58 protein-coding genes and 2 pseudogenes (2 of these 60 cut by a window edge) are annotated in these 54,941 nt (G+C 59.9%); 23 read left to right on the top strand and 37 right to left on the bottom strand.

Annotation, left to right across the window (positions count from 1 at the left end; genetic code table 11):
• Positions 1–367, top strand: partial view of a LysR family transcriptional regulator gene (locus tag AOA59_RS06770; RefSeq protein WP_017137886.1) — the end only. 551 nt of this gene lie to the left of the window's left edge; 367 of the gene's 918 nt are visible here — the last part of the coding sequence; its start codon lies beyond the left edge, outside the window; the stop codon is at positions 365–367.
• Here the strand turns inward: AOA59_RS06770 and AOA59_RS06765 are convergent.
• The gene (locus AOA59_RS06765) at positions 364–1,260 is read right to left on the bottom strand and encodes a LysR family transcriptional regulator (RefSeq protein ID WP_099486547.1); all 897 of its coding nucleotides are present in this window, start codon (positions 1,258–1,260) and stop codon (positions 364–366) included. The two genes, AOA59_RS06770 and AOA59_RS06765, sit on opposite strands and share 4 nt — an antisense overlap.
• Before the next feature lie 106 nt (positions 1,261–1,366).
• Between AOA59_RS06765 and AOA59_RS06760 the strand changes: the two genes are divergently transcribed.
• Together AOA59_RS06760 and AOA59_RS06755 are read left to right on the top strand one after the other, a co-directional pair.
• Complete coding sequence (locus tag AOA59_RS06760; RefSeq protein WP_099486545.1) at positions 1,367–2,125, top strand: SDR family NAD(P)-dependent oxidoreductase; 759 nt, start codon at positions 1,367–1,369, stop codon at positions 2,123–2,125.
• Between the two features lie 50 nt (positions 2,126–2,175).
• Positions 2,176–3,081, top strand: coding sequence for a LysR family transcriptional regulator (locus AOA59_RS06755; RefSeq protein WP_099486543.1), 906 nt, complete (start codon positions 2,176–2,178; stop codon positions 3,079–3,081).
• Here the strand turns inward: AOA59_RS06755 and AOA59_RS06750 are convergent.
• Positions 3,068–3,508: a multidrug/biocide efflux PACE transporter gene (locus AOA59_RS06750; RefSeq protein WP_065932231.1), complete on the bottom strand. Its 441-nt coding sequence runs from the start codon at positions 3,506–3,508 to the stop codon at positions 3,068–3,070. The two genes, AOA59_RS06755 and AOA59_RS06750, sit on opposite strands and share 14 nt — an antisense overlap.
• 88 nt (positions 3,509–3,596) lie before the next feature.
• Between AOA59_RS06750 and AOA59_RS06745 the strand changes: the two genes are divergently transcribed.
• Positions 3,597–4,451 (top strand): LysR family transcriptional regulator, encoded by an 855-nt coding sequence (locus AOA59_RS06745; protein ID WP_065932232.1) that lies wholly within the window; start codon positions 3,597–3,599, stop codon positions 4,449–4,451.
• A 36-nt stretch (positions 4,452–4,487) separates the two neighbouring features.
• Here AOA59_RS06745 and AOA59_RS06740 read toward each other — a convergent pair whose 3' ends face one another.
• Genes AOA59_RS06740 through AOA59_RS06725 form a run of 4 tightly spaced genes read right to left on the bottom strand, consistent with a single transcriptional unit; the run spans position 4,488 to position 7,021 of the window.
• Entirely contained in the window at positions 4,488–5,711 is a 1,224-nt protein-coding gene (locus AOA59_RS06740; RefSeq protein WP_099486541.1) for an RNA polymerase sigma factor, read from the bottom strand.
• Positions 5,708–6,184, bottom strand: coding sequence for an SRPBCC family protein (locus AOA59_RS06735; RefSeq protein ID WP_099486540.1), 477 nt, complete (start codon positions 6,182–6,184; stop codon positions 5,708–5,710). The genes AOA59_RS06740 and AOA59_RS06735 overlap by 4 nt, the downstream gene beginning before the upstream one ends.
• 30 nt (positions 6,185–6,214) lie before the next feature.
• Complete coding sequence (locus tag AOA59_RS06730) at positions 6,215–6,559, bottom strand: YciI family protein (RefSeq protein ID WP_099486538.1); 345 nt, start codon at positions 6,557–6,559, stop codon at positions 6,215–6,217.
• A 42-nt stretch (positions 6,560–6,601) separates the two neighbouring features.
• A complete protein-coding gene (locus AOA59_RS06725; RefSeq protein ID WP_099486537.1) occupies positions 6,602–7,021 on the bottom strand; it encodes a nuclear transport factor 2 family protein in 420 nt (139 codons plus the stop codon).
• Positions 7,022–7,168: 147 nt separating this feature from the next.
• Between AOA59_RS06725 and AOA59_RS06720 the strand changes: the two genes are divergently transcribed.
• The 3 genes from AOA59_RS06720 to AOA59_RS06710 are packed head-to-tail and all read left to right on the top strand — an operon-like array spanning position 7,169 to position 9,185.
• Complete coding sequence (locus AOA59_RS06720; protein ID WP_099486535.1) at positions 7,169–7,687, top strand: GNAT family N-acetyltransferase; 519 nt, start codon at positions 7,169–7,171, stop codon at positions 7,685–7,687.
• A 42-nt stretch (positions 7,688–7,729) separates the two neighbouring features.
• Entirely contained in the window at positions 7,730–7,984 is a 255-nt protein-coding gene (locus AOA59_RS06715; protein ID WP_017135431.1) for a helix-turn-helix domain-containing protein, read from the top strand.
• Entirely contained in the window at positions 7,977–9,185 is a 1,209-nt protein-coding gene (locus AOA59_RS06710) for a type II toxin-antitoxin system HipA family toxin (protein ID WP_099486533.1), read from the top strand. Before AOA59_RS06715 ends, AOA59_RS06710 begins: the two co-directional genes overlap by 8 nt.
• Positions 9,186–9,337: 152 nt before the next feature.
• Here AOA59_RS06710 and AOA59_RS06705 read toward each other — a convergent pair whose 3' ends face one another.
• Entirely contained in the window at positions 9,338–9,820 is a 483-nt protein-coding gene (locus AOA59_RS06705; protein ID WP_099486532.1) for a GyrI-like domain-containing protein, read from the bottom strand.
• 195 nt (positions 9,821–10,015) lie between these two features.
• On the opposite strand from AOA59_RS06705, the gene alaC reads away from it, so the two are divergent.
• On the top strand, positions 10,016–11,227 hold the full coding sequence (alaC, locus tag AOA59_RS06700; RefSeq protein WP_099486530.1) for an alanine transaminase: 1,212 nt from the start codon (positions 10,016–10,018) through the stop codon (positions 11,225–11,227).
• A 124-nt stretch (positions 11,228–11,351) separates the two neighbouring features.
• Here the strand turns inward: alaC and AOA59_RS06695 are convergent, their stop codons facing one another.
• Positions 11,352–12,704 carry a GntP family permease gene (locus AOA59_RS06695; protein WP_058421449.1) on the bottom strand — a complete coding sequence of 451 codons (1,353 nt, stop codon included), beginning with the start codon at positions 12,702–12,704 and terminating at the stop codon, positions 11,352–11,354.
• 85 nt (positions 12,705–12,789) lie between these two features.
• The gene (locus AOA59_RS06690; RefSeq protein ID WP_065932241.1) at positions 12,790–13,323 is read right to left on the bottom strand and encodes a gluconokinase; all 534 of its coding nucleotides are present in this window, start codon (positions 13,321–13,323) and stop codon (positions 12,790–12,792) included.
• A gap of 211 nt (positions 13,324–13,534) precedes the next feature.
• On the opposite strand from AOA59_RS06690, the gene AOA59_RS06685 reads away from it, so the two are divergent.
• From AOA59_RS06685 to AOA59_RS06660, 6 genes are all read left to right on the top strand, one after another.
• Positions 13,535–14,566: a LacI family DNA-binding transcriptional regulator gene (locus AOA59_RS06685; RefSeq protein ID WP_178076247.1), complete on the top strand. Its 1,032-nt coding sequence runs from the start codon at positions 13,535–13,537 to the stop codon at positions 14,564–14,566.
• Positions 14,567–15,025: 459 nt separating this feature from the next.
• Entirely contained in the window at positions 15,026–15,259 is a 234-nt protein-coding gene (locus AOA59_RS06680) for a DUF6124 family protein (protein ID WP_099486528.1), read from the top strand.
• 189 nt (positions 15,260–15,448) lie between these two features.
• Positions 15,449–16,081, top strand: coding sequence for a glutathione S-transferase family protein (locus tag AOA59_RS06675; protein ID WP_065932243.1), 633 nt, complete (start codon positions 15,449–15,451; stop codon positions 16,079–16,081).
• A 15-nt stretch (positions 16,082–16,096) separates the two neighbouring features.
• Positions 16,097–16,834: an NAD(P)-dependent oxidoreductase gene (locus tag AOA59_RS06670; RefSeq protein WP_099486526.1), complete on the top strand. Its 738-nt coding sequence runs from the start codon at positions 16,097–16,099 to the stop codon at positions 16,832–16,834.
• Positions 16,835–16,843: 9 nt separating this feature from the next.
• Entirely contained in the window at positions 16,844–18,253 is a 1,410-nt protein-coding gene (locus AOA59_RS06665; protein WP_099486524.1) for an MFS transporter, read from the top strand.
• 132 nt (positions 18,254–18,385) lie between these two features.
• Positions 18,386–18,895, top strand: coding sequence for a hypothetical protein (locus tag AOA59_RS06660; RefSeq protein ID WP_099486522.1), 510 nt, complete (start codon positions 18,386–18,388; stop codon positions 18,893–18,895).
• Between the two features lie 56 nt (positions 18,896–18,951).
• Here AOA59_RS06660 and AOA59_RS06655 read toward each other — a convergent pair whose 3' ends face one another.
• The 4 genes and pseudogenes from AOA59_RS06655 to AOA59_RS06645 form a co-directional block, all read right to left on the bottom strand.
• Complete coding sequence (locus AOA59_RS06655) at positions 18,952–20,007, bottom strand: amino acid ABC transporter substrate-binding protein (RefSeq protein ID WP_099486521.1); 1,056 nt, start codon at positions 20,005–20,007, stop codon at positions 18,952–18,954.
• Positions 19,958–20,377, bottom strand: a pseudogene (locus tag AOA59_RS33485) (methyl-accepting chemotaxis protein); the annotation flags it as partial. The pseudogene AOA59_RS33485 and the gene AOA59_RS06655, both read right to left, overlap by 50 nt.
• A gap of 123 nt (positions 20,378–20,500) precedes the next feature.
• A pseudogene (locus AOA59_RS33480) lies at positions 20,501–21,277 on the bottom strand (PAS domain-containing protein); the annotation flags it as partial.
• 167 nt (positions 21,278–21,444) lie between these two features.
• The gene (locus tag AOA59_RS06645; protein ID WP_099486519.1) at positions 21,445–22,314 is read right to left on the bottom strand and encodes a LysR family transcriptional regulator; all 870 of its coding nucleotides are present in this window, start codon (positions 22,312–22,314) and stop codon (positions 21,445–21,447) included.
• Between the two features lie 96 nt (positions 22,315–22,410).
• Here AOA59_RS06645 and gstA point away from each other — a divergent pair, with 96 nt between their 5' ends.
• Positions 22,411–23,013 (top strand): glutathione transferase GstA, encoded by a 603-nt coding sequence (gene gstA / locus AOA59_RS06640; protein ID WP_099486517.1) that lies wholly within the window; start codon positions 22,411–22,413, stop codon positions 23,011–23,013.
• A 114-nt stretch (positions 23,014–23,127) separates the two neighbouring features.
• On the opposite strand, the gene AOA59_RS06635 is transcribed toward gstA, so the two are convergent.
• The 5 genes from AOA59_RS06635 to AOA59_RS06615 form a co-directional block, all read right to left on the bottom strand.
• A complete protein-coding gene (locus tag AOA59_RS06635; RefSeq protein WP_099486515.1) occupies positions 23,128–24,063 on the bottom strand; it encodes an aliphatic sulfonate ABC transporter substrate-binding protein in 936 nt (311 codons plus the stop codon).
• A 127-nt stretch (positions 24,064–24,190) separates the two neighbouring features.
• Positions 24,191–25,204: an ABC transporter substrate-binding protein gene (locus AOA59_RS06630; RefSeq protein WP_099486513.1), complete on the bottom strand. Its 1,014-nt coding sequence runs from the start codon at positions 25,202–25,204 to the stop codon at positions 24,191–24,193.
• Between the two features lie 69 nt (positions 25,205–25,273).
• Complete coding sequence (locus tag AOA59_RS06625) at positions 25,274–25,819, bottom strand: sigma-70 family RNA polymerase sigma factor (protein ID WP_065929609.1); 546 nt, start codon at positions 25,817–25,819, stop codon at positions 25,274–25,276.
• Positions 25,820–26,038: 219 nt separating this feature from the next.
• Complete coding sequence (locus tag AOA59_RS06620; protein WP_099486511.1) at positions 26,039–26,830, bottom strand: phosphate/phosphite/phosphonate ABC transporter substrate-binding protein; 792 nt, start codon at positions 26,828–26,830, stop codon at positions 26,039–26,041.
• Positions 26,831–26,839: 9 nt separating this feature from the next.
• Complete coding sequence (locus AOA59_RS06615) at positions 26,840–27,769, bottom strand: fatty acid desaturase (protein WP_099486510.1); 930 nt, start codon at positions 27,767–27,769, stop codon at positions 26,840–26,842.
• Between the two features lie 301 nt (positions 27,770–28,070).
• Here AOA59_RS06615 and AOA59_RS06610 point away from each other — a divergent pair, with 301 nt between their 5' ends.
• On the top strand, positions 28,071–28,508 hold the full coding sequence (locus AOA59_RS06610) for a GNAT family N-acetyltransferase (RefSeq protein WP_099486508.1): 438 nt from the start codon (positions 28,071–28,073) through the stop codon (positions 28,506–28,508).
• Between the two features lie 59 nt (positions 28,509–28,567).
• A complete protein-coding gene (locus AOA59_RS06605) occupies positions 28,568–29,386 on the top strand; it encodes a class I SAM-dependent methyltransferase (protein ID WP_099486506.1) in 819 nt (272 codons plus the stop codon).
• Positions 29,387–29,552: 166 nt separating this feature from the next.
• On the opposite strand, the gene def is transcribed toward AOA59_RS06605, so the two are convergent.
• The 3 genes from def to AOA59_RS06585 form a co-directional block, all read right to left on the bottom strand.
• Complete coding sequence (gene def / locus AOA59_RS06595) at positions 29,553–30,092, bottom strand: peptide deformylase (RefSeq protein ID WP_099486502.1); 540 nt, start codon at positions 30,090–30,092, stop codon at positions 29,553–29,555.
• Between the two features lie 3 nt (positions 30,093–30,095).
• Positions 30,096–31,046: a YihY/virulence factor BrkB family protein gene (locus AOA59_RS06590; protein WP_065929614.1), complete on the bottom strand. Its 951-nt coding sequence runs from the start codon at positions 31,044–31,046 to the stop codon at positions 30,096–30,098.
• A 179-nt stretch (positions 31,047–31,225) separates the two neighbouring features.
• Positions 31,226–31,411 (bottom strand): CsbD family protein, encoded by a 186-nt coding sequence (locus AOA59_RS06585; RefSeq protein ID WP_003213044.1) that lies wholly within the window; start codon positions 31,409–31,411, stop codon positions 31,226–31,228.
• A 200-nt stretch (positions 31,412–31,611) separates the two neighbouring features.
• Here AOA59_RS06585 and AOA59_RS06580 point away from each other — a divergent pair, with 200 nt between their 5' ends.
• Positions 31,612–31,989: a hypothetical protein gene (locus AOA59_RS06580; RefSeq protein ID WP_017139196.1), complete on the top strand. Its 378-nt coding sequence runs from the start codon at positions 31,612–31,614 to the stop codon at positions 31,987–31,989.
• 165 nt (positions 31,990–32,154) lie between these two features.
• Here the strand turns inward: AOA59_RS06580 and fadD1 are convergent, their stop codons facing one another.
• Both fadD1 and fadD2 read right to left on the bottom strand, forming a co-directional pair.
• On the bottom strand, positions 32,155–33,846 hold the full coding sequence (gene fadD1, locus AOA59_RS06575) for a long-chain-fatty-acid--CoA ligase FadD1 (RefSeq protein ID WP_058421430.1): 1,692 nt from the start codon (positions 33,844–33,846) through the stop codon (positions 32,155–32,157).
• A gap of 383 nt (positions 33,847–34,229) precedes the next feature.
• Positions 34,230–35,918 (bottom strand): long-chain-fatty-acid--CoA ligase FadD2, encoded by a 1,689-nt coding sequence (gene fadD2 / locus AOA59_RS06570; protein ID WP_065929615.1) that lies wholly within the window; start codon positions 35,916–35,918, stop codon positions 34,230–34,232.
• A gap of 210 nt (positions 35,919–36,128) precedes the next feature.
• Between fadD2 and AOA59_RS06565 the strand changes: the two genes are divergently transcribed.
• Together AOA59_RS06565 and AOA59_RS06560 are read left to right on the top strand one after the other, a co-directional pair.
• Positions 36,129–37,073: an alpha/beta hydrolase gene (locus AOA59_RS06565; RefSeq protein ID WP_099486500.1), complete on the top strand. Its 945-nt coding sequence runs from the start codon at positions 36,129–36,131 to the stop codon at positions 37,071–37,073.
• A 58-nt stretch (positions 37,074–37,131) separates the two neighbouring features.
• Positions 37,132–37,602, top strand: a complete 471-nt coding sequence (locus AOA59_RS06560; protein ID WP_065929617.1) for a MaoC family dehydratase — start codon at positions 37,132–37,134, stop codon at positions 37,600–37,602.
• Between the two features lie 165 nt (positions 37,603–37,767).
• Here the strand turns inward: AOA59_RS06560 and AOA59_RS06555 are convergent, their stop codons facing one another.
• Positions 37,768–38,235, bottom strand: coding sequence for a PA2169 family four-helix-bundle protein (locus tag AOA59_RS06555; protein ID WP_099486498.1), 468 nt, complete (start codon positions 38,233–38,235; stop codon positions 37,768–37,770).
• A gap of 203 nt (positions 38,236–38,438) precedes the next feature.
• Between AOA59_RS06555 and AOA59_RS06550 the strand changes: the two genes are divergently transcribed.
• Positions 38,439–38,675 (top strand): DUF3820 family protein, encoded by a 237-nt coding sequence (locus AOA59_RS06550; protein ID WP_057704239.1) that lies wholly within the window; start codon positions 38,439–38,441, stop codon positions 38,673–38,675.
• 12 nt (positions 38,676–38,687) lie between these two features.
• Positions 38,688–39,863: an aminotransferase class V-fold PLP-dependent enzyme gene (locus AOA59_RS06545; protein WP_099486497.1), complete on the top strand. Its 1,176-nt coding sequence runs from the start codon at positions 38,688–38,690 to the stop codon at positions 39,861–39,863.
• Between the two features lie 204 nt (positions 39,864–40,067).
• On the opposite strand, the gene AOA59_RS06540 is transcribed toward AOA59_RS06545, so the two are convergent.
• The 3 genes from AOA59_RS06540 to zwf are packed head-to-tail and all read right to left on the bottom strand — an operon-like array spanning position 40,068 to position 42,917.
• Positions 40,068–40,733, bottom strand: coding sequence for a bifunctional 4-hydroxy-2-oxoglutarate aldolase/2-dehydro-3-deoxy-phosphogluconate aldolase (locus tag AOA59_RS06540; RefSeq protein ID WP_065930484.1), 666 nt, complete (start codon positions 40,731–40,733; stop codon positions 40,068–40,070).
• Positions 40,734–40,750: 17 nt separating this feature from the next.
• Positions 40,751–41,464 (bottom strand): 6-phosphogluconolactonase, encoded by a 714-nt coding sequence (pgl, locus tag AOA59_RS06535; RefSeq protein WP_065930483.1) that lies wholly within the window; start codon positions 41,462–41,464, stop codon positions 40,751–40,753.
• Positions 41,451–42,917, bottom strand: coding sequence for a glucose-6-phosphate dehydrogenase (gene zwf, locus AOA59_RS06530; protein ID WP_065930482.1), 1,467 nt, complete (start codon positions 42,915–42,917; stop codon positions 41,451–41,453). The genes pgl and zwf overlap by 14 nt, the downstream gene beginning before the upstream one ends.
• A gap of 219 nt (positions 42,918–43,136) precedes the next feature.
• On the opposite strand from zwf, the gene AOA59_RS06525 reads away from it, so the two are divergent.
• Positions 43,137–43,997 carry a MurR/RpiR family transcriptional regulator gene (locus AOA59_RS06525; protein WP_169985276.1) on the top strand — a complete coding sequence of 287 codons (861 nt, stop codon included), beginning with the start codon at positions 43,137–43,139 and terminating at the stop codon, positions 43,995–43,997.
• A gap of 131 nt (positions 43,998–44,128) precedes the next feature.
• Here the strand turns inward: AOA59_RS06525 and AOA59_RS06520 are convergent, their stop codons facing one another.
• From AOA59_RS06520 to AOA59_RS06475, 10 genes are all read right to left on the bottom strand, one after another.
• The gene (locus AOA59_RS06520; RefSeq protein ID WP_099486495.1) at positions 44,129–44,974 is read right to left on the bottom strand and encodes a D-hexose-6-phosphate mutarotase; all 846 of its coding nucleotides are present in this window, start codon (positions 44,972–44,974) and stop codon (positions 44,129–44,131) included.
• Positions 44,975–45,194: 220 nt separating this feature from the next.
• Positions 45,195–46,541, bottom strand: a complete 1,347-nt coding sequence (locus AOA59_RS06515) for a carbohydrate porin (protein WP_065930480.1) — start codon at positions 46,539–46,541, stop codon at positions 45,195–45,197.
• Between the two features lie 84 nt (positions 46,542–46,625).
• Positions 46,626–47,786, bottom strand: a complete 1,161-nt coding sequence (locus tag AOA59_RS06510; protein WP_099486493.1) for an ABC transporter ATP-binding protein — start codon at positions 47,784–47,786, stop codon at positions 46,626–46,628.
• 2 nt (positions 47,787–47,788) lie between these two features.
• Positions 47,789–48,634: a carbohydrate ABC transporter permease gene (locus tag AOA59_RS06505; protein ID WP_058421424.1), complete on the bottom strand. Its 846-nt coding sequence runs from the start codon at positions 48,632–48,634 to the stop codon at positions 47,789–47,791.
• Positions 48,627–49,535, bottom strand: a complete 909-nt coding sequence (locus AOA59_RS06500) for a carbohydrate ABC transporter permease (protein WP_017139183.1) — start codon at positions 49,533–49,535, stop codon at positions 48,627–48,629. The genes AOA59_RS06505 and AOA59_RS06500 overlap by 8 nt, the downstream gene beginning before the upstream one ends.
• Before the next feature lie 92 nt (positions 49,536–49,627).
• The gene (locus AOA59_RS06495; RefSeq protein WP_099486491.1) at positions 49,628–50,914 is read right to left on the bottom strand and encodes an ABC transporter substrate-binding protein; all 1,287 of its coding nucleotides are present in this window, start codon (positions 50,912–50,914) and stop codon (positions 49,628–49,630) included.
• A gap of 104 nt (positions 50,915–51,018) precedes the next feature.
• A complete protein-coding gene (locus AOA59_RS06490; RefSeq protein WP_099486490.1) occupies positions 51,019–52,278 on the bottom strand; it encodes an AGE family epimerase/isomerase in 1,260 nt (419 codons plus the stop codon).
• Positions 52,279–52,483: 205 nt separating this feature from the next.
• Positions 52,484–53,308 carry an ATPase gene (locus AOA59_RS06485; RefSeq protein WP_099486488.1) on the bottom strand — a complete coding sequence of 275 codons (825 nt, stop codon included), beginning with the start codon at positions 53,306–53,308 and terminating at the stop codon, positions 52,484–52,486.
• 127 nt (positions 53,309–53,435) lie between these two features.
• Positions 53,436–54,434 (bottom strand): NAD(P)-dependent oxidoreductase, encoded by a 999-nt coding sequence (locus AOA59_RS06480; protein ID WP_099486486.1) that lies wholly within the window; start codon positions 54,432–54,434, stop codon positions 53,436–53,438.
• Between the two features lie 52 nt (positions 54,435–54,486).
• Positions 54,487–54,941 carry the 3' portion of a LysR family transcriptional regulator ArgP gene (locus tag AOA59_RS06475; RefSeq protein WP_065930475.1) on the bottom strand. The gene runs 439 nt beyond the window's last position, so the window shows 455 of its 894 coding nt (coding positions 440–894); the start codon falls outside the window, past its right edge; its stop codon occupies positions 54,487–54,489.

Raw genomic sequence — 54,941 nt, 5'->3', positions numbered from 1 at the left:
CCTGGCGGATGTGGCGCAAGAGCCTTACATCCTGCTGACCGTCGACGAAGCCGAGCACAGTGCCATGCGCTACTGGGAACAGGCCGGGCAAACGCCCAACGTGCGGCTGCGCACCAGTTCGGTGGAGGCGGTGCGCAGCATGGTCGCCAATGGCAGCGGCGTGGCGATTTTGTCGGACCTGGTGCACCGGCCATGGTCGCTGGAAGGCAAGCGTATCGAAACCCTGACCGTTACCGACCCGGTCACGCCCATGAGCGTCGGCCTGGCCTGGCACCGCGAGCGCGCATTCACTCCGGCGATGCAGGCGTTTCGTGACTACTTCCACGACGCCTTCCTGGCGCCGCAGCAGTTGTCGGCGCGGCGTTAAATATGGTCCTGTAAGGTCGCCGCCAGCCACTCCATGAACACCCGCACCCGCAACGGCAAATGCCGCTGGCCGGCGTAGAGCATGGAGACATCCAGGGGCGGCGCGAGGTAGTCCGCCAACACCGAAACCAACTCGCCACTGGCCAATAAATCGCGAACGCCGAGCAGCGGCACCTGGATAATCCCCAAACCGCCGAGACACGCCGCCTGGTAGGCATCGGTGCTGCTGACGGTCACGCGCCCGGCCATGGCCACGCGCTGCACCTTGTTGCCTTGCAGGTACTCAAACCCGGCCGAGCGCGCACCGAGCGGCCGCACGTAGTGCACCAGTTGATGCTGCGCCAGGTCGGCAAGGGTTGCGGGCACGCCATAGCGTTGCAGGTACGCGGGGCTTACGCAGTTGACCGTCGGCATGCTGCAGACCTTGCGTGCAACCACGCTTTGGTCGGGCTGCGCGCCCACGCGCACCACGCAATCAAAGCCTTCAGCAATCACGTCCACCTGGCGATCCGAACTGCTGATTTCCATCTCCACCAGCGGGTGGCGCGCCATAAACGAAGGGAGCTGCGGCATCACCACGCCGCGCGCCATGGCATTGGGCATGTCCACCCGAATGCGCCCGGCCAATTGCGCTTCGTCCTGGCGAAACAGGCCTTCGAGCTCTTCCATGTGCGCGAGCAAATCCTTGCTGCGCTCATACAGCACACGGCCGTCCTGGGTGGCTTGCACGGTGCGCGTGGTGCGCTGCAACAGGCGCGCGCCCAGCAACGTTTCCAGCGCCTGCACATGCTCGGACACGGTGGAGCGCGGCAGGCCCAGGCTCTCGCCGGCCTGGGTGAAACTCGACAGCTCGGTGACGCGCACGAAAGTGCGCAGCAGCTCCAGTTTGTTCATGGGATTGTTCGCCTTATCCGACCAGTGATTCCGATATCAGCTTGTTTATCACGTTATGGGCGGACAAATACACTCAGTCCCACTGATCACCCCTGAGGACTACCCCATGACTCGTAAAATCGCACTCATCACCGGCGCCAGCCGTGGCCTTGGCAAAAGCGCCGCCTTGCACCTCGCCGCCCAGGGCGTGGATATCATCGGCACCTACCACAGCGCCGCCACCGAAGCCCAAGCGGTAGTAGCACAGGTTGAAGCCCTGGGCGGCCGCGCCGCCATGCTGCAACTGGATGTCAGCCAGAGCGGCAGCTTCGAGGCTTTCGTCGGGCAAATCGCTGCGGTGCTCAAGGACGTTTTCGCCCAGCAACATTTCAACTTTCTAATCAACAACGCGGGCATCGGCGCTCACGCAAGCTTTGCCGACACCACCGAAGAGCAGTTCGACAAGCTGGTGGCCATTCACTTCAAGGCGCCGTTTTTCCTCACCCAAAAACTGCTGCCGCTGATCAGCGATGGCGGGCGCATCATCAACATCTCCAGCGGCCTGGCGCGGTTCAGCCTGCCGGGTTACGCCGCCTATGCGTCGATGAAAGGCGCCGTGGAAGTGCTGTCGCGTTATCAGGCCAAAGAACTCGGCCCGCGTGGTATCACCGTCAACACCCTGGCACCCGGCGCGATTGCCACCGATTTCAGCGGCGGCGCAGTGCGCGATAACCCACAGGTGAATGCGATGGTGGCCGACAACACCGCCCTGGGCCGTGCCGGCTTGCCGGACGATATCGGCGGCGCGATTTCGATTCTGCTGGCCGATGGCAGCAACTGGATCACCGGGCAGCGCATCGAAGCCTCGGGTGGCATGTTTCTGTAAGCATTCTGCGCTAGCATCAATGCCTTCAGATCACTGACGGGCAATCACCGATGAGTTTTGATCCAGGCTTGGCCGGCGGCATGGGTGTATTGGCCGCCGTGGTCGACGGCGGCAGCTTTGCCCGCGCCGCCAACAGTCTGGAGATGACACCTTCGGGGGTCAGCCGGGCAATTTCCCGCCTGGAAAAGCGCCTCGGCATTCGCCTGTTTGACCGCACCACCCGCTCAGTGCAATTGACCGACGAGGGGCGACGTTTCTACCAGGAAATCGCCCCGCTGTTGGCCGGGCTGCAAGAGGCTGCCGATTCGGCGGCCGACAGCGCCCTCACCGTGCGTGGGCGTTTGCGGGTGAACATCGACCCGTATTTTTCGCGACTGGTCCTTGGCCCGGTACTCGGCGACTTCATGCGCCAATACCCGCAACTGCAACTCGACCTGCACACCCGCGACCAACTCGGCGACCTGGTGGCCGACGGCTTTGACCTGGCCATTCGCTTCGGCATCCCACAGGCGTCCTCGCTGATCGCACGCAAGCTGATGGAAGTGCGCGTGCTCACCGTGGCCTCCCCCGCTTACCTTGAGCAATACGGCCGACCCACGATCCCGCAAGACCTGGAAACCGGGCACATGTGCCTGGATTTTCGCGACTCGCAAACCGGTCGCCCGTTTGCCTGGGAATTCCACCGACCCGGCGAGCAAGTGATGGTGCGCACCAGCGGCCGCTTGGTGGTTAACGACGCCAGCACCTTGTACAGCGTGTGTGAACACGGGCATGCCGTGGCGCAAATGCTCGACCTCGGCCTGGACTCGGCGATCAAGGCCGGCAGCCTGGTGGAGTTGTTTCCCGACTGGCCGGACGAGCGTTTCCCGTTGTACGCCTATTACCCGTCGCGGCATTTGCCCGCCGCCAAGGTGCGGGCATTTCTGGCGTTTGTGGCCTCGCTCAAGCTTGGCTAGGTACACGGGACTGTACGAATTTTTCCCGCAGCACGTCATAACCCCAGTGGTACACATAGGTGTACGGCAGGAAGAACAACAGCACGCCGATGTCGAGGACGAAGGCTTGCAACAGGCTGATCTTCATCACTGCGGCAATCAACGGCACCGCCAGGATGATCAGGCCGCCTTCGAACAACAGCGCATGCACGACACGGGTCCTGCCGCCGTCGGGCCAGTGCAGGCGGGCCTTGAGGCGGTCGAACAGGCTGTTGAAAATCACGTTCCAGCTCAGCGCCAACAGGCTGATGCCCAGGGTCACCGCGCCCATTTCCAGGGCCGGCCGGCCGGTGATCCACACCAGCAGCGGCGTACAGATCAATAAGGCCAGCCCTTCAAAACCAATGGCCTGGCACACACGTTCAGTAATCGACTTGGTAGGGTTCATGACCCGGCTCCTTGAGTGACGATGGTTGCCATGATTACCCTTTGACTCGATACTTCATAACTAATAACCATCGATAAAGGCGATAGTCATGGCCTCCAATGAAGTGCTGCAGGCGTTTGTGCAGGCGGCTACCCAGGGCTCTTTTTCAGCGGCGGCGCGCAAGCTGGGTAAAAGCCAGTCCACCGTCAGCGCGGCCGTGGCGAGCCTGGAGATTGACCTGGATGTGCTGCTGTTTGATCGCAGCAGCCGCAAGCCGACGCTTACGCCCGCCGGGCATGTGTTGTTGCTGCGCGCCGAGCAGGTACTGGAGGCCAGCAGCCGCCTGGAGTTGGCGGCCAGTCAGTTGTCACAGGGCCTTGAACCCAAGCTGACCATCGCCATGTCCGATACTTACCAGTCCGACCGCTTTGAGGTCGCCCTCAAGGCCTTTGAACAGCGCCACCCGGACCTTGAGCTGGAATGCCTGATCGCTGAATGCGAAGACCTGATCGCCCTGGTGCAAAGCGGCCGGGCGCAGATTGCGTTTATCGAAAAACAAGACACTTACCCGCCCGACCTGACCGGCGCGCCGGTCGAAGAACGTACCGAAATTGCCCTGTTCGCCGCGCCTACGCACCCGCTGGCCAAGCTGAAGAACATCCCGGCGCAGACCTTGCAGCAACACCGCGAACTGCGCCTGGCCAGCATCATCAACCCGACCGAAACCCGCCCGAGCGGGCGGGTGTGGTCGGCGCCCAGTTACTTGATGCTGATGGAGATGGCGCAGCTGGGGTTTGGCTGGGCCCCGATTCCGCGCTGGTTGGTGGAGCGTTTTGGCGGCGACCACCTGGTCGAACTCAAAGCCCGCAGTTGGCCGCGCTCGGTGGCGGTGGATGCGCTGTGGTCAAGGCACCACCCACCGGGGCCGGCGGGGAGTTGGTTGCTGGGCAAGATGCTGGAGTGATGACCTCCAGCCACTGAGCTCCCACAGTTTTGATGTTCATTGTATGGGAGATTTGAGTTCGGCCAGGCGGCGTTCGAGGAAGCGTTTCTCTGGAGTTTGTTGAGTGAGTGAGAGGGCTTTTTCGTAGGCTTCCCGCGCATCTTCAACCCGCCCCAACTGTCGGCACAACTCCCCGCGTGCCGAATGCGCCAGGTGGTAATCCAGCAAATCCCCACGCTGCAAAATGCCCTCCACCAATTGCAACCCCGCCAACGGCCCCTGCCCCATCGCCACCGCCACCGCCCGGTTCAACTCGATCACCGGCGACGGCACTTCGCGCAGCAACACATCGTAAAGCCCGACAATTTGCAGCCAGTCCGTGTCCTCAGCCTGGGGCGCTTCGGCATGCACCGCCGCAATCGCTGCTTGCAGGCAGTACGGGCCAAACCGCCGTGTATTCAACGCCTGCTCCACCAGTGCGCAGCCTTCAGCAATCAAGGACGCGTCCCACACTGCGCGGTTCTGTTCATGCAATAACACCAACTCACCGTCGGCCGAGGTGCGCGTTGCTCGGCGCGACTCGTGCAGCAGCATCAGCGCCAGCAGGCCCATGACTTCCGGTTCGGGCAGCAACTCCAGCAGCAAGCGCCCCAAACGAATAGCTTCGCGGGTCAGGTCTTCGCGGGTGAGGTCGGCGCCCATGGACGTCGAATAGCCCTCGTTGAACACCAGGTAAACCACGCGCAATACGCTGTCCAGACGCTCGGGCAACTGGTCCAGGGTTGGCACCTGGTAGGGGATTTTCGCTTCGCGGATCTTGCCCTTGGCGCGCACGATGCGCTGGGCGATGGTGGTGGGCGTGGCCAGAAAGGCGCGGGCGATTTCTTCGGTGGTGAGGTCGCAGATCTCGCGCAAGGTCAGCGCCGCCTGGGCGTCGGGCGCCAACGCCGGGTGGCAGCAGGTGAAGATCAGGCGCAGGCGGTCGTCTTCCACGTCTTCCTCACTCCATTCAGCCGCTTCCAGCGTGTCGGCCTGCTCCTGTAATAACGGGGTGAAACGTGCCTGACGGCGCAGGCGGTCGATGGCTTTGAAGCGGCCGGTGGAGACCAGCCAGGCCCGTGGATTGTCCGGCACACCGTCTTGCGGCCAGCGCTGCACGGCAATTAAAAACGCCTCGTGCAGCGCCTCTTCAGCCAAGTCGAAATCACCCAGCAAGCGAATCAGCGTCGCCAGTACGCGACGTGATTCGCTGCGGTAAATCGCCTCGACCTGCGGGGTCAATCGGGCATGCCCTGGGTCACCAAAGCCACCATGCGGTCGAGGCTCTGGCCCCAGCCGTCATGAAAACCCATGGCTTCGTGGGCCTGCTTGTCGGCTTCGCTCCAATGCCTGGCGCGGGCGGTGTAGCGGGTCTTGCCGTCGACGGCTTCGAAGGTCACCTCGGCGGTCATAAACGGCTTGCCCGACGGGACCCAGCCCGGTGCATAGGCATCGGTAAACACCAGCCGGCTCGGCGCCTCGATTTCCAGGAACACGCCAGAAGTCGGGTACTCGGCGCCATCCGGCGCGCGCATCAAGGTGCGAAACAGGCCACCGACCCACAGGTTCATTTCGCACTCCGGCGTGGTCATGCCGTGTGGCCCCCACCATTGCTGCAACAGCTCGGGCGTGGTCCAGGCGCGAAACACCTTGCTTGGCGGTGCGTCGATCAAACGGCTGATGGACAGTTCAAATTCAGCGGGTTGGGTATTCATGGGTAAACCTCCTTCTTGTGGTTGTTGTGTTCAGAGATTCAATTGACGCACGGGGCGCACTTCCACACTGCCGACCCGGGCCGCCGGTATGCCGCCAGCGACCTGGAGCGCTTCGTTCAGGTCCTTGGCCTCGATCAGGTAAAACCCGGCGAGCTGCTCCTTGGTTTCGGCAAACGGCCCGTCTGTGATCGACAGCTTGCCGTTGCGCATGCGCACGGTGGTGGCGCTGCTCACCGACTCCAGCGGCTCGGCGGCGAGCATGCGGCCGCTGGCCTGGATGGCCTCGGCGTAGGCAAAGCACTCCGGGTCCGCCGGGCTGTCGGGCGAGGTGTGCAACACCGCTTCGTTGCTGTAGATCAGGCAGAGGTATTTCATGGCGCTCTCCGTTTTCGGACTACTGACTATAGTTCGTGGCAGTCAAGGTTTCAGGTCGAAGAATGCCGTGCCGCTTTCCATGTCGAACGGCGCCGACCAGTGCTCATGCACCACCTTCCAATGCCCGTTGATGCGCTGGTAACCGGCGGTCACGCGCATCCAGCACGCCTTCACCACGCCGTCCGGCCCGGCGCCGCCGCAGTGCGCCAGCCAGTGGGCAAACGCGCTGTCGGGTGCCTCGACGATATGCAGCTCATGAAACTCGAAAATGCCCGGGCCGGGGCAATGCTTCATGCATTCATCCCAATGGGCGCGGTAGGCGGCCTTACCTTTGAATTGCAGTGCGGTGACGGCATCGAACGAGACGATATCGTCGGCGTAATAGCTGACAATTTTGTCGATATCACGATCAAGTACGGCTTGTTTCCATTGTTCGATCAGGGTGTTGATTGCAGTGCTCATGGCGATACTCCTGGGGGTTGGAAATCACAAAGGACACCCGTAGTCGAACGGCCTCAGCGCAAATCGACAGGCCGCTGAAAAATAATTTCGCCTGCGGCAAACCCGCTAGAATCCCCACCTCTTTGTAGGATTTTGGATGCGCCCCCGATGGAAACCCGCCTCGTCGCCTACGAGACGCTGAGCCTCGTGCAAAAACAGCAGCTCGACACCCTGCAAGTGCACCCCGAGCAACTGCCGTATTCCGGCGATATCTACTGCGCGCTCAACAGCCTGCTGGTCAACCCCAAGCCCGGCGCGATCAAAGGCTTTGCCCTGCTGGCCGACGAAACGCCCGTGGCCTTCCTGTTGCTCAAACGCCCGCCCTGCCTGCCCCATTGGGCCGATGAACACAGCGCCACGCTGCATGCGTTGCAGGTGGACCGGCACCAGCAAGGGCACGGGTTTGGCAAAGCGTGTTTACAGGCATTGCCGGCGGCGGCCCTGCAGGCGTGGCCGCAGATCAAGGCGCTGGAGTTGTCGGTGGACGCGGACAATGTGGCGGCGATGGGGTTGTATCTGGCGGCCGGGTGGGTGGACAGCGGGGAGGCGTATAAGGGGCGGGTTGGGTATGAGCGCAGGTTGAGTTGGGTGTTTGGTCGGGATGGCATTGACAGCTTAAAAATGTAACGTATATATGACTTAACTAATCAAAAGTAATGAATACGTGACATGGACACTTCGATTATCACCCAACGCTTAGGCCAACAAGTTCGCTCCATGCGCCTCAACCGTGGCTATACACAAGCGGACCTGGCGAAACTTGCGGGCGTTACCCGGCAAAAACTGATCGAAATCGAGAAGGGCAGCCTCTCTGTTTCCATGAATGCCTATGCTCGCGTGATTGCCGCCCTGGGCAGTGAAGTCAAATTAGTGCCAGTGACCCTGCCGACGCTTGAAGAGTTAGAGGACTTGTTCAATGAATAGCCCCGCTCTTAGCATTCATACGCCTCAAGGCGATAGCGGCAGCGTATTGGTGGGCGCTGATGATTACCTGTTTCGCTACGATGCTAAGGCACAGGCCCAAAGCGCTGTCAGCCTTACCATGCCCGTGCGCGCCGAAGAATATCGCCGCCGCGAATTGCATCCAATCTTTCAAATGAATTTGCCCGAAGGCTACGTACTGGAACAGTTGCGTAATCGTCTGGCTAAAACGGTAAAAGTGGACCCGATGCTGTTGCTGGCCTTGTCAGGTAGCAGTGCACCGATTGGCCGGGTTTTCGTGATTTCCGATCAGATAAACGAACTAATCCAACGCAACGGTCCGCCCGCAAACGGAGAGAACCTGGCGGAAATTCTCGCGTGGGACGGAGCAGAAGACCTGTTCGCCGACTTGGTGGACCGTTACATTCTGCGAGCGGGCATTTCTGGCGTACAGCCCAAAGTGCTGGTGCCAGAAAAACCTCAAACTCCCGAGCAAAAATTCACCTCAAAAACCAACGACCTGATTATCAAAAGCGGGCGCGATGAGTTTCCGGGCTTGGCCGTCAATGAATACCTGTGCATGTCCATTGCGCGGGATGCAGGCCTGCCCGTGCCGCCGTTTTATCTGTCGCAGAACCATAAGCTATTCATCATGCGGCGCTTTGATCGCGACGAGCAGCTCAACCCGCTGGGTTTCGAAGACATGACCACACTGATGGGCCTGTCTGCCGAACAGAAATACACCAAGAGCTATGCCGCCATCGCCAAGGCCGTACGCGCGTTTTGCTCACCGGAAAACCAACGCAGCTCGTTGGACCAATTGTTCGATAGCGTGGCTTTGAGTTGCATCGTGGGAAATGGCGATGCTCACCTGAAAAACTTCGGTGTGCTCTACAGTGACCCGATTAAATTTGACGCGCGCCTGGCCCCGGCTTACGACATCGTGAATACCACCGCCTATATACCTGAAGACACACTTGCGCTGGATCTGTCCGGCAACAAATCAATGTTTGCCTCACGCTTGGGCATCATTGAGTTTGCAAGAACCTGCGAAATTGCAGAACCTCAGGCGCGTATTCAGGCGCTGCTTCAAACCCTTGAGGTCGTGCTCAAGCGCGAAGACGAATACTGTCGGTTAGCGCCTGACGTTGCAAAAGCCATTCGACAATCCGCCCAGAGCTACCAACAGAGCTTCGGTGGCTGAACGCTTCTGTACTCATCCAAGGACAAGGTGGTGAATATGCTGACAACCCTCGAACAACTCGAAACCCTCTACGGCCCCCCCCCACGAGGTCCGAAGCACCTTGTATTGATACCTCAGTCGGCACCGATTTACCGGTGCCGACAGCACCGCCGTCAGCCCTTTTCGCCAACCGGCAGCCAGATCTCCACCGTCCCCGTGCCCTTCTTCGCGTCGAAATCGGCGCTGTAGCGTTCGAAATCCGCGCCCATCACCTTGTAGCCCGAGTGCGGCAACCACTCGAACATGATGCGCTCGTAGGTTTGCTCCAGGTCCTGCACCCGCCCGTAATGCGGGAACACAGCATAGTTGAGCGGCGCAATTTCGATAGATTCAAAGTTGCTCGGCACGTCGCTTTTACTCGGGACTTCAACCCCGGCCATGTAGTCGAATTCACCATGGTGGGGGTTATGGCACACACCATACGTCACGCGCCCGACGCGCTTTTCAATGTCTTTGATGCAGGTGTCGAACAATTCCCACAGCTTTGGGATATCACCCACTGTGGCCTTTGAATAACGCCCTTGCACTCCAGCGATTACCAGGGCTTTACCGGCTTCCATGCGTGGCTCTAACGGTAGTTTTGCCTGCTGATCCATACGAACAGTCTCCTTCTTATGAGGGAACAAACCCGCATCGAGTATAGGGGCATATCCACGTTTCACTCCAAGTAGAAATTTTTCTTACGCATCTGGACAACTGGCCATCATCGACCGTATTGTCTGCCCCGCAGGCCACCGCAGTGGCCGACGTCGCTCGGACGGTTCCGGGCGCTTACGTACCTCGAGGCAACAATGGCCGACCTTGGTTCGCCGCGCCGCTTTGCGCGCATAGATCGACTCCCCCCTTACGTTTTTAATATCACTGCCGAGCTGAAGATGGCTGCGCGTCGGCGCGGCGAAGACATCATCGACTTGAGCATGGGTAACCCTGACGGCGCCACGCCTCCACACATTGTGGAAAAAATGGTCACCGTCGCCCAGCGTGAAGACACCCACGGTTATTCCACTTCCAAAGGCATTCCGCGTCTGCGCCGGGCGATTTCGCGCTGGTACAAAGACCGCTACGAAGTGGATATCGACCCGGAAACGGAAGCCATCGTAACCATCGGTTCCAAGGAAGGCCTGGCGCATTTGATGCTGGCAACCCTCGACCAGGGCGACACCGTGCTGGTGCCCAACCCGAGCTACCCGATTCACATCTACGGTGCCGTGATTGCCGGCGCCCAGGTGCGTTCGGTGCCGCTGGTGCCGGGCGTGGATTTCTTCGACGAGCTGGAACGGGCGATTCGTGGCTCGATCCCCAAGCCGAAGATGATGATCCTCGGCTTCCCGTCCAACCCCACCGCGCAGTGCGTGGAACTGGACTTCTTCGAACGCGTGATCGCCCTGGCCAAACAGTACGACGTACTGGTGGTGCACGACCTGGCCTACGCGGACATCGTCTACGACGGCTGGAAAGCCCCCTCGATCATGCAAGTGCAGGGCGCCAAGGACATTGCGGTGGAGTTCTTCACCCTGTCCAAGAGCTACAACATGGCCGGCTGGCGCATTGGTTTTATGGTCGGCAACCCGGAACTGGTCAACGCCCTGGCGCGGATCAAGAGTTACCACGACTACGGCACCTTCACCCCGCTGCAAGTGGCGGCGATTGCCGCGCTGGAAGGCGATCAGCAGTGCGTGAAAGACATTGCCGAGCAGTATCGCCAGCGCCGTAACGTGCTGGTCAAAGGCCTGCATGAGCTGGGTTGGATGGTGGAAAATCCCAAGGCGTCGATGTACGTCTGGGCCAAGATCCCTGAGCAGTATGCGGCCATGGGCTCGCTGGAATTTGCCAAAAAACTGCTGCTGGAAGCCAAAGTGTGTGTGTCGCCGGGTATCGGTTTTGGTGAGTATGGCGATGATCATGTGCGCTTTGCGCTGATCGAGAACCAGGACCGGATTCGCCAGGCGGTACGCGGGATTCGCGGGATGTTCCGAGCGGATGGGTTAGTCACTAAAGCCTGAGACGCAATGATCGTTCCCACGCTCCGCGTGGGAATGCAGCACGGGACGCTCTGCGTCCCCAAGCGTGACGCAGAGCGTCACAAGAGGCATTCCCACGCGGAGCGTGGGAACGATCAGTCAGTGATTACACCACCAACGACAGCAACATGATAAAGATCAGCGCCACCACCGACAGAATGGTCTCCATCGCCGTCCAGGTCTTGAACGTCTCGACCACGGTCATATTGAAGTACTGCTTCACCAGCCAGAACCCCGCATCGTTGACGTGAGACAACACCAACGAACCCGCCCCTGTCGCCAACACCAGCAGCTCACGGTTAACCCCTGGAATCATGCCCACCACCGGCACCACAATGCCTGCGCCGGTAATGGTCGCGACCGTCGCGGAGCCTGTGGCCACACGAATCACCGCCGCCACCAACCACGCCAGCAGAATCGGGTTGATCTGCGCGTTCACCGCCATATGGCCGATCACATCACCCACGCCGCTGGTCACCAGCATCTGCTTGAAACCACCACCGGCGCCGATGATCAGGATGATCGCGGCGGTCGGCGCAAGGCTGGCGTCGAGCAGCTTGAGGATTTGCTTGGAGTGAATGCCCTGGCGATGGCCAAAGGTGTACAGCGACAGCAGCAACGCCAGCAGCAACGCAGTGATCGGGTGACCGATCATGTCCATCCAGTTGCGAATGGCGTGGCCGTCCGGCAGCGCGACGTCGGCGAAGGTTTTGAGCAACATCAGGAACACCGGCAGCAGCACGGTGATCAGGGTGATGCTGAAGCTCGGCAGGCTTTTGGATTCCGGCTCGCGGGCCAGTTGGTCGACCAGTTCCTGGGACGGGTTGCCCGGAATGTACTTGGCAATAAACGTACCGAAAATCGGCCCGGCAATGATCGCGGTTGGCAGTGCGACGATCAGGCCGTACAGGATGGTCTTGCCGATGTCTGCGCCAAACACGCCGATGGCCAGCAGCGGGCCAGGGTGCGGTGGCACCAGGCCGTGTACCGCCGACAGACCGGCGAGCAGCGGGATGCCGATCTTGATCAGCGACACGCCGGTACGGCGCGCGACAATAAACACCAGCGGAATCAGCAGTACAAAGCCGATCTCGAAGAACAGCGGGATGCCCACCAGAAACGCGGCGAACATCATGGCCCACTGGACTTTCTCTTTGCCGAAGGCGCGGATCAGCGTTTGCGCGATCTGATCGGCACCGCCGGATTCGGCCATCATTTTGCCGAGCATCGTGCCCAGCGCGAGGATGATGCCGACAAAACCGAGCACGCCGCCAAAACCGTCCTGGAACGCCTTGATGATCTTGTCCACGGGCATGCCCGAGGTCAGGCCGAGGAAGCCGGCCGCGATGATCAGTGCAATGAACGGGTGCACCTTGAACTGGGTGATCAGAACGATCAACCCGATGATTGTGACCACTGCGTCTAGCAGCAGGTAGGACTCGTGGGACATGCCAAACATGGGGGGGGTTCTCCTGTTTGTTGTTGTTATTAAAGCCGGTGTTGAATGTTTCGCCGGGGGTAGCGCTACCTTTTCCGGCAAAAAATTAATGAGTAGGTTCAAAGCCGTGTTGCAGCCACCAGGCATGGGTTTGCTCGGCCAAGTCCTCGACGCTGTCTTCGCTGGCGTTGAGCGCCAGGGTCAGCGGCTCGCCCACGGGCGATTCAAGGGTGGCGAACTGGCTGTCGATCAGGCTGGCGGGCATAAAATGGCCGGGGCGATGGGACACGCGGTCAGCGGCCACGGCGCGGGTCAGCTCCAGGAACACAAAGCCCAGGCCCGGCGCGGCTTCGCGCAGGTGGTCGCGGTATTTCTTTTTAAGCGCTGAACAGGTGAGCACCGGATGCTCGCCGGCTTTGAGCGAGCGGCGCAGTTCATCGCAGAGGATGTCGAGCCAGCCGGCGCGGTCGTCGTCGTTGAGGGGGTGGCCGGCGCTCATCTTTTCGATGTTGGCGGCAGGGTGAAAGCTGTCGCCTTCAATGGCGGTGGCGCCGTTCAGGCGGCACAGGGCTTCGCTGACGCTGGACTTGCCACAGCCGGAAACACCCATGATGACCAGGGCGGTAACAGGTTGACTCATGAAACACCTCAGGACGCAGATAGCGCTACCTTTGCACGCTGTAAGGCTAGTGCAAAAACAGGCTTTTCCCGCGCCGACTTGTCATTTTTATGGAGTGACGCGTGCATCCTCTCCAACCGTTTGAACAGGATCAGGCAACCCAACGTTCAAGTATTTGCAGCTGTTTGGAGACAGCGCTACCTTAGTGCCTCGATTTTTGTTTGGCAACAGCCTGATGACCTCCAAGAACGATAAAAAATTACGCACCACCGGTCGCCCGACCCTCAATGAAGTGGCGCGCCTGGCGGGCGTCAGCCCGATTACCGCCTCCCGCGCACTGCGAGGCGTCAGCACGGTGGCTACCGAGCTGGTGGAAAAAGTGCAACGGGCCGCCGCCGAACTCAACTACGTGGTCAACCCCGCCGCCCGCGCCCTGGCCTCGGCGCAAAGCCATTCGGTGGTGGTCATCGTGCCGTCGCTGTCCAACCTGTTGTTTATCGAAACCCTCGAAGCCATCCACGCAGTGCTGCGGCCCAAGGGCTTTGAAGTGCTGATCGGCAACTCGCACTATTCGCGTGATGAAGAAGAAAACCTGCTGCGCAACTACATGGCCTACCAGCCACGCGGTTTGCTGCTGACCGGGTTTGATCGCACCGAAAGCGCACGACGGATGGTCGAGGCCAGCAATGTGCCCTGTGTGTACATGATGGATCTGGACCCGAACGCGGGCGTGAATTGCGTGGGGTTTTCGCAATTGAGCGCAGGCGAAACAGCCGCAGCGCATTTGCTCTCCCGTGGGCGCAAGCGCCTGGCGTATATCGGCGCGCAGTTGGACCAGCGCACGTTGCTGCGCGGTGAAGGGTTCCGCCGCGCCCTGCAGCAGGCGGGCATGTACGACCCGGCGCTGGAACTGCTGACGCCACGCCCCTCCTCCGTGGGGTTGGGTGGTGAGTTGTTTTTGCAGCTGCTGGCGGCGCATCCGGATGTGGACGCGATTTTCTTCGGTAACGACGACCTGGCCCAAGGCGCGCTGCTGGAGGCCATGCGCCACGGCATCAACGTGCCGGAGCGTGTGGCGGTGCTGGGCTTTAACGATTTGCCGGCATCGTCTTTTATGGTGCCGCGTTTGAGCAGCATCAGCACGCCACGGGAAGCGATCGGGCGGCGCTCGGCGGAGCATTTGTTGACCATCATGGCGGGGAACAAGATTGCCAAGCCGGTGGTGGACATGGGGTTTGCGTTGCAGGTGCGCGAAAGTACTTAACCTTTCAAAGCCCAAACACAATCAAACTGTGGGAGCTGGCTTGCCTGCGATGGCGGTAGACCTGTCGGCACATCATTGCCTGACACACCGCTATCGCAGGCAAGCCAGCTCCCACATTTTTTTACCGTGCTCGCTTGAGATGTGGGACGCCTGTAGGAAGCGGCTGACATTGCCGTAAGCGCCTTGCCCGGTTGCCTACGCTTACGTCAGAATCCGCCGGCTTGTGCGCTTGGGGGGGTGGTCTCTAAGGTTGGTGGGTCGCTGAATTTCTCGGCGATCGGGTTTAGTAGCCCGAACTTCCCAACACAATATGCACAAGCCAATTATGGCGGCTGTGCGTAGGGCGCCTTCGGGCGCGCCGGGTTTGTGTGGGATTACCGGTCTACTAACCTGCGCACAGCTGCCACCCAACTTGTTTAGTAGCGATGCGGGTGTTGGCACAAACCAGGTACTTCAACCATGCAAAGCGTCAATCCCCCAACTACGCTCTTCACCCTTACACCCGACACACCCCTCGAATCCCTACTGATCAACAGCTACGAAACCGTATGTTCCGTAAGCACCCTGTTGCTCGACCTTTCCAACGACCTCACCGGCAAACACCGCGACGTGGCACTCGCCATTCATCAACTCAGCGAGTTATCAGTCTTGATGGTCGGCAAAGCCATGGACCAGCAAACACCACGCACCTAAAGCCTAACTCGGTTAACCATGTGGGAGCTGGCTTGCCTGCGATGGCGGTAGACCTGTCGGCACATCATTGCCCGACACACCGCTATCGCAGGCAAGCCAGCTCCCACATGTTGTCCGTGCCCAATTAAGATATCGCCGTAAAGTCCTGCCCCTGCTAGATTGACCGCTCTCCATCGTCAGGGAAGCACCATGGGACACTCACTGAAAATCCTCGGCCGCACGTCCTCCATCAACGTGCGCAAAGTGCTCTGGACCTGCCAGGAACTGGGCATCGATTACGTGCGCGAAGATTGGGGCATCGGCTTCAAGCCCACCCAGTCAGCCGAATTCCTGGCCTTGAACCCCAACGCCCAAGTACCGGTGCTGATCGACGACCACGGCGTGCTGTGGGAATCCAACACCATCTGCCGCTACCTTGTCGGCCTCTACCAACGCACCGACCTGCTACCCGCCGAACCCGCGCCACGTGCGCGAGTCGAGCAATGGGTGGACTGGCAAGCCGTGGAACTCAACCGCGCCTGGGGCGATGCCTTCACCGCGCTGGTGCGCAATAACCCCGACAACCTCGACGCGGCGCAGATTGCCGCCGCCGTGCAGGTGTGGAATGACAAGATGGGCCTGCTGGAACAACAGCTGGCTAAAACCTGCGCCTATGTGGCCGGCGATGAATTCACCCTCGCCGATATTCTTATCGGCCTTTCGGTGCACCGTTGGCAGAACACGCCCATGCAGCGCCCGCCCTACCCTGCCATTGCGGCGTATTACCAACGCCTGAGCCAACGCCCAGGCTTCAAGACCTTCGCCCTCGACGGCCATAACTAAAACAAGGACTCCACCGTGAACGGACTCAACGTACTGCTGACCGGCGCCTGCGGCAGAATCGGCAAGACGTTTTTCGAAGCCTCGAAAGACCGCTATCGCTTCACCCTCACTGACCGCATCGCGCCGGCGTTTGACTTGGACGAGCACCGTTTCGTCCACGCTGACCTGAGTGACAAAGCCAGCCTGGCCGCGCTGCTCGACGGCATCGATGTAGTCGTGCACCTGTCGGGCATTCCCCACGCCAGCGCGACATTCGACGAGGTGCTGCCGAACAATATCCTCGCCACCACTTACCTGTTCGAAGCCGCCGTGGCCGCCGGCGTGAAACGCCTGGTGTTCGCCAGCAGCGCACAAACCATTGAAGGCTACCCGGTAGACCGGCAGATCACGCCCGGCATGCAGGTAATGCCCGCCAACCTGTACGGCGTGAGCAAATGCTACGGCGAGGCGCTGTGCGGCTACTACGCGGCCAAGACGCCGCTGTCGACCATCGCCCTGCGCATCGGCGCGTTTGAATTCCCCGAGACCCACGACCTCAACAACGCCCGCGACCTCAGCGCCTGGCTCAGCCCACGGGATGCGGTGCAATTGCTGCAACGCTCGGTGGAAGCGGAAGGCGTGAAGCATCTGATCGCCCATGGCATTTCCAATAACCGTTTCAAGCGCCTGGACCTCGGCGAAACCACGCGCGTGTTGGGTTACCATCCGGTCGACGATGCATTCCAAGCATTTGAAATCCCGATTACTTATTGAGTTCTGCCCATGCCCGCACTCTCCACCGCCGACGGCATCGACCCGATCCGCGCTGCCCACATCAGCGCGCGCATTGACCGCTTGCCCGCCGTCGCCACCGTCTGGCGCCTGGTGGCGCTGCTGTCGATCGGTGGTTTTTTCGAGCTGTATGACCTGTTCCAGACCGCCTATATCAGCCCTGGCCTGATCAGCGACGGGATCTTCCACACCGGCAGCGAAGGCGTGTTCGGCTTCTCGGACCAGGCCGCGTTCGCCTCGGCGACCTTTCTGGGCCTGTTCCTCGGCGCCAGCCTGCTCAGCCCCATCGCCGACCGTTTCGGGCGCCGGGCGATCTTCACCTTTGCGTTGATCTGGTACACGGTCGCCACGGTGTTGATGGGCATACAAACCTCGGCACTGGGCATCATCGGCATGCGTTTTCTGGTGGGTATTGGCCTGGGGATTGAGCTAGTGACCATCGATGCCTACCTGTCGGAACTGGTGCCCAAGCGCATGCGCAGTTCGGCGTTTGCCTTCGCGTTTTTTATCCAGTTTCTGTCGGTGCCGGCGGTGGCCTTGATGTCGTGGTGGCTGGTGCCCCAGGCGCCGTTCGGCGTGTCCGGCTGGCGCTGGGTGGTGCTCAGCAGTGCAGTGTTTGCGCTGTTTATCTGGCAACTGCGCAAGCGCCTGCCGGAATCACCGCGCTGGCTGGCGCAAAAAGGCCGCTTTGATGAGGCTGGGCAAATCATGGACAGCCTGGAGGCGCGCTGCCAAAAGGATCACGGCAAACCGCTGGATGAACCCGAACCGCAGGCCGTCAGCGTACAAGGCAGCGGCCGTTTCGCTGATATCTGGCAACCGCCGTACCGCCGCCGTGCGTTGATGCTGATTGTGTTTCATGTGTTCCAGGCCATCGGCTTTTTCGGCTTCGGCAATTGGTTGCCGGCGTTGCTGTCGGGCCAGGGCGTGAGCGTGACCCACAGCCTGATGTACGCCTTTATCATCACCCTCGCCTATCCGCTGGGGCCGTTACTGTTTGTGAAGGTGGCCAACCGCTTCGAAAACAAATGGCAGATCGTCGGCTCGGCCATGGGTGCGATGATCTTCGGCAGCCTGTTCGCCCTGCAAACCACGGCCGTTGGGCTGGTGATCTGTGGCGTAATGATCACCTTCTGCAATGCCTGGCTGAGCTTCAGTTATCACTCGTACCAGAGTGAACTGTTCCCGACCAACATCCGCGCGCGGGCGGTGGGGTTCTGCTATTCGTTCAGCCGCTTGTCCACGGTGTTCAGCAGTTTGTTGATCGGTTTTATTCTGGAGCACCTCGGCACGCCGGGCGTGCTGGCGTTTATTGCCAGCAGCATGTTGATCGTGATGATCACCATCAGCTGGTTCGGCCCGCGCACGCGCAATTTGGCGCTGGAGAATATTGCCCACTGACGGCAACAGTTGGCCGCCTGCGAGACAACGTTTGCCGCGGCGGCCCCACCATCCCCAATAAACACGGGGGCTTGGCCCTCGGCATGCTATTTGCTCCACCTGAGGCACCGAACACATCCCAGGTGAGCGATCATGCTGATCAACAACAACACCCAAGCCGTATCGACCGTGCAACAGCTCAAGCGTCCCGACATGGACCCGGCCAATGCGGCCGCCAGCACGCTGTACAGCGGCGCCCTGCAAGCGGCGCAGCAGAGCGTGACCGTACCGGCCGCGCAAAAGGATTTGGACAAGGCCAACGACCGCATCGACGAAGCCTTCGCCAAGACCCGCGTGCAGTTGCAAGCCACCGCCGCCGCCCCTACGGCATCGACGGATGTACCGGCAGCCGGTTCGGGCACCAGCACTGCGCGCGCTGATTTCACCGACTACATGAACAAATCCCCGGCCGAACGCATCCGCGAGCAGTTGCTCAAGGAACAGGGTTTGACCGAGGCGCAAGTGCAGGCAATGCCGCAGGAAAAACAGGACGCGATTGCCAAGCAAGTGGCTGAGCGGGTGAAGCAGCAGCAAGAGCAGCAGGTAACGGCGAAAGCCACTGACCCGGCGCAGGCGGTTAAAGAAACCCTGGCGGCGATCTAACAGACACCGCTGGATAAATGTGGGAGCCAGCTCCCACATGGATCGTGCTCACTGCGCTACAGCGCTTTGCCCGGCTGATCCGTCGGGGCGCTGAAGAGCTGCTCCATCTGCGTGGAAAAGGGCACTTCGAGATTAAGCGTCTTGACCACAATCGGCGACTCAAACCATTTGGCATACAGCGTCTTGGCGTCCCCGGACGCCATTAATGCAGCCAGGGTCTTGTCCACGGTACGTTTTAACCCGGGGTTATTTTTCGGCATGATCAACCCCAGGTGTTCCACCACCAGCACATCTTTCAAAAACTGATAACGCGCAGGTTCGGCGGCGCTTGCCATCAGCGGCGCCACTACCACTTCATCGAACACCAGACTGTCGGCTTGGCTATCAACCAACATTTTGAAGCCCTCAGTCAGGTTTTTGGCGTGTACCTTTTTAAAGGTCCACCCTTCGCGCTTTTCAAGTTGTTGAACCACCTCGCCAACGGTGGTGCCATCAACAATCACCACGGATCGACCATTGAGGTCCTTCAAGCTATCCAACTTTTCACCGACCCTGGAAACCACTTTAATCGAGGCCGCGAAGGTTGAAACGCTGAAATCAACCTGCTTCTGGCGCTCCAGCGTGTTGGTGGTAGAGCCACATTCGAGGTCTACCGCACCGCTGCTGACGGCAGTGAGACGGTCTTTGAAACTCAAGGGTTTGAAGCTCAAGGTCAGTTGATCAAGCTTGAGGTTTTTCTTCACGTCATCGGCAATGCGCCGACACAGGTCGATGGAGTAACCCACCGGTTCACCCGCGCCGGTCTGATAGGAAAAAGGCAGCGCTTCCGCCGGATACCCGATGACCATTTGCTTCTTATCGCGGATTTTTTCCAGAACGGCATCGTTTGCCAGCGCGCTGGCCGACAGCACGCATAACGACAGGAATAAGGCGCCTTGCAGCTTCATAGTTCGTCTCACACATTGAATAACCTGCGCTCTTATACCGACGCCGTTGAAGTTGCTCTGTAGGGCAAATCTGCGCTCGCTGCCGAACCTGTCTCGACAGCAAGCGCGATGATGTCTATTGCAGTTGCAACGTCGAGTTGAATTGGCTGATGGCATCCACCACATGCCGTGAGCCTTCCTGAATCTCCAGGATCACCTGCCCTGCTTCATTGGCCAGCTCCACACCCAGGCCGGTACGGCTCAGGCTCGACTGCATGCTCGACACCGCGCTCAGCGACAGGTCGTGGTTTTTGCGCACCACGTCCACAATCTCCACCGTCGCCTGACTGGTGCGTGCGGCCAGGCTGCGCACTTCATCGGCCACCACCGCAAAACCACGCCCGTGCTCGCCGGCCCGCGCCGCTTCAATGGCCGCGTTAAGCGCGAGCATATTGGTTTGTTCGGCAATGCTGCGGATGGTCTGCACGATGGAGCCGATGATGTCCGATTGCTTGCTCACCGCGTCGATACTCTGGGCCGCCTGGTTCAAGTCGTTGGAAATCTCTTCAATGATCTGCACGGTTTGCTGCACCACCTCCGAGCCTTTGCGCGCGCAGGCGTCGTTTTGCACCGAGGTGGCATGCGCCGAATCGGCGGCGGTGCGCAGGGTGGTGACCTGGTCGGTGATGTCGCTGGCGAACTTCACCACTTTGTAGAGGCGCCCGTTGGTGTCGAAAATCGGGTTATAGGACGCTTCCAGAAACAGGGTCTTGCCGTATTTATTCTTGCGCTCGAAGCGATGGGAGTGATATTCGCCCCGGTTGAGCGAGGCCCAGAATGCCTTGTAGGCCGGCGATTCAACCTCGGCACGGTGGCAGAACATGCTGTGGTGCTGGCCGATGATTTCTTCCCGTGAGTACTGCACGGTGCGCAGGAAGTTGTCATTGGCGCTGAGGATCTGCCCTTGGGGCGTGAACTCGATCACCGCCATGGAACGGCTGATGGCGTCGATCAGGCTCTGGTTCTCATGCTCATGGTGGACCCGCGCCGAAATATCCGAGGCCACTTTGATCACGCTCTGCACCTGATTGTGGCTGTCGAGCACCGGCATATAACTGGCTTCCAGCCACACTTCTTCGCCACGCTTGTTCAGGCGCATGAAGGTGCCGCTGAGGGCTTCGCCGCGCGCCAGGTCGCGCCATAGCTGGGTGTAGGCCTCGGTATGGGTGTAGGCCTCTTCGCAGAAAATACGGTGATGTTTGCCGCGGATCTCTTCCACGTTGTAGCCCATGGCTGTGCAGAAGTTGTCGTTGGCATCGAGGATCACGCCATCGCGGTCGAACTCGATCATCGCCATGGACCGGCTGATGGCAGCGAGTTTGGCGTTGGACTCGGTGAGGGCACAGGAAAAACGTTCGATTTCTTCCAGGTCGGATTTGTGATGGCGGTTGAACATGGTCAGATCACCCTTGATTCCCGGCGCCCGGAAGGCGCATTCCATTCATTTTTTGGATAATACTGGCTAACCTTCATGGGGAAATAACCATCCGAAACGCTTTATATGCCAAACGTCATCAACGGTTCTGGGTGAGCATAGACAGGGCTTGGCGCTATGCAAGGCCACTAGTCAGCCAGCATTTTTAACAATGCGCAGGCCGCGGCTGAAGGCGGCCGTGAAGGTGAGCCGACCAACGCAAATTCGCGATACAGCGGCACGGTCAGCGGCATCACGCGCAAGCCATTACGCTTTACCGGCAGCGCCATTTCAGGCACCAGCGTGACGCCGACGCCTTCGCGCACCAGGCTGTAGGCACTGTTCCATTCGCGTACCTCCACGCGAATATCGCGCAGCGCCAGCCCCGCAGCGCTGGCCAAGCTGCGGGCACTGGCGGTGCAACCGCCGGTGGCAAGGACGAAGGGTTGCTCCAGCAGCTCCTCGAACGACACGCCTGCATTGGCCGGGCGCTGCGCCAAGGGATGATGGGTCGGCAACACGGCCATCCAGCAATCGCGCCCCAACGCCGTGGCATTGCGCTCGGGCTTGGGGTTGAGCACCACGCCCAGGTCGATCAGGCCGGCGTCGAGCAAGGTGAGCACTTCGCTGTCCGTGACATCCAGCGTGGTCACTTCAATACCGGGGTTCAACTGACGAAAACGCTGCAGCAGCGGCGTCAGAAAAGCCGCCATCACCATCGGGAAACTGGCGATGCGAATGCTCCCACGCAACAGCGGGCGTGCTTCGTCGACCGTGGTACGAATAGCCTGCAAGGCGCCCATCATCACCCGCGCCTGCTCGATCACGTTTAGCCCAAGTGCAGTGGGCAAGGTCTTGCGCGGCTCACGTGTGAACAATTGCGCACCCAAGGTCGCTTCCATGTTGGCCATGGCCTGGCTGGCGGCGGACTGGGTCATGCCCACCTGCTCGGCAGCCGCCGTAATGCTGCCGTGATCGGCCACGGCCACCAGCAAGCGCCAGTGCATCAGGTTCATCATGGCAGTAGCTGTCCTTATGGATGGGGTCTGAAGGTTTAATTTTACGCAAGGTGCCATGCCCGCGAGACTGGCGCAAATTCAACCGAGTAGCCCCACATGAAACTGTATTTTTCCCCGAATGCCTGTTCCCTCGCCCCCCATATCGTGCTGCGCGAATTGGCGCTGCCGTTCGACTTGGTGCGGGTTGATAACAAGGCAAAAACCACTGCCGATGGCGAAGACTTCCTGCAAATAAACCCCAAGGGCTATGTGGCGGCACTGCAACTGGATAACGGCCAGGTACTCACCGAAGCCAGTGCGATCCTGCAATACCTGGCCGACCTGAAACCCGCCGCCCGGTTGGCCCCGGCCAATGGCAGTTGGGAGCGTGTGCGTTTGCAGGAATGGCTGAATTTCATCGCCAGCGAGATTCACGGCGGGCTGGGGATTTTCTTCAACCCGGCGATTCAAGGCCAAGTGCGAGCCACGTTTGTGGCCAAGTTGTTCAAGCGTTTTGCGTTTCTGGTGCAGACGCTGGAGCGTCAGGATTATTTGCTGGGCGAGCAGTACTCGGTAGCGGATGCGTATTTGTTTGTGCTGCTGCGCTGGGCGGCGGTTCATGACATTGATCTGCAGCCGTGGCCGGCACTGACGGCGTTTCAACAACGCGTTGGCGCACGGCCTGCCGTGATTGCAGCGCTGGCCGCTGAAAATCCATGACCTGAAATGCAATCCACTGTGGGAGCTGGCTTGCCTGCGATGACTGAGTGTCAGGCAATGATGTGCTGTCTGGGCCAGCGCTATCGCAGGCAAGCCAGCTCCCACAGTTGATGTTCATTGGTTTAGAGCCTTGAAGACTATTTGCTGCACATCAACCTTTTTCGGGATCAGGCCGTTGGCGAAGAACAGGTCGGCGGTGCGTTGCTGGTTGGCGATATCGATGGCTTGCAGCGGGCGAATCGGCTCCGGCGAGCGGTGTTCGAAGTAGCTTTTGACCACCGCCGGTTGCAGGCCCAGGGTCTTGGCCATCAAGGCGATGCTTTCTTCGGGCTGGTCCAGGGACAGGCGCTGGGCCTTGCCGAGCGTCTTGATGATGGTGGCGACGGCGTGCGGGTACTGTTTGGCAAACGGGCTGTTGACCACAAAGAAACTGCCGGCCGGGTTAAGGCGCTGGCCGTCGCCCAATACGCGAGCGGCGCCATCGACCACGGCCGCCGAATAGTAAGGGTCCCACACCACCCAGGCGTCGACTTTGCCTTGCTCAAACGCCGCGCGGCCGTCGGACGGCGACAGGTACACCACGTTCACATCCTTCCACTGCAAGCCCGCGCGCAGCAGGCTTTTGAGGAACAGGTTGTGCGCGCTGGAGCCCTTGAGCAGCGCCACGCGCTTGCCCTTGAGTTCGGCCACACTCTGAATCGTGCTGGCTTTGGGCACCAGCACTGCTTCGGTCTTGCCTTCATTGGGCTCGACGGCGAAGTACTGCAAGTCGATACCGGCGGCCTGGGCGAAGATCGGCGGGATGTCGCCGATATTGCCGATGTCCAGGCTGCCGGCGTTCAGCGCCTCGATCAGCGGCGGGCCGCCGAGGAATTCGGTCCACTGCACCTGGGTGCCGGGCAGCGCCTCTTCGAACAACTTGTGTTCACGGGCCAGCACCATGCTCACCGAGCTTTTCTGGTAGCCGATGCGCAAGGTGGACGGTTCGGCCGCAGACACCGCTGCCGAAAACACAAGTGAAGCCAGAACCACACTGAAAAACTTAACCATCTCTACCACCTCGATCGTTCCCACGCTCTGCGTGGGTATGCCGCCGGGGACGCTCCGCGTCCCGCTCTAAAATCGTGACGCAGAGCGTCACGGGATGCATTCCCACGCGGAGCGTGGGAACGATCAGCTACAGGCCAGCGTTGACCTTGGCCGCGACATCCGCAGGCACCCATTGCTGCCACACGTGCGGCTGCTCTTTGAGGAACGCCAGCGCGACCTGGCGCGGCTGTTCACGTTTCTCGCTCATCTGCGCGAGGATGCCGTTGAGCAGGTCGATCGGCAGGTCGACTTTTTCAAAGAAGGTGACTAACTGTGGGTATTGCGCCTTGAACGGCGCCGACACGCCAATCGCCAAATGCGCAGGCATCGAGCGGGTGCCAATGGGGTGCGGGTTGTTGGCGTCGGCCAGGGTTTTCCAGGCGTCGGGGTTAAACGGGGGTTCGTCGAGCTTGATCAGCTTGAAGCGGCCGAGCAGTGGCGTTGGCGACCAGTAGTAGAACAACACCGGTTTGCCACGACGGATCGAGGAGGCCACTTCAGCATCCAGCGCCGCGCCGGAGCCGGTACGAAAGTTCACGAAGGTGTCGGTCAGGCCATAGGCCTTGAGCTTCTGGCTGTTGACGATTTCCGAGGTCCAGCCGGTGGGGCTGTTGAGAAAGCGCCCTTTGCTCGGGTCTTCCGGATCGCGGAACACGTCTTTGTAGCGCGCCAGGTCGGCCACCGACTTGAGCTGCGGCGCCAGCGCTTTGATCCCGCGCTCGGCATCACCCCTGATCACGTATTCGGGCACCCACCAGCCCTCGGTGGCACCTTTGACCGTGTCGCCCAGGCCGAATACTTTGCCTTCGGCCTCGGCCTTGACCCACGCCGGACTGCGCCCGGCCCATTCTTCGCCGATCACCTGGATGTCGTCCTTGGCCAGGGCGGCTTCCAGGCTCACGGTACTGCCGGGCAAGGTGTCGGTAGGCAGGCCGTAGCCTTTTTCCACGATCAGGCGCAGCACTTCGGTGATCAGGCTGCCGCTTTCCCAGGTGATGTCGCCGAAGTGGATGGGTTTGATGCTGTCGGCGGCCTGGGCTGGCGGTGTCAGGAGAGCCAGTGCCAGCAGCGAGCCACCGAGCAGGTGTTTAATGGTTTTCATGCAGAACCTCATTTTCCGGAACACAGGCAAGCCAGCTCCCACACTGGATCGGTGTGCCACTCACGTTGTTTAAAAGTCATAACTGAGCCGCGTGTAGCTGTATGGCTGGCCGGGCGGCTGGCGCAGGCAACGCTTGAGCGCACGGGCCATGTAGTCGCTGACCGAGCGTTGGGAAATGCCCAGTTCGGCGGCGATTTCGGGATAGGTCAGGCCATTGAGTTGCGAGAGCAAAAAGGTCGCCTTGACCTTGGCGGGCAAGCCGTCGAGCAGTTGGTCGATGGCCTGCAGGGCTTCGAGCACGTGCGCAAGGTCTTCGGGCGACGGTGCGTTGCAGGTTTCGTCGTTGTCCAGCGCATCGAGGTAAGCGCGTTCCAGGTCACGGCGACGCCACCGCTGGTACATCAAACGCTGGGCGATGGTGGTGAGCAACGCGCGCGGCTGACGAATCGGCAGCACGCCGGGTGAAGTCAGCAGGTGCACGAAGGTGTCGGCGGCGATGTCTTCGGCGTGTGCGCGGGAATCAAGGTGGCGGTGCAAACGGCTGCACAGCCAGTGGTAATGACTGCGGAACAATCCGCCCACGTAATCGCGGTGAGAAGTGTCGGCGCCGGACATAGTGGCTCCATCTGAGAGGGTTGCGCGTTATGTCCGGTGTTCCGGTGGAGCGATCCTAGCAAGGCTGCTTATTCTTTAATAATATTTAAAAGGTATTTTTATATAACCGATCGTTCCCACGCTCTGCGTGGGAATGCAGCCCTGGACGCTCTGCGTCTGCTCCTGAACGCATGACGCGGAGCGTCACAGGAGGCATTCCCACGCGGAGCGTGGGAACGATCAGCGTAGGTGCGGGTAACCGGCATCGGCGGCTGTTTGCTGGTAGCCCAGAAGCACCTGGTAGTCGTCATCGCTGGCGGGCAGGACTGCCTGAATGCCGAGGGTTTCGACTACATGTGGTAAATCCTGCAACGCTTGATTCATCACGTCACGAATGTGCGCGGCTTGCTCATCGTTCAAGTGCAGCGCGCCGATGAAGGGCAAGGTCGGGCTCGGCGCGCTGTGGGTGATGATGCGCAGCTCTGCTACTTCTTCTTCTGCGAAACGGGCGAAATAGTCGTAGGTTACGCTGTCGATGGCGGCAAGGTCGGCGCGGCCTTCGCGCAGCCAGCGCAGGCTTTCACGGTGGGCGCCGCTGATGCCGACGCTGGCGAAGAAGCGGCCTTTGCGGTGCAGCGGTGCAAGGCGTTCGCGCAGCAGGTTCATGCCGCTGTTGGAGTCGTGGCCGTTGATCACGCCGCGGCTGTCGTAAAAGTCCGCGAGCTGCGTGCGCGGGGTGTCGTCGCGGGTCAGCAGCAGGCTGCAATGTTCGCCCTGCCGGCTGTGGGCCAGCTCATAGCGCGGGCGGCCGATCACGCGCACTTTGCCGCGCAGTTGGGTCATCAACGGGTAGCCGCAGGTTTGCGTCACCAGCAGTTCGGGTGCGAGCCACAGGCCTTTTAGGTCGAGGTGGTCAGCGTTGCGGCGGTTCAGGTTCAGGCGCTCGAAAATGCGCGTCAGCCACGCTTGGTTGGCCTGGTGCACCGCTGCGGGCGCGACGTACATCAATAACTCGGCGTAGTGGTCACTCATGGTCGTCTCTCACGCAAATGGGTGCCTTGGGCTGTCGATGGCCTTGAGGCCGTGGCGGCTGATCAACTGGCCATAACCGCGCACCAGGAAACCACCGCTGCGCGCCACCCATTGTTCGCGTCGCGCCCGGTAGACCGTGGGCAACAGATACCAGGGCAACTTGGGCAAGTCGTGGTGCACCAGGTGCAGGTTGTTATTGAGGAACAACCAGGTCCACGGCCAGGACGCTTCGTTGAGCACCGTGCGCTGTTCCGGCTGCAGGTGTGGGCGATGTTCATAGTAGGAACGGATCGACGCCAGGGACAAGGCCGGCGCGGTCACCAGCAGCAGGTAATGCCACACCGGGATGGCGCTGTAACGGTCAATAAAGCTCAGCATCAGGATTGTCCCCCCGCCGTGGGCCAGCCACATCGGCCACACCTGGGGCAGGCGTTGGAGTTGATGACGTGCCAAACGGGCGATGGCCAGCGGCGATGCCAGCAGAAAACGGCCGAGTAGGGTTTTGGTCAGCCAATGCACGCCACGTTTGAATAACGAGCTGTTATCCCACTGGTGTCGATTGAGGTAGCGGCTTTCCGGGTCGATGCCCGGCAGAGTCAGGTCTTCGTCGTTGTGGTGCAGCAGATGGCTGTCGCGGTACAGCGTGTAGGGATACCACACGGCGAAAGGCGCGTAGCCGAGCAGTTTGTTGATCAGGGGCGAACGGGTGGGATGGCCATGCAGCAATTCGTGTTGCACCGACAGCCAGAGGGTCACCAGCGGGATCAGCAACACCGTGCTCAGCCACAGGCCCAACCAGTGGCTGGCGAACATCACGGCAAACCAGCCGGCGTACACGCCGATCAGCAACAGCCAGGTCGGCCACTCTGTGATTGCGGTAAAACTGCGTGCCAGGGCTTCGATTTCCCGGCGTTGGTTCAGATCAAGGTAGTTGGCCATCGGCAGCTCAGAGCAGGTGTTTCCTGCTCTGTGCAGTGAGGCGCAAAAATCTTGCAGATCGTTTGGTTCTAAGCTTGTAACTCAGTGACCGAACAGGCCGGCTTCGGACTTCTTGGTTTTTTTCTCGGCGCGTTTTTCATCGGCGGTTTTTGCCGGCTTTTTCTTCGCGGCTTTCTTTGAATCCATACCTTTGGCCATGATGCATGCTCCACGTGAAGGGGATGTAACACTGGGTATACCACCTATTGCCCGGCAGAAGGCGCTTATAATCGGCGGCCCTTGATTACGTTGCCCAAACACCATGTCCGAACTGCACCTCCAACTGCTGGCAGAGCCGCTGTGGCCGCTGCTGAACAAGTTTTACCGCAGCCATAACTCGTCGATGAAGGCGCTCAAGGGCGGGCGCTTGTGGGTGGCGCGCGACGGCGAGATTGTCGCCGGGCTGTGCCTGACGCCTGTGGTGGGCGGGCAATGGTTGACCGGCGTGTTTGTCGACCCGGCCTATCGCGGCCACGGGTTGGCGGCGCGGTTGATCGCTGCGGCAGTGGCCGATGTGGAAGGTACGGTGTGGCTGCTGTGTCATCCGGAGCTGGAAGGCTTGTATCAGCGCATGGGGTTTACCCAGGCAACCACCCTGCCTCAATCCCTGAGTGAGCGTCTGGTGCGCTATAAACGCAACAAACCAATGATCGCAATGGGCTTAGAACCGTTAGTGAGGACCACTGCGGATAATGTGTGATCGCCCCGTGCAAGGCCCGTGCTAGCCTCGACAGCACAGTGGCCCCTTACAGGATGATCATGAAAAACACGCTTGCAGCGCTGTCTCTTACCGCCCTCCTCGCTCCGGCTTTAAGCCAGGCAGCAGAGGCGCCGATTACCGCCGAGCAATACGCCAGCGTGTTGGCCGGCAGTTGGCGCGACCCGGCCAACAGCGCGCGTGACGGTTACCGCCACCCGCAGCAAACCCTGGAGTTCTTTGGCCTGAGCGCCAACCAGAGCGTGATCGAAATCACCCCGGGCGGCGGTTGGTTCAGCGAAATACTCGCGCCGCTGCTCAAGGACCACGGGCATTACATCGCCGCCGTGCAAGCCGCCAGCACTAGCGCTTATGCTGCGACGTCCGAACAGAACCTGAAAAACAAATTCGCCGCCGACCCTGCGCGCTATGCCAAGGCCGAAGTCGTCGAGTTCAACCCCAAAGCTCCGGTGTTCGGCAAACCGGCTTCGGTGGACGCCGTGCTGACCTTTCGCAATGTGCATAACTGGGTAGACGCGGGCACCGCACCGGCGACTTTCAGCGCGTTTTACACCGTGCTCAAACCCGGCGGTGTGCTGGGCGTGGAAGATCACCGGGCCAAGGACGGCGCGGACCTGGAAGCGATCAAGGACAGCGGCTACCTGACCACGGCGCAAGTGGTGAAGCTGGCGACGGACGCCGGGTTCAAGCTGGCCGGGCAAAGCGAGGTGAATGCCAACCCCAAGGACACCAAGGACTACCCGGGCGGCGTGTGGACGTTGCCGCCGTCGTTGCGGTATGGGGAGCAGGATAAGGCCAGGTATCTGGCGATCGGCGAGTCGGATCGGATGACGTTGCGGTTTATCAAACCCGTCAAATAGTTCGGTTGAAGTGCAATCCAAATGTGGGAGCGGGCTTGTGTGGGAGCTGGCTTGCCTGCGATGCAGGCACCTCGGTTTATCAGTGTCACCGAGGCGATGCTATCGCAGGCAAGCCAGCTCCCACCCAAGCCCAGCTCCCACATTTTTATCTCAGTGTGCCTGAGGGTTACTCGTCAGCGTTTGGGTCCATATCCGGGAACATCACTTCGATAAACCCGAACTTGCTGAAGTCGGTAATCCGCGAGGGGTACAGACGGCCGATCAGGTGATCGCACTCATGTTGCACCACCCGCGCATGGAAGCCGTCGGCAACGCGCACGATCGGCTCGCCCTTGGGGTCGAAACCTTCGTAGCGAATCTGCTGGTAACGATCCACCGCACCGCGCAGGCCGGGCACCGACAGGCAACCTTCGTAGCCTTCTTCCAGTACCGGGCTGAGCGGCGTGATCAGCGGGTTGATCAGGATGGTCTGCGGCACCGGCGGCGCGTCCGGGTAGCGTTCGCTGGCCTCGAAACCGAAGATCACCAACTGCAGGTCCACACCAATCTGCGGGGCGGCCAGGCCGACACCGCCGACGTGTTCCATGGTCTGGAACATGTCATCAATCAATTGCCACAGCTCAGGGCTGTCGAACATTTCCGGCGGAACCGGTGACGCGATGCGCAGCAGGCGTTCGTCGCCCATTTTCAGGATTTCACGGATCATCGATCAGACTTCATCGGTAGTGGGCTTGGAGTGGTCCCGGCCGAGGCCTGAGACGTGTTGTTTCTCACCTGCGTGGCTGTCTTCATCGAATTCCTTTTCCCCTGGGTCCTTGCCTTCGGCCGACATATGCTCGATCACGGCATTCATCTCCGCGCCGAGCAACAACACGGCGGCGGAAATATAGAAGTACAGGAGCAGGACGATGATCGCACCGATACTGCCATACATGGCGTTGTAGTCAGCAAAGGTTTTGACGTAATAACCAAAGCCCAGTGAGGCGATGATCCACACCACCACGGCCAGTACCGAGCCTGGGGTGATAAAGCGGAATTTCTGCTCAACATCGGGCATCACGTAGTACATCAGGGCCACGGCGAACATCAGCAGAATCACGATCAAGGGCCAGCGCAGGATGGTCCACAGCGTGACCACGAATTCCTGCATGCCGATCTGCCCGGCGAGCCATTCCATCACCTGCGGCCCGAGCACCATCAACGCCGCGGCGGCCAGCAGCATGCCGGCAATGCCGACGGTGTAGAAGATCGACAGCGGGAAGCGCTTCCAGATCGGCCGGCCTTCGACCACGTCGTAGGCGGCGTTCATTGCGCTCATCATCAGGCGTACACCGGCCGAGGCGGTCCACAGCGCGATCACGATACCCACCGAGAGCAAACCGCCCTTGGACTGCTGCAACTGGTCGATCACCGGGTTGACCTGCTCCAGCGCCTGGGGCGGCAACACCAGTTCCGACTGCATGCGCAGCCAGGTGAAAAAGTCCGGCAAGTGCAGGAAACCGATCAGGGCAATCAGGAACAGCAGAAAGGGAAACAGCGAAAACAGCATCTGGTAGGCCAGTGCCGAGGCGTAGGTGGGCATTTCGTCATCGACGAATTCCTTGACGGTGCGCACCAGCACTTTGTGAAGCTTGAGGCCGTCTAGTACCGGAAAAATCATAGCGTCTCCTTTCGCCGCAAAAGGGTGAGGTCGTGGGCGACTCAGGGGCCGTTTTCTACATCAAAGTAGCCCATTTGGCGACTTTGAAACAATTTCCAAACTTTAGTTGCACGCTTCACACAAAAACGGCCATCCGTGGATGGCCGTCGGGCTGCGTGAATCCAGCCGGCGATTGAGTCTTACTTGACGGCTTTTTTTACCGCATCTTTGGTGTCGCCGACGGCTTTCTGCACTTCGCCTTTCTTTTCCTGAACCACGCCTTCTGCGCGCAGTTTGTCGTTGCCAGTCACTTTGCCAACGCCCTGCTTGATGTTACCAACGGCTTCGTTGGCCAAACCTTTTGCCTTATCCGATGTGCTGCTCATGGTATTTCTCCGAAAGAACAATCAAGGGTTTTGGTCATTACCTAAAGATTGACCGGCGGCCGTTCGGCAGAGTTTCAATTATTTTTCAGCGCGCATTTCATCGCAGCGAACAGGTTTGGCTTTATGTTTTGCCGCCAACCCACGAGAATGCCCGGCACATTCAGGCTATAACGCTGAATAACAGATCCCGTAGGAAGGTTATGAAACTCAATAAAGCACAGGCCATCGCCCGCAGAAACCAGGAACTGGGCGGTGCCGTACTCGGCGTCAACAACTGCCACTTCACCGACCTGGACAGCAAACGCAACATCTGGTGGTTCGACCTGCCGCTGGTGCGCATTGGTGTGGGCCAGTACGAGTGGGTTCACTTGTTGATGCACAACGCTGAAACTGACCAGTTGTTGCACCTGAAGGTGCCGACGGCGTTCCTGCGCGAACACATCGAAGGGCTGGTGGTGCGTAATGCGGGCAAGCGCAAGCCGGAGATTACCCTGGAGCTGAGCGCGGATAAGGATTCGTTCTTGAAGGATGTGCGCCCGGCCGGTGCTGGCGTGGGCTTTGCGCAGTTTGCCCTGTAACAACTCGATTAAAACATATGGGAGCTGGCTTGCCTGCGATGGCGGTGGGTCAGTTAGCACTACTGTGACGGGTGTACCGCTATCGCAGGCAAGCCAGCTCCCACATTTGGACTGCATTCCAGTTCATGCCAAAAAAAACCCCGCATCAGCGGGGTTTTTTATCGGTTACTTTTTAAGGCCGAGCTTCTTCAGCTCTTCATCACGCAACTCACGGCGCAGGATCTTGCCCACGTTGGTGGTCGGCAATGCATCGCGGAATTCCACGGCCCTGGGCACTTTGTAGCCGGTGACGTTGGCGCGCATGTGTTCCATCACTTGGTCCTTGGTCAGGGTCGCGCCTGGCTTGACCACGATAAAGATCTTGATGTGCTCACCGGATTTTTCATCCGGCACACCGATGGCCGCACATTGCAGCACGCCCGGCAAGGTTGTCAGCACGTCTTCCAGCTCGTTGGGGTAGACGTTGAAACCGGAGACCAGAATCATGTCTTTCTTGCGGTCGACAATGCGGATGTAGCCGTCTTGCTGGATGATCGCGATGTCACCGGTCTTCAACCAGCCTTCGCTGTCGAGCATTTCGGCGGTGGAGTCGTCGCGCAACCAGTAGCCCTTCATCACCTGCGGGCCTTTCACACACAGCTCGCCGGTTTCGCCCAGTGCCAATTCGGTGCCGTCGTCGGCGATGACTTTGCACAGGGTAGAAGGCACCGGAATGCCGATGGTGCCGATCTGGATATGCTGGATCGGGTTGACGGTGGCCACCGGGCTGGTCTCGGTCATGCCGTAACCTTCACAGATGCCACAACCGGTCACAGCTTTCCAGCGCTCGGCCGCCGCCAGTTGCAGGGCCATGCCGCCCGACAAGGTGACTTTGAGCGCGGAGAAGTCCAGCTTGCGGAACGCCTCGTTATTGCACAGCGCCACGAACAAGGTGTTGAGGCCGACAAACCCGCTGAACTTCCACTTCGACAGCTCCTTGACCATCGCCGGCAGGTCGCGCGGGTTGCTGATCAGGATGTTGTGGTTGCCGATGAGCATCATCGCCATGCAATGAAAGGTGAACGCATAGATGTGGTACAGCGGCAGCGGCGTGATCAGGATCTCGCAGCCTTCGTTGAGGTTGGAGCCCATCAGCGCCTTGCACTGCAGCATGTTGGCGACGAGGTTGCGGTGGGTGAGCATCGCGCCCTTGGCCACGCCGGTGGTGCCACCGGTGTATTGCAGCACGGCCACATCGCCGCTGGCGGGGCTGGCATCGTTGACCGGTTGACCGTGCCCCTTGGCCAGCACGTCGTTGAACTTGATCGCCTTGGGCAGGTGATAGGCCGGGACCATTTTCTTCACGTACTTGATGACGCTGTTGATCAGCAGCCGCTTGAACGGCGATAACAGGTCAGCAACTTCGGTGACGATCACGTGCTTGACGGCGGTCTTGGGCACGACTTTTTCAGCCAGGTGCGCCATGTTCGCCAGGCAAACCAGGGCCTTGGCCCCGGAATCATTGAATTGGTGTTCCATTTCCCGCGCGGTGTACAGCGGGTTGGTATTGACCACGATCAGCCCCGCACGGATGGCACCGAACACGGCCACCGGGTATTGCAGGACATTGGGCAGTTGCACGGCGATTCGATCGCCCGGCTTCAAGTCGGTATGCTGTTGCAGATAGGCGGCGAACGCGCCGGACAATTCGTACAGTTCACCGTAGGTGATGGTCTTGCCCAGGTTGCTGAAAGCCGGTTTGTCGGCGAAGCGCTGGCAGGACTGTTTCAGTACCGCCTGAATATTCTGATACTCGTCTGGATTGATGTCTGCAGCAATCCCGGCGGGGTACTTATCCTTCCAAAAGTCTTCGTTCATGGAAGCCCACTCCTCAGCGACGCGAATTCATCATCGCATTTGATGCGATTATTATTGGTGTATGTTTTTTTAGGTGAGTCTGGCGCTTTCAAGCAGGCCGAGAAGTCACAAAGCGCGCCGAGAGTAGCAGCTTTGCCAAGGGCCGCCTAGAGCCAAAAGAAGGCCCTACAGTCATAAACATGACTCAAGAATATCTAATGGTCATTTTTAGAGCAAAGATTCTATAAGCCAGGAAATCGCTCTGGAATGGGCCTTACAGAGCGATAAACAGCAATGTGGGAGCTGGCTTGCCTGCGATAGCGGTGATTCAGCCGATAAATCGGGTGACTGATACATCGCTATCGCAGGCAAGCCAGCTCCCACATTTTTTATTGCATTTCACATCAGGCGATGTCGCGCAGCTCCCTGCGCAAAATCTTGCCTACCGGCGTCATCGGCAGCGACTCACGCAACACAATGTGCTTGGGCACCTTGTACCCGGTGAAGTTGGTTTTGCAGTACGCCTTTAATTCATCAACGCTCACGCCCTGGGCGCGCGCCACTACAAACAGTTTCACCGCCTCGCCGGTGCGTTCGTCCGGTACGCCGATTACCGCGCAGTTGGCCACGGCTGGATGCGCCATCACCACGTCTTCAATCTCGTTGGGGTACACATTGAAGCCCGAGACGATGATCAGGTCTTTCTTGCGATCGACGATGCTGACAAAACCATCGGTGTCGATCACCGCAATATCACCGGTTTTCAGCCAGCCTTCGGCGTCCAGGGTTTCGGCGGTGGCCACGGGTTGCTGCCAGTAACCCTTCATCACCTGCGGGCCTTTGATGCACAGCTCGCCGCGCTCGCCCAAGGGCAGCTCGCGGCCTTCATCATCAATCACTTTCATCGCCGTGCCCGGCACCGGTATGCCCACGGTGCCCAGCCGCGACTGGTTGCCGTAGGGGTTGGTGCTGGCCACCGGCGAAGTTTCGGTGAGGCCGTAGCCTTCGCCGATGGAGCAACCGGTGAGTGCCTTCCAGCGCTCGGCGGTGGCCTTGACCAGCGCGGTGCCACCGGAGTTGGTGATCTTGAGATGGGAGAAATCCAGGGTCTTGAAGTCGGGGTGATCCATCAGTGCCACGAACAGCGTGTTCAGCCCGAGCAGGCAGGAGAACCGCCACTTTTTCAGCTCCTTGATAAACCCGCCGATGTCACGCGGGTTGGTGATCAGCACGTTGTGGTTGCCGGTCACCATCATGCACATGCAATTCGCGGTGAAGGCATAGATGTGGTACAGCGGCAGCGGCGCGATCATCACCTCCTGCCCTTCCTTCACCAGCGGCTGGCCATCGTCGGTGACCTGGGACATGCACGCCCGCGCCTGCTGCATATTCGCCACCAGGTTGCCGTGGGTGAGCATCGCGCCCTTGGCCAGGCCGGTGGTGCCGCCGGTGTATTGCAGCACGGCGATATCATCCAGGGTCACCGGGTGGCGAACCACCGCCTGGCCCGCGCCCATGCGCAAGGCGCGCTTGAACGACACCGCACGTGGCAGGTGGTAGGCCGGGACCATTTTCTTGACCTTGTCGACCACGGTATTGACCAGCCAGCCTTTGGCGGCGGGCATGAAGTCGCCCATCCTGGCTTCGATCAGGTAGTCGAGCTCGGTGTCGGTGCACACGTCCTGCACCCGCGAGCCGAACAGGTTGAGGTAGACCAGCGCGCGCACGCCGGCGTCCTTGAACTGGTGGCGCATCTCACGCGGGGTGTACAGCGGGTTGGTATTGACCACGATCAACCCGGCGCGCAAAGCACCGAACACGGCAATTGGGTAATGCAGCACGTTGGGCATCTGTACCGCGATGCGCTCGCCAGGCTTGAGGTCGGTGTGGTTTTGCAGGTAGCCGGCGAACGCGGCACTTTGGCGCTCAAGCTCGGCGTAGGTCAGGGTGATGCCCATGTTGCTGAACGCCGGACGGTCGGCAAAGGCTTTGCAGGAGCGTTCAAAGACTTCGATCACCGATTTGTAGGTCGTGAGGTCGATGTCATTGGGAACGCCCGCCGCGCGTTTGTCATTCCAGAAATCAGGTTGCATTATTCTTGTCCTCGTACCTGAGTGTGTCCGGCCGCTTTCTCATTGATATAAAAAGCGGAGCTTTGGGGACGTTAGCAGCTATGGCCAAACAGGCAAATACGCGCAACTGTGTCATTTATTGTATGAATCTTGCCCCTAACGTGTAGGCAGATACACCGGACCCGGCCAGATGAGCTATACACTGCAACGACCCTGAGCAAAGGAAGCGCTATGAACCACAGCACCTTCTGGCTGACCGCGAATGACCGCAGCCGCCTGTACGTCAATCAATGGCTGCCGGACGGGCCCGCCAAGGCCATGATCATGCTGTCCCACGGCATGGCCGAACACAGCGGGCGCTATGCGCGCCTGGCCGAAGCCCTGTGCGCAGCCGGCTACGGGCTGTACGCACTCGACCAGCGCGGCCATGGCCGCACTGCCGATGAAGGCACGCTGGGGCTGTACGCCGAAAAGGATGGCTGGAACAAAGTGGTGGGCGACCTCGCCAGCCTCAACCAGCACATCGGCCAGCAGCAGCCGGGCCTGCCGATCATCTTGCTGGGCCACAGCATGGGCAGCTATATCGCCCAGGCGTACCTGTTGCACCACAGTGCGAGCCTGGATGGGGCGATTCTCAGCGGTTCGAATTTCCAGCCGGTGGCGCTGTACCGCGCCGCCGGCGTCATTGCCCGCCTGGAGCGCGCGCGCCAAGGCCTGCGCGGGCGCAGTGCATTGATCGACTTTTTGTCGTTCGGCTCATTCAACAAGGCATTCAAGCCTAACCGCACCGCGTTCGACTGGCTCAGCCGCGACCCGCTGGAGGTGGACAAGTACATCAACGATCCGCTGTGCGGCTTTCGCTGCACCAACCAGTTGTGGATCGACTTACTGGGTGGCTTGCAGCAGATCAGCAAAGCGTCCAACCTCGCACAGATCGATCCGGGCCTGCCCATTATGGTAATCGGCGGCGAATGTGATCCGGTGAGTGAAGGCAAACGTCTCAAAAGCCTGGCCCACGCCCTGCGTGAGGCCGGCTGCCAGAACCTGCAATTGACTATCTACCCGCAGGCGCGTCATGAAGTGTTCAACGAAACCAACCGCGATGAAGTGACAGCGGATTTGCTGAAGTGGCTCGACCAGGCCCTGACGTTACGCAGGCCAGCGCGCTGCGAATAACTTTTTCCTTTAAAATCAGCTTATTAAATTACCGATTAGCCACAGGATGCACCTTTAGATGAGCCAGGTCACCAACACCCCATACGAAGCCCTCGAAGTCGGCCAGACCGCCAGCTACAGCAAGACCGTTGAAGAGCGCGATATCCAGCTGTTCGCGGCGATGTCCGGCGACCACAACCCGGTGCACCTGGATGCGGAGTACGCCAAGGCGACCATGTTCAAGGAGCGTATCGCCCACGGCATGTTCAGCGGCGCACTGATCAGTGCAGCGGTAGCCTGCGAGCTGCCTGGGCCGGGCACTATCTACATCGGCCAGCAGATGAGCTTCCAGAAGCCGGTGAAAATCGGCGACACCTTGACCGTGCGCCTGGAGATTCTGGAGAAAATGCCCAAGTTTCGCGTGCGCATCGCCACCCGCGTATTCAACCAGCGCGATGAGCTGGTGGTGGACGGCGAGGCGGAAATTCTCGCGCCGCGCAAGCAGCAAGTGGTGACATTGACCGAGTTGCCGCCGATCAGCATTGGCTGATAAAAATCTCAAAATCTATACAAAGCAAATGTGGGGGCTGACTTGCCTGCGATACAGACACCTCGGTATATAAATTACACCGGGGTGATGCTATCGCAGGCAAGCCAGCTCCCACATTCAGTTACAGCATAGGCAGTTACAGCATAAGCAATTACAGCAATGTGCTTACGACTGAGCGCGAGCCTGGTTACGCAGGGCTTTCACCTGGTCGTGGTTACGTTGTGCGCCGTGGAACTGACGCTCAACCAGGTCACGAATACCCAGCAGGTTGTGCTTGTTGATCTTCTCGATCGCGTCCTTGTAAGCCTTAAGGGCGTGGTCTTCACCGCGCTCGGCTTCGTTCAGCACCGCCTCTTCATCTTTACCGGTGACCAGCGACTTCACGTCGACCCAGCCACGGTGCAGAGCACCGGCAACCGAACCGGATTCTTCCGGATCGCCACCCAGGGCACGTACGGCTGTTTGCAGCTCGGCTGCGGCAGTGGCGCAGTCAGCAGAGCGCTTAGCGAACAGCGCTTTCAATTCTGGGTGCTTAATATCTTCAGCGCAGGTTTTGAAGCCTTCTTGGCCGTCTTTGCTGGTCTCGATCAGGTCGTTGAGTACGGAGATCGATTCTTTATTGATGTCAGTCATTTTTCAATTCCTTGTGCGGGTTAGAAGGTTGTCTTAATGATTGCAGCGCCCGTGCCAGGTTTTGAAAAATTAATTTATTCATATATTTCATGCAGTTACGAAATATTGAACCATCTGTATCTACGTTATTTGCATGATCTGTCATTTGGCCTTCATGCAGAATGCCTGTATTTTCCAAGCACAGACGCCAACCCTTGAAGCCCATGAACCCCGAAAAACTCGAATTGCTGATCACCCGCCAAATGCCCTTCGGCAAGTACAAGGGACGCATCATCGCCGACCTGCCCGGCCCTTACCTGAATTGGTTCGCCCGTGAAGGCTTTCCTCACGGCGAGCTGGGCGGTTTGCTGGCCTTGATGCAGGAAATCGACCACAACGGCCTGTCTGAACTGCTGGAGCCGCTGCGCGTAAAACACGGCAAACCTGCCCCCCGTCATTAAAGAGCGCACGCTATGCCAAGGAATGCAGACAACGAACGTCGCTGGCACGCCTTCGCCCAGCGCTACGAGCTGGAGCCCGGCCCGATCAACCTGGAAAACGGTTACTTCGGGCGCATGAGCCGTGCTGTACAGGCGCAGTATCTGGAGCATGTTGCGTTTATCAACCGCAGCAATTCGCTGTATGTGCGTCAGCGCTTCGAGCAGGGTGAGAACGTCGAGATCCGTCGCCAACTGGCCGGGCTGATCGATGCAGACCCCGACGCCATCGCCTTCACCCGCAACGCCACCGAGGCATTACAGTCGCTGATCCGTAACTACAACGGCCTGCGGCCGGGCGATCAGGTGCTGATCAGTGATCTGGAGTACGACACGGTCAAAGGCGCCATGCGCTGGTTGGCCAGTGTTCGCGGCGTGGAAGTCGTCGAACTTGCCCACGACCACCCGGCCGGTTTCGACAGCCTGGTGCAGACCTATCGCGATGCGTTCGCGCAGTACCCGCGCCTGAAGCTGATGGCGCTGACCCATGTCACCCACCGCACCGGCCTGGTGATGCCTGTCGAAGCGATTGCCAAGGCAGCGCGTGAGCATGGCGTGGACGTGATTCTGGATGGCGCCCATGCGTTGGGCCAGATTGAATTCAACCTCACCGAGCTGGGCATTCAGTTCGCCGGGTTCAACCTGCATAAATGGATCGGTGCGCCGCTGACCCTGGGCTTTCTGTATATCGCCCCGGAGCGCCTGGCCGATATCGACCCGGACATGGGCGAGTTTCACTACCCCGCCAGCGACGTGCGTGCGCGCACGTCCTACAGCACGCCGAATTTTCCAGCGTTGATGACCTTGCCGTTGGTGCTGGAGGAACATCGCAACCTCGGCGGCTCGGCGGCCAAGGGCGCGCGGGTCAATTACCTGCGGGATCGCTGGGTGAGCCAGGTGCGTGGGTTGCCGGGAATTGAGGTGCTGACACCGGATGATCCGCGGCTGTATTGCGCGATTACGGCGTTCAAGTTTACTGGGCGGGATCAGCACGAGATGGCGGACCGATTGCTCAAGGAGTACGACCTGTTTACCACCACGCGCACGGGGGCGGCGTTTGGAACCTGTATTCGGGTGACGCCTGGCCTCGTGACCTCGGCGGCGGACATCGATGTGCTGGTTAACGCAATAACTGAGTTAAGCACGGACTAAAACTGTGGGAGCTGGCTTGCCTGCGATAGCGGTGCATCAGTAGAAATATCCTAACCTGACCCACCGCAATCGCAGGCAAGCCAGCTCCCACATTTGGACCTCTGTGAACCTCAAGGTTTTTTGCAGGCAAAAAAAAGCGGTACACCGACCAAGTGCACCGCAAAAATGCCGTTAAGCACAGCAACAACGATTCGGTAAATCAGTTCAGTCCAGCAGCGCCAGCGCCTGCGCGGTGACTTCCTGGATGCGGGCCCAGTCGCCGTTCTTGACCCATTCAGGGTCCAGCATCCAGCTACCGCCCACGCACATCACGTTTTTCAACGCCATGTAGTTTTTGATGTTGGCCGGGCCAACGCCGCCGGTTGGGCAGAATTTGACTTCGCCGAACGGGCCGCCCAGGGCCTTGATTGCAGCCACGCCGCCGCTGACTTCAGCCGGGAACAGCTTGAAGCGGCGATAACCCAGGCCATAGCCTTCCATGATGCCGGAGGCATTGCTGATGCCCGGCAGCAGCGGGATCGGGCTGTGCACCGAGGCTTCCAGCAGGTCGCGGGTAATGCCGGGGGTGACGATAAATTGCGAACCGGCCACCTCGGCCGCTTCGAGCATATGGCGGTCGAGTACGGTGCCGGCACCGGTGCACAGTTCAGGGCGCTGCTCGCGCAGTACCTGAATGGCCTTGAGGCCGAACTCGGAGCGCAGGGTCACTTCCAATGCGGTCAAACCGCCGGCTGCCAGGGCATCGGCCAGCGGCAGGATGTCCTGTTCGCGGGCGATGGTGATCACCGGCAGGATCCGCGCCCTGGCGCAGAGGCTGTCGATCAGGGCAACTTTGTCCGCCATGGACACGGTCGGTTGAGGGCTTTTCATAGCGGCTGATCCTTGGCTCATGGGCACCAGTAAATCTCTAAAGTAGGTTGCAAAAACGCGCGAATCGGCATGGCAGCAACGTCGTCACTGGCCAGCGCGGCGCTCAAGGTGGTCAATTTCGAACTGCCGGAAATCGACAGCACGGTGTAATGGGCAGTGGCCAGCAGCGCGCGACTCATGGTCAGGCGCTGGTGCGGCACGGTCGGCGCCAGCATCGGCCAGCAACGGCGCGTGCCGTCGGGCTTGAGCGCCTCGCCCAGGTTGGGGCTGTTGGGGAACAGCGATGCGGTGTGGCCGTCATCGCCCATGCCGAGCACCAGCACATCAATAGCAGGCAGCTCTGCCAACTGGCGATCGGCCAGTTCGGCGGCGTCTTCAAGGTTCGCGGCAACGTTGTATAGGCTGAGGAACCTGGCCTTGGCCGCCGGGCCCTGGAGCAAATACTTTTTCAACAGGCCGGCATTGCTGTCGGCGTGTTCCACCGGTACCCAGCGCTCGTCGGCCAGGGTGATGGTGACCTTGGACCAGTCCAGGCCTTGTTTGGCCAGGTTCTGAAAAAACGCCACGGGGCTGCGGCCACCGGACACTACCAGGGTCGCTTCGCCACGGGCACTGATGGCCGCGCGCAGTTGCTCGGCCACGTCATTGGCCAGGCCATCGGCCAGCAACACCGGCGTGCGGTACTCATGGGCTGTCACGCCCTGAGGCAGTTTCAATTCAGATATCGCCATACCACGACCTCCCATCCCGCGTGATCAGTGCAATCGAGCTCATCGGCCCCCAGGAACCCGCCGCATACGGCTTGGGCGCATCACCGGATTTTTTCCACCCGGCGATCAACTGGTCACACCACTTCCACGCGGCTTCGATCTCATCTTTGCGAACAAACAGGTTCTGATTGCCGCGCATTACTTCCAGCAACAACCGCTCGTAGGCATCGGGAATCCGCGCGCTGCGATAGGTATCGGAAAAATTCAGTTGCAGCGGGCCGCTGCGCAGTTGCATGCCCTTGTCCAGGCCTTGCTCTTTGGTCATCACACGCAAGGAAATACCTTCGTCCGGCTGCAGGCGGATGATCAGTTTGTTGCTGATCTGCAGGCGCTGCTCGGGGGCGAAGATGTAGTGGGACGGTTCCTTGAAGTGGATGACGATCTGCGACAGCTTTTGCGGCATGCGTTTACCGGTGCGCAGGTAAAACGGCACGCCGGCCCAACGCCAGTTGCGAATATCGGCACGCAGGGCGACAAACGTCTCGGTGTCGCTCTGGGTGTTGGAATTTTCTTCTTCCAGGTAGCCCGGCACCGGCTTGCCGGCGCTGTAGCCGGCGATGTACTGGCCGCGTACTACCTGGGTCGTCAGGCCTTCCGGGCTGATCGGCGCCAGCGCCTTGAGCACCTTGACCTTCTCGTCACGGATGCTGTCGGCGGACAGGTCGGCCGGTGGGTCCATGGCGATCAGGCACAGCAGTTGGAGCAGGTGATTCTGGATCATGTCGCGCAGTTGGCCGGCCTTGTCGAAGTAACCCCAACGGCCTTCGATACCGACCTGCTCGGCCACGGTGATTTCCACGTGGGAAATGTAATGCTGGTTCCACTGGGTTTCGAACAGGCTGTTGGCGAAACGCAGCGCGATCAGGTTCTGGACGGTCTCTTTGCCCAGGTAGTGGTCGATGCGATAGGTGCGGTTTTCCGGGAAAAACTGCGCCACGGCGTCGTTGACCTTGCGCGAGGACTCCAGGTCCGAGCCGATGGGTTTTTCCAGCACCACGCGGGTGTTGTCCGCCAGGCCGACCCTGGCGAGGTTCTCGCAGATCGCGCCATACACCGCCGCCGGGGTGGCGAAATAGGCGATCAGGCGTTGTTCGGCCCCGACCTTTTCGGCCAGGGCGACATAATCGGCGGCGTTCATGAAGTCGACGTGCACATAGGCCAGACGCGCCAGGAAGCGCGCGGCCACGGCCTCATCGAGTTCCTTGCCGACGTATTTACGCAGTTCTTTTTCGATATGGGCCAGGTGCTCCTGCTCGGAACCGGCTTCGCGGGCCAGGCCCAGGATGCGCGTATCGTCGTGCAGCAGCCCGGCGCCATCGAGTTGGTAGAGGGCAGGAAATAACTTGCGCAGCGCCAGATCACCCAAGGCGCCAAACAGGGCAAAGGTGCAGGGTTCTACGGTTATCGAAGGCATGATGTTTGTTCTTTTATCAAGTTAAGCTACAAATACCTTTTTTCAAGGCATCACTCAAGGAAAAATGTAGTAATAACCACAACATTTTCCCGAAATACGCATTCCGAGTGGTGGTGTTCAGCTACCCTCAGTAGGATAGGCCACCGCAAAGGGCCACTCGTCGATTGGTTACCGCCCTTTATTTGCATCGTCGCCCGAAGGAAAGACTGAATGGACCGCGTGCGAAATCTTCTGGAACAGATCCGGAACCGCCTCGAAGAATTGAACAAGGCCGAGAAAAAAGTCGCCGAGGTCATCCTGCAAAACCCACAGCAGGCAACCCGCTTCTCGATCGCCGCCCTCGCCCAAGCCGCCTCGGTCAGTGAACCGACGGTCAACCGTTTCTGCCGTTCGTTCGGCGTCAGCGGTTACCCTGAACTTAAATTGCAGCTGGCGCAAAGTTTGGCCAGTGGTGCGGCGTATGTCAGCCGCGCCGTGGAAGCCGATGATAACCCTGAGGCCTACACCCAGAAGATCTTTGGCAGCGCCATTGCCTCCCTGGACAGTGCGTGCCAGGCCCTCGACCCGGCACTGATCAGCAAGGCCGTGGATTTGTTGATCCAGGCGCGGCAGATCCATTTTTTCGGCCTCGGCGCTTCGGCACCGGTGGCCATGGATGCGCTGCACAAGTTCTTCCGCTTCAACCTGGCCGTCACTGCCCATGCCGACGTGCTGATGCAACGCATGATCGCGTCTGTGGCGCATACGGGCGAGCTGTTCGTGATCATTTCCTACACCGGGCGCACCCGCGAGCTGGTGGAAGTGGCGCGTATCGCCCGGGAAAACGGCGCGTCGGTGCTGGGCGTAACTGCCGAGAATTCGCCGTTGGCCAAGGCCAGTACCGTGAGCCTGAACATCCCGCTGCCGGAAGACACCGACATCTACATGCCGATGACGTCGCGGATCATTCAGCTAACGGTGCTGGACGTGCTGGCCACCGGCATGACCTTGCGTCGCGGGGTGGATTTCCAGCCGCATCTGCGCAAGATCAAAGAGAGCTTGAATGACAGCCGGTATCCGGTGGGGGATGAGTTTAACTAGCAGCAATCTCCACTAGCAGTACCGACCCTATCGCAGGCACGCCAGCGCCCACAGTGAGCCGAGCTGCCCATTTGGAATGCATTTCCCCTGTGGGAGCTGGCTTGCCTGCGATAGCGCCATAAGCTCCACCACTAAACCCCGGCCCGCGCCTGCAAGCTCAAATGCGCCCGCTCCCCCGGCGCCAGACTGGCTGCCGCCATCGCCGACTCCACACACACAAACCCCGACGCCTCGTTAAAGCTCACGCCCAACAACGGCCGGCTGCCTGGATGCCACACCACCGTGTCAGCACTGTCGCCGGTGTCGATGCACAGCTCGCGTTGCCAGGCGTGGTCCTTGAGCTGCAATTCACCCTCATGCTGGAACACCCGCTGGCAGCCGCCGTCTACCCGCAGCTCGCCTTCCTGCTGGCAAACCTGGCGACTGAGCTGGTCATAACCTTGCGCGCCATCGAGCCCAGACAGCGCTATCTCGTCGACGTGACCAATACGCCAGTAAGCGTGCAACGCATGGCTCAACTGGCATGGCAACTCGTCCTGGTGCTCGGTGCTCAGGCGCAACTCAAGGGTTTCGCCCAGGTGCGCGTGCAGATCGACCTGCCAGTCGCACAGCTGCAATTGCCAGTGCAGGCGCACGCCGTCGTCTTCGGTGCTGCTGTCGAGCAGTTTCCAGTCGATCAGCCGCGCCCAGCCATGGGACGGCCACGCGTTCTCGCTCGGATGGCGCCCATACCACGGCCAGCACACCGGCACGCCGCCACGGATGGCGCCGACCTGGGGCCACTTGGCCGCGCACCACAGCCAGGGTTTCTGGCCGGTGGGCTGAAAGTGCAGCAACTGCGCGCCCTGGCGACTGAACACCGCCTGGCACAGCGGATGGTCGATCACCAACACGTCGCGCATCTGAAAGCGCTCCCAGGCGAACACCGGTTGTTCACGCAGGGATTTGAAAAAGCGTTGCAGCGGATGCTCATGCATGTGCCACGGTCCTGGAATTCAATGTCGCTCAAACCTTGGTTCCCCTTGTGGGAGCTGGCTTGCCTGCGATGCGGGCGACTCGGTTTGTCTGAACGACCGAGGCGCTGCGATCGCAGGCAAGCCAGCTCCCACAAAGGTTGTGCAGTGCTGCCCAAAAAAAGCGGGTAGCCATGGCTACCCGCAAAATGCGCACAGAGAGAAGGAGCTTATCGCAACAGCGTTAGAACGTAGACTGAATTTTCAGGCCCGCTACCAGCGCGTTGTCGACTTCTTTTACACCGCCCGGGTTTTTGACGTATTGCAGGTTCGGGCGTACGGTCAGCCAGTTGGTGACGTGGAAACCGTAGTTGAGTTCGACGTTGTACTCGGTGTTACGCAGCGGGGCGAAACCCGCCTGGTCGTAATCGGTAAAACCGCCTGAAGCATTGAGCAGTTCAGCGGTTTTCTTCACGTCGCTGTTGGCATGGATACGCGAAACACCGATACCCACGTCATCTTTGGCACGTGCGTCAAATGGCCCTTTATACACAAGCATCAACGACTGGTAGTTGTCGACCAGGTTGGTGTCTTTGTCGTGGAAGGTCACGTTGGCCGCGATGTTCAAGCCGCGCGAAGCATCGCCATTGTGAGTGGTGAGTTGCTGTTGCAGAACGCCCCAGTAACCGCTTTTGCTGCTGCGAACCCGGAAGGCTGCGCCGGTGGTGCCAGCATCGTTACCGTTGACGTCTTCACGTACGTCGGTAGCGTCGGCGGTGCTCTTGTAGTAACCCACACGGTATTCGCCTGGCAGGCCATTGACCTTCGGCGACCAAACCAATTCCACCGGCAATACGGTGCCCTTGGTGCCGCTGCCGCTGAGTTTGAAGCCGTTGCCGTGTTCCAGCTGCGACGGGTTCTGGTTGTATGCACCGATTTGCGCATACAGCTCAGGCGTGATGTTGTACTTCACGCGGATCGCCGCCTGGCTGACCGGCCAGTTGTACCAGGTGTTGACGTAGTTACCGACTTGCGAGCCGCAGAACGACAGGTTCTGGAAATCGCACGGGAAGGTGTTGAAGTCTTCGCCTTCGCCGAAGTAACCGAGTTTCACGTCCAACTTGTTGTCGAACATCTGGTGCTGGATCCAGAACTGGGTCAGACGCACCATGTGGCCACGGCCATCGACTTCTTGAGACGAACTCAAGGTGCCGGCACGCGGGTCACCAATACGGTCATTGGAGATGTTCGCACCATTACGATTGGTCAACTGGATCTTGGCCTGGGTGTTATCCCAGCCCCACAGCTTTTGCAGATCCAGCGCTACGCCCAGACCAAACTGGTCAGCGTAACGAGCAGTTTTGTCGTTGTTGTAGCCACCGTGCAGGTTGCCACCGACTTCCCCTACGTAGTCAGCCTTGATGTCGATACCTTGCTCGATCAGCTTGGTACGCTCGCCACCCCAATCGCCGGTCATCCACTTGGAATCGGCGCTGAATGCATCGGCCGCCATCGCATTGGCGGACAATACCAGGGCTGCTGCTGCTGACAGTTGGCAGATCAGCCGAGTGTTGTTGTGTTGCTTTTTCATCCCTACATCCTCGTCTTTATTGTTATTAAACTGTTTTTATCTAACGCGGGTTACATTTTTATCTAAAACAATAACTTATCTGCTTCAGCGGCCTTTGAATTGGGCCACATTGTCGGCATGCCCGTGTGCAGGCAATGAGGCAGCAGTGCCCAGGCGTTCGCCGGTTTTGGCGTCGAACAGCAAGACCTTGGACGGGTCAAATTGCAGGGTCAGCGTCTCGCCCACCTGCGGTGCCACGTCGGGCGCCAGGCGGCAGCAGACTTTGGTGTCGTTGAGCTGCACGAATACCAGGGTGTCCGGGCCGGTTGGCTCGGTAACCTGGACTTCGGCACGAATGCTCGAAGCACTGTCGCCCTCGCCGTTCGCCAACATGATCTGCTCCGGGCGCAGGCCCAGGATCACGTCGCGGTCTTCCAGGCCGGCATCGCTGACGTTAAGTGCCAACTCGCAACGCGCCTGGCCACTGTCGAGCAGCGCCACCAGGCGCCCGTCCTTGCGCTGCAGGCGCAGTGGCACGAAGTTCATCGGCGGCGAGCCGATAAAGCTCGCCACGAACTGGTTGGCCGGGTTGGTGTAGATGTCTTTGGGCGTGCCGAACTGCTGAATGATGCCGTCCTTCATGACCGCCACTTTGTCGCCCAGGGTCATCGCTTCGATCTGGTCGTGGGTGACGTACACCGTGGTGGTTTTCAGGCGCTGGTGCATCAGTTTCATTTCGGTGCGCATCTCGACGCGCAGTTTGGCGTCGAGGTTGGACAGCGGTTCGTCGAACAGGTAGATCTTCGGCCGCCGTGCCAGGGCGCGGCCCATGGCCACACGCTGTTGCTGGCCACCGGAAAGCTGGCCCGGCTTGCGATTAAGCAGGTGCTCGATCTGCAGCAGCTTGGCCACCCGCGCTACTTCAGCGTCGATATCGGCCTGGGGCATCTTGCGGATCTTGAGGCCGAACTCGATGTTCTCGCGCACGCTCATGGTCGGGTACAGCGCGTAGGACTGGAACACCATGGCGATGTCACGGTCCTTGGGGCTCATGCCGCTCACGTCCTGGTCGCCGATCATGATGGCGCCGCCGGTGATGGTCTCAAGGCCGGCAATGCAGTTCATCAAGGTCGATTTACCGCAACCCGAAGGGCCGACCAGAATCAGGAACTCGCCCTCTTTGATCGACAGTTCGATGTTCTTCAAGGTGTCGGGCAGGCCGGCGCCATAGGTCTTGTTTACATTGCGAAGTTCAAGCGTAGCCATGATTACCCCTTGACCGCGCCGGCCGTGAGGCCGCGCACGAAATACTTGCCTGCGATCACATAGACCAGCAGGGTCGGCAGCCCGGCGATCATCGCCGCCGCCATATCCACGTTATATTCCTTGGCCCCGGTGCTGGTGTTGACCAGGTTGTTCAGCGCCACCGTAATGGGCTGCGAGTCGCCGCTGGAGAACACCACACCAAACAGGAAGTCGTTCCAGATCTGAGTGAACTGCCAGATCAGGCAGACCATGATGATCGGCGTCGACATCGGCAGAATGATCTGACGGAAGATGGTGAAGAAACCTGCACCGTCCAGCCGTGCCGCCTTGATCAGCGCGTCAGGAATGCTCACGTAGTAGTTACGGAAAAACAGTGTAGTAAACGCCAACCCGTAGACCACGTGCACAAACACCAGGCCCGTGGTGGTACTGGCCAGGCCCATCTTGCCGAGGGTGAACGATGCCGGCAGCAGCACGGTCTGGAACGGCAGGAAGCAGCCGAACAACAGCAGGCCGAAGAACAGCTGCGAGCCTTTGAAGCGCCAGAACGACAGCACATAGCCGTTCAACGCGCCGATGGCGGTGGAGATCAGTACCGCCGGAACGGTGATCTTGATCGAGTTCCAGAAGTAACCGTCAACCGTGGCCCAGGCCTTGACCCAGCCGATGCCGGTGACCACGGTCGGCCAGCTCAGCAGGTTGCCGGTGCTGATGTCTTCCGGGGTTTTGAAGCTGGTCAGCAGCATCACCACCAGCGGCACCAGGTACAGCAGCACGGCGAGGATCAGCACCGCGTAGATCGCGATGCGACTCAGGCTGATGGCAGGTTTGGAGGCGAGACTAGTCATTGCGCTTGGTCCTCAGCTCGGAATACAGGTAAGGCACGATGATCGCGAGGATCGCGCCGAGCATCAGGATTGCACTGGCCGAGCCCATTCCCATCTGGCCACGGCTGAAGGTGAACGAGTACATGAACATTGCCGGCAAATCGGACGAGTAGCCCGGGCCGCCGGCGGTCATGGCCGCTACCAGGTCGAAGCTCTTGATCGCGATGTGCGCGAGGATCATCACCGCGCTAAAGAACACCGGGCGCAGGCTTGGCAGCACCACGCTCCAGTAGATACGCGGCAGGCTGGCACCGTCGATCTGGGCGGCGCGCACGATCGACTGATCAACGCCACGCAGGCCGGCCAGGAACATCGCCATGATGAAGCCCGAGGCTTGCCACACAGCGGCAATCACCAGGCAGTAGACCACGCGGTCGGGGTCGATCAGCCAGTCGAGACGGAAGCCTTCCCAGCCCCAATCACGCAGAAGTTTGTCCAGGCCCATGCCCGGGTTGAGCAGCCATTTCCACGCCGTACCGGTCACGATCATCGAGAGCGCCATCGGGTACAGGTAAATGGTGCGGATAAAACCTTCGCGGCGGATCTTCTGGTCGAGGAAAATCGCCAGCGTCACACCGATCACCAAAGTGATGCCGATAAACATCCCGCCGAACAGCGCCAGGTTCTTGCTCGCCACCCACCAACGGTCGTTGTCGAACAACCGCGCGTATTGCGCAAGACCGGCCCATTTGTAGCTGGGCAGGAACGTGGACGTGGTGAACGACAGCACGAATGTCCACAGGATGTAGCCGTAGAAGCCCACCAGTACGATGAACATGCTCGGTGCCAGCACCAGTTTAGGTAGCCAGCGCTGCAGCGCATCGAACGGCGAGGCCTTGCTGAACACAGCAACAGAACTCATGGGAAAATCCAGTACAGGGAAAAAAGACTACAGAAGCAAGCCTTGTGAGGGGTCAGGGGGTTTCCCCTCACAAGGACCAGCCGTGCTAACCGTTACTTGGCAGACTTGATCGCAGCGCCGAGTTTCTTGGCGGTGTCGGCCGGGTCGGCTTTCGGGTCGTTGATGTAGTTGGTCACGACATCAAAGAACGCGCCTTGTACCGCCAGGGTAGTGGCCATGTTGTGGGCCATACTTGGCTGCAGGCCACCGGATTTGGCGTCCGCCAGGAAGTCTTTGGCAGCGGTCTGAGCGCAGGAGTCGAAACCGAGCTTGTCCATTTCATTGAGCATGTCGGTACGAACCGGGATCGAGCCTTTGTTGATGCTGAAGACTTTCTGGAAGTTTTCACCCAACACGACTTTGGCGATGTCCTTCTGACCTTCCTGGGTGCCTTTGTCTTTAACCTTGAACACCGCCAGGGAGTCGATGTTGTAGGTAAAGGCTTTGTCGGTGCCCGGGAAAGCTACGCACTCGTAGTCTTTGCCGGCGACTTTCTTGGCGGCAGTCCACTCGGACTTGGCCCAGTCACCCATGATCTGCATGCCGGCCTTGCCGTTGATGACTTTGCCGGCTTCCAGGTTCCAGTCCTGGCCTTTGCCGTCGACGTCCATATAGGTCGCGACCTTTTTCAGCTCAGTCAGGGCCTTGACCATTTGCGGGCCGGTCAGCGCGTCGTTATCCAGGTCAACCAGGGCTTTCTTGTAGCCATCAGCCCCCATCACCGACAGTACGACCGCTTCGAATACGGTACTGTCCTGCCAAGGCTGGCCACCGTGGGCGAGCGGGATGAAGCCTGCGGCTTTTAGCTTGTCGCCGGCTGCGTAGAATTCTTCGAGGGTGGTCGGTTTTTTGGTGATACCGGCTTTCTTGAAGACTTCCGGGTTGATCCACAGCCAGTTAACGCGGTGAATGTTGACCGGTACGGCAACGTAGTTACCTTCGTACTTCACGGTATCGGAGACTTTTTTGTCGAGCAGCGAGTCCCACTTTTCTTCTTTGGCGACGTCTTTGAGCACGTCGGTGTCGAGCAAGCCAGTAGACGCCCATTCCTGGATGTCCGGGCCTTTGATCTGGGCAACGCCGGGCGGGTTACCCGCGACTGCGCGGCTTTTCAGCACAGTCATTGCAGTGGCGCCACCGCCACCGGCGACGGCACCGTCTTTCCAGACGAAGCCATCTTTCTCAACTTGAGCCTTCAGTACGTCCACTGCTGCTTTTTCACCGCCTGAGGTCCACCAATGCACAACTTCAACCGTCCCTTTCGATTCGGCGGCAAATGCACTGAGGGGAAACAACGAGGCAATGGAAATAGCAACGGCGAGGCGATTAATCGCGTTCATCTGAATACCTTTTCTTGTTGTTATGCATGCAAGTCTAGAGCTTGCGCTGCACGGAGTTTAAACATGGATTTTTAGCGCGCAGGTAACAAAGGGATGCACAAATGTCACCACTTGGTGACATAACGCCCTTGGCCCAACGCACTGGTCATACTCGGTGCCAAGGGCAGTACAGGCAGTACGACCGCTTGCCAGGCATGGTACAGGTCCGGCTTGCCACCCCAGATCTTGCTGCTGGGCTGGTTGTGCGGGCTGAGTTCGTGGTGCCAGCTGCCGTTGATACGGTCGATAAAGTGGCTTTCACAAAACTCCCAGAAGCGCCGATACCAGGTTTCGTAATGCAGCTCGCCGGTGCGTTTGAGCAAGGCCTGGGCCGCCGCGCTGGCTTCGGCGTGGGTCCAGTGCAAGCGCTCGCGCACCACCGGGCGGTGGTTCCAGTCCAGGGTGTAGACAATGCCGGGAGCGCCGTCTACGGCCCACGCGTACTCGCAGGCGCTGGCGAACAGGCCACGGGCGTCGGTCACCAGCCAGTCCGGTGTGGCCAGCCCGGCTTGCAGGCGTGCGGCTTCTAGGTGCAGTACCAACCGTGCCCATTCGAAACCATGGCCGGGGGTGATGCCGTACGGGCGGAAGCCATCGGCAGGGTTGTCTTCGTTGTAGCCGAGCAAGGGTTGCCAGTGGGTGTCGAAATGCTCGATCACCATGAACTGGTTGCCGGCAGCGTGAGTGTGGATAACGCGCTCGACAATGCGCAGCGCGCGGTCCAGCCAGCGTGTTTCACCGGTGACATCGGCCAGTGCCAGGAAGGCTTCGGTGGCGTGCATATTGCTGTTGGCGCCGCGATACGCTTCGACGCCGCTCCAGTCCTGGGCGAAGGACTCGAGCATCACGCCCTCCTCCTCGCTCCAGAAGAACTGGTCGATGATATGCACGGCGTCGTTGAGCAGGTTTTGCGCTCCGGGCGCGCCGGCCACTACGGCAGAGCTGGCAGCCAGGGCAACAAAAGCATGCAGGTAAGCGGCTTTGCCACGGTTGCCATCCAGGGCGTTGGGCGCGGCGAACCAGCCGCCGTGCTCACTGTCGCGCAAGGGGCCACTGAGGGCGGCAACACCATGGGCAATCAGGTCGGCATAACCCGGCAAACCCATGGCGTGGGCCATGGCAAAGCTGTGGGTCATGCGCGCAGTGTTCATGGTTTCGGCGTGGGCGTCGGCCGGCAGCTGGCCTTGGTCGTCAAGGTTGCCGAAGCCGTCCGGCAGACGTGAAGCTTTGGCGAACGCCAGCAGGCGTTGGCCTTCACTGACGAGCCAGGCGTGATGGGCAGGTGCGTTCAGCCAACTGCTGGCAGGCAGTGGTTGCATGGTCATGGGTAGCCCTTTTTAGTTTTTGTGGGATGACCGGAGTCTAAACAAGGGCGCGATGGGGGCAAGTAACGAAGGGGAGGGGAAATGTCACAAGGCTGTGACATTGATCGTTCCCACGCTCTGCGTGGTAATGCAGCCTGTGGCGCTCTGCGCCACAGCGGGACGCGGAGCGTCCATGGCGGCATTCCCACGCAGAGCGTGGGAACGATCATTGGCCCAGCGGGGTGACCCGCGCGGGCGCGTTGAGCTTTTGGTTCAGGTTCTGCACCTGGCTCTGCAAGGTGGTGATGTTGCGCGTGGTCTGGATGCGGAACACGTCGAACTCTTTATTGGTTGGCGCATCACTGTTGGCGGGCTGGTTTTCCTGCGCGCTTTTAAGCACCACCAGGTCTTGTTCCAGACGGGCGATGGCGGCGCTCGGGTTGCCTTGTTTCTTCAGGGCAGCCACATCGGCGGACAGCTCCTTGACGTCCCCCTGCGCCGCCTTGAGCGTGGCCACGGCCTCGGTCAACGCCTGCACCTGGCCCTGGAGCCTGGCATTCGCGCTCGACAGCTCGGTGGTGCTGGCGCTCATCTGTGCCAGGCGTTGGTCGAGTTCAGTCGCCTGCCCGACCACGCCGACTTGCTGCTTGCCTTGCTCCAGCAATTGGGTTTCCAACTGCTTGATCTGCAATTTGAGGGCTTCGCTGCCGTTGTTCACATTGGCTTCGCTGGCCACTACCTTGCCGGAAATGTCCTGCAGGCGCCCCGCCGCCTCTTCGCTGATGCGCGCAAAGCTTTCCTGGGTGGCGACCAACTGCTGGCCCATCAGGGAAATCTGCTGGAAGCTCCACCAGGCCAGCCCGGCGAAGGCGATCAGCAGCGCGCCGACCAGGGCCCACAGTGGGCCGGTGCTGGCGCTCTTGACCTTGACCACCTTGGTTGTGCGCGAGCGCACGGAGGTGGCGGGAGTGGGCTCGAAATCATCATCGTCCCCGATGTCGGCCCGCAGGCTGGGAACGTTGTCGAAATCGTCTTTGGCATCGTTACGCATGAATCAACCCTGAATCGGTGAGATGGCGACCGCAATAGCCGAGCGAGCGGAGTATAAACCCCGTTCGCGCCGCATTGGTCGACCCGGAAGCCTGAATTCGGTTCCCGATGTGTTGCTGGTTGTGAGCTTATTTCAGCCCCGGGTCCTGAGCTTTCCACCAACTGCAGAACTCATCGAGCGCCGTCCACAGGCTGACCTTGGGCTCGTAGTCGAGATAATGCCTGGCGCGGCTGATGTCCAGGGTGAAATCTTTGTTCATCACCTGCGTGCCCAAACGCGACAACGACGGCTCCGGACGCCCCGGCCACATCGCACAGAATGCCTCGTTCAGCGCCGCCACGCTGTAGGACAAACCGTAAGACCGGTACCGGGTGACCTGGGGCATGTCCATCTGGCGCATCACGTAATTGACCACATCCCACACGGGCACCGGCGCGCCATTGCTGATGTTGTAGGCCTTGCCCAAGGCCGAGCCGGTGGCGAGCAAGCTGCTGAGCAGCGCCTCATTGAGGTTGTGCACGCTGGTGAAATCGACCTTGTTCAAACCATCGCCGACAATGGCCAGGCGGTTTTTGCGCTGCATTTTAAGCAAGCGCGGGAAGATGCTCATGTCGCCGGCCCCGGTGACAAAACGCGGGCGCAGCGCGAGCACTTCAAGGCCGAACTCCTGGGCGCCGAACACCTTCTGTTCCGCCAGGTACTTGGTGGCGGCATACGGATGCTTGAAGCGCTTGGGCACTTGTTCCTCGGTCAGCCCCAGGTGATCGCGGCCATCAAAGTAGATCGACGGCGACGACAAGTGCACCAGGCGCCCGACACGCTCTTTAAGGCAGGCCTCGACGACGTTTTCGGTGACCAGCACATTGCCCTGATGGAAGTCCTGGTACTTGCCCCACAACCCGACGGCCCCGGCGCAATGCACCACGGCTTCGACATCGCGGCACAACTCGCGCACCAGGTCGGCATCATTGAGATCACCCTGGATAAACTCGGCGCCGCGCCTTACCAGGTGCTCCACACCTTCGGCGCGCCGCCCGTTGACCCGCACGTCCAGGCCCTGCTCCAGGGCGAAACGCGCAAAACGCCCGCCGATGAAGCCGCTTGCGCCGGTGACCAGAATTTTCATTTGTTACCCCATGTTCTTTCGTTTTTCATCGCTGTTGCCTTGACGCACGCCATCAGTCCAACGGCACCAACCATTGGCCACACGCCTGGGCCAAGTGATCGGTCAGCAACCCCAACAATTGCCCGCCACTGCGCCAATGATGCCAGTACAAGGGCACGTCGATGGGCTTATCTGGCAACAACTCGACCAACACGCCGGTTTGCAACTGGTCGCGCACCTGTAATTCCGGCACCAGGCCCCAGCCCAGCCCGGCTTCGGTCAGGCGAATAAAACCTTCGGAGGACGGGCACAAATGGTGCTCGAAACCGCCGTCCACGCCCAGAGAGGCCAGGTAGCGATGCTGCAGGAAATCGTCCGGGCCAAACACCAGTGCCGGCGTGCGTGCCAACTGATCGGCACGCACGCCTTCAGGAAAATGCCGCGTTATAAATGCAGGGCTGGCCAACGCACGGTAGCGCATGGCACCGAGCAACAGGCTGCGCGCCCCGGCCACCGGGCGTTCGCTGG

This window comes from Pseudomonas sp. 2822-15, from assembly GCF_002742515.1.
Lineage (GTDB): Bacteria > Pseudomonadota > Gammaproteobacteria > Pseudomonadales > Pseudomonadaceae > Aquipseudomonas > Aquipseudomonas salomonii.
Note: the sequence above shows the minus strand (reverse complement) of the source record. Positions and strands in the feature narration are given on the sequence as shown.

Coding starts and splice junctions, on each gene's coding strand:
- AOA59_RS06765 (WP_099486547.1), bottom strand. CDS start 1,260: ATGAACAAACTGGAGCTGCTGCGCACTTTCGTGCGCGTCACCGAGCTG.
- AOA59_RS06760 (WP_099486545.1), top strand. CDS start 1,367: ATGACTCGTAAAATCGCACTCATCACCGGCGCCAGCCGTGGCCTTGGC.
- AOA59_RS06755 (WP_099486543.1), top strand. CDS start 2,176: ATGAGTTTTGATCCAGGCTTGGCCGGCGGCATGGGTGTATTGGCCGCC.
- AOA59_RS06750 (WP_065932231.1), bottom strand. CDS start 3,508: ATGAACCCTACCAAGTCGATTACTGAACGTGTGTGCCAGGCCATTGGT.
- AOA59_RS06745 (WP_065932232.1), top strand. CDS start 3,597: ATGGCCTCCAATGAAGTGCTGCAGGCGTTTGTGCAGGCGGCTACCCAG.
- AOA59_RS06735 (WP_099486540.1), bottom strand. CDS start 6,184: ATGAATACCCAACCCGCTGAATTTGAACTGTCCATCAGCCGTTTGATC.
- AOA59_RS06730 (WP_099486538.1), bottom strand. CDS start 6,559: ATGAAATACCTCTGCCTGATCTACAGCAACGAAGCGGTGTTGCACACC.
- AOA59_RS06725 (WP_099486537.1), bottom strand. CDS start 7,021: ATGAGCACTGCAATCAACACCCTGATCGAACAATGGAAACAAGCCGTA.
- AOA59_RS06720 (WP_099486535.1), top strand. CDS start 7,169: ATGGAAACCCGCCTCGTCGCCTACGAGACGCTGAGCCTCGTGCAAAAA.
- AOA59_RS06715 (WP_017135431.1), top strand. CDS start 7,730: ATGGACACTTCGATTATCACCCAACGCTTAGGCCAACAAGTTCGCTCC.
- AOA59_RS06710 (WP_099486533.1), top strand. CDS start 7,977: ATGAATAGCCCCGCTCTTAGCATTCATACGCCTCAAGGCGATAGCGGC.
- AOA59_RS06705 (WP_099486532.1), bottom strand. CDS start 9,820: ATGGATCAGCAGGCAAAACTACCGTTAGAGCCACGCATGGAAGCCGGT.
- alaC (WP_099486530.1), top strand. CDS start 10,016: ATGGCCGACCTTGGTTCGCCGCGCCGCTTTGCGCGCATAGATCGACTC.
- AOA59_RS06695 (WP_058421449.1), bottom strand. CDS start 12,704: ATGTTTGGCATGTCCCACGAGTCCTACCTGCTGCTAGACGCAGTGGTC.
- AOA59_RS06690 (WP_065932241.1), bottom strand. CDS start 13,323: ATGAGTCAACCTGTTACCGCCCTGGTCATCATGGGTGTTTCCGGCTGT.
- AOA59_RS06680 (WP_099486528.1), top strand. CDS start 15,026: ATGCAAAGCGTCAATCCCCCAACTACGCTCTTCACCCTTACACCCGAC.
- AOA59_RS06675 (WP_065932243.1), top strand. CDS start 15,449: ATGGGACACTCACTGAAAATCCTCGGCCGCACGTCCTCCATCAACGTG.
- AOA59_RS06665 (WP_099486524.1), top strand. CDS start 16,844: ATGCCCGCACTCTCCACCGCCGACGGCATCGACCCGATCCGCGCTGCC.
- AOA59_RS06660 (WP_099486522.1), top strand. CDS start 18,386: ATGCTGATCAACAACAACACCCAAGCCGTATCGACCGTGCAACAGCTC.
- AOA59_RS06655 (WP_099486521.1), bottom strand. CDS start 20,007: ATGTGGTGGATGCCATCAGCCAATTCAACTCGACGTTGCAACTGCAAT.
- AOA59_RS06645 (WP_099486519.1), bottom strand. CDS start 22,314: ATGATGAACCTGATGCACTGGCGCTTGCTGGTGGCCGTGGCCGATCAC.
- gstA (WP_099486517.1), top strand. CDS start 22,411: ATGAAACTGTATTTTTCCCCGAATGCCTGTTCCCTCGCCCCCCATATC.
- AOA59_RS06635 (WP_099486515.1), bottom strand. CDS start 24,063: ATGGTTAAGTTTTTCAGTGTGGTTCTGGCTTCACTTGTGTTTTCGGCA.
- AOA59_RS06630 (WP_099486513.1), bottom strand. CDS start 25,204: ATGAAAACCATTAAACACCTGCTCGGTGGCTCGCTGCTGGCACTGGCT.
- AOA59_RS06625 (WP_065929609.1), bottom strand. CDS start 25,819: ATGTCCGGCGCCGACACTTCTCACCGCGATTACGTGGGCGGATTGTTC.
- AOA59_RS06620 (WP_099486511.1), bottom strand. CDS start 26,830: ATGAGTGACCACTACGCCGAGTTATTGATGTACGTCGCGCCCGCAGCG.
- AOA59_RS06615 (WP_099486510.1), bottom strand. CDS start 27,769: ATGGCCAACTACCTTGATCTGAACCAACGCCGGGAAATCGAAGCCCTG.
- AOA59_RS06610 (WP_099486508.1), top strand. CDS start 28,071: ATGTCCGAACTGCACCTCCAACTGCTGGCAGAGCCGCTGTGGCCGCTG.
- AOA59_RS06605 (WP_099486506.1), top strand. CDS start 28,568: ATGAAAAACACGCTTGCAGCGCTGTCTCTTACCGCCCTCCTCGCTCCG.
- def (WP_099486502.1), bottom strand. CDS start 30,092: ATGATCCGTGAAATCCTGAAAATGGGCGACGAACGCCTGCTGCGCATC.
- AOA59_RS06590 (WP_065929614.1), bottom strand. CDS start 31,046: ATGATTTTTCCGGTACTAGACGGCCTCAAGCTTCACAAAGTGCTGGTG.
- AOA59_RS06585 (WP_003213044.1), bottom strand. CDS start 31,411: ATGAGCAGCACATCGGATAAGGCAAAAGGTTTGGCCAACGAAGCCGTT.
- AOA59_RS06580 (WP_017139196.1), top strand. CDS start 31,612: ATGAAACTCAATAAAGCACAGGCCATCGCCCGCAGAAACCAGGAACTG.
- fadD1 (WP_058421430.1), bottom strand. CDS start 33,846: ATGAACGAAGACTTTTGGAAGGATAAGTACCCCGCCGGGATTGCTGCA.
- fadD2 (WP_065929615.1), bottom strand. CDS start 35,918: ATGCAACCTGATTTCTGGAATGACAAACGCGCGGCGGGCGTTCCCAAT.
- AOA59_RS06565 (WP_099486500.1), top strand. CDS start 36,129: ATGAACCACAGCACCTTCTGGCTGACCGCGAATGACCGCAGCCGCCTG.
- AOA59_RS06560 (WP_065929617.1), top strand. CDS start 37,132: ATGAGCCAGGTCACCAACACCCCATACGAAGCCCTCGAAGTCGGCCAG.
- AOA59_RS06555 (WP_099486498.1), bottom strand. CDS start 38,235: ATGACTGACATCAATAAAGAATCGATCTCCGTACTCAACGACCTGATC.
- AOA59_RS06550 (WP_057704239.1), top strand. CDS start 38,439: ATGAACCCCGAAAAACTCGAATTGCTGATCACCCGCCAAATGCCCTTC.
- AOA59_RS06545 (WP_099486497.1), top strand. CDS start 38,688: ATGCCAAGGAATGCAGACAACGAACGTCGCTGGCACGCCTTCGCCCAG.
- AOA59_RS06540 (WP_065930484.1), bottom strand. CDS start 40,733: ATGAAAAGCCCTCAACCGACCGTGTCCATGGCGGACAAAGTTGCCCTG.
- pgl (WP_065930483.1), bottom strand. CDS start 41,464: ATGGCGATATCTGAATTGAAACTGCCTCAGGGCGTGACAGCCCATGAG.
- zwf (WP_065930482.1), bottom strand. CDS start 42,917: ATGCCTTCGATAACCGTAGAACCCTGCACCTTTGCCCTGTTTGGCGCC.
- AOA59_RS06520 (WP_099486495.1), bottom strand. CDS start 44,974: ATGCATGAGCATCCGCTGCAACGCTTTTTCAAATCCCTGCGTGAACAA.
- AOA59_RS06515 (WP_065930480.1), bottom strand. CDS start 46,541: ATGAAAAAGCAACACAACAACACTCGGCTGATCTGCCAACTGTCAGCA.
- AOA59_RS06510 (WP_099486493.1), bottom strand. CDS start 47,786: ATGGCTACGCTTGAACTTCGCAATGTAAACAAGACCTATGGCGCCGGC.
- AOA59_RS06505 (WP_058421424.1), bottom strand. CDS start 48,634: ATGACTAGTCTCGCCTCCAAACCTGCCATCAGCCTGAGTCGCATCGCG.
- AOA59_RS06500 (WP_017139183.1), bottom strand. CDS start 49,535: ATGAGTTCTGTTGCTGTGTTCAGCAAGGCCTCGCCGTTCGATGCGCTG.
- AOA59_RS06495 (WP_099486491.1), bottom strand. CDS start 50,914: ATGAACGCGATTAATCGCCTCGCCGTTGCTATTTCCATTGCCTCGTTG.
- AOA59_RS06490 (WP_099486490.1), bottom strand. CDS start 52,278: ATGACCATGCAACCACTGCCTGCCAGCAGTTGGCTGAACGCACCTGCC.
- AOA59_RS06485 (WP_099486488.1), bottom strand. CDS start 53,308: ATGCGTAACGATGCCAAAGACGATTTCGACAACGTTCCCAGCCTGCGG.
- AOA59_RS06480 (WP_099486486.1), bottom strand. CDS start 54,434: ATGAAAATTCTGGTCACCGGCGCAAGCGGCTTCATCGGCGGGCGTTTT.